This window comes from Microvirga sp. jy35 (genome assembly GCF_056148915.1).
Genome location: NZ_JBWBEW010000033.1, coordinates 1 through 53993, shown reverse-complemented (window position 1 = coordinate 53993; position 53993 = coordinate 1). Strand labels below are relative to the sequence as shown.

Here is a 53993-nt window from a genome sequence, read left to right as displayed (position 1 = left end):
AACGGGATGACCTCTTCCATGCCGACATGAAGAAATGGCGGCTCTCCTCCCAGATGGATGCGCACGTCTCTCATGAAATCGTTCCTGTCAGCCAACACGGCGAGTCCGTTTACCTCAACGTAATCGGAACCCTGACGAACAACTCACCCGAGATGATCAGGCTGGTGGTGATCCTTTGCGAAACCACAAACACGTTTGGCTTCATCAGCATGCATGGAAGACGATTCGATAAACTTCAACTGAAACCTGGAGAGGTTCTCCCATTAGTGGGCCGTGTAGCGAGATTGACAGGTAAACCCACCGCCGCGCTCTGCCGACTTGAGCGAGTAGAGAAGGCTTAGCTCTTGTCAGCAGCGCTCGCTCAGTAGATCAGTATCTCGCCGGTTCTCAATGGATAAATACCTCGACAATCACAATCGAGGACATCAATGCATTATCCTGAACTTCCCATGCCCGAAAATCCGGCCAAGCGTAGTCGGCCACAGGACATTGCTCGACTGAATGTGCTCAAGACCGAGTGGAACGATATGAAGTCGATTGTGTCACGTCACGGCCCCTGCGAGACTATCGATAGCAATTCAATGCCTGTCGTCCCCGGATGGCTGATCGAGGTTCTGTGCCGCGATGCGAGCACTGCTCAGGCAGTGATGGTAGCTTGGACTGAGTACCTTTATAAGAGTCCATATCGAAAGCGTCCCTGAACCTCCAGGACCAAATGAGGGTGCGATTTTTCATGGAATCTGCCTCAGAAGACGATAGGCATGGGCTCATGGTCATATCGCGGCTGCTCTAATCGAGGAATTGCTTTTCTCCTCTCGCCCCGAGACCAGATGGCCAGCTTCATGGACTGATACCGAGCCGACAACTCAGCCGAGGATAGCGAACCGGGACGGACTATCTGCACGATCTCCAATCGTAGGTTCTCAGAACTCAGAGGCCGAATGCTCGTGGGCCAGCGCGACTGGAAAGCCTCCAGAACCTCGGTAGCAGTCAATGATCCCAGGCTTCCAACCCCACGTACCCGTCCGTCCTGACAAAGCCAGACTTGCATCATGAACTCGTGCCACCAGCAGTCCAATCGCCTACGGTGATCAATGAAGTTTCGTGCTCCAACGCGGAAGCTCCAGAAGTCAGCCAATGTTGGTGATGGCAACGCCATCTCGATGGCGAACAACTTCCCGGTCGCACAGGCTTGGATACGATTCGCCAGTTGGCCAGCATATCGGCGGGTACAGACGGCACAGTCGGTTCGGGCGCAGCGGGATTGGGAACAGCACTTCTTCATCCTGGTATTTATGACCGACGATGCTCAGGTCGGAGTTGCTGCACTCGCTTCCGACTGGTCTACGTTTCCCTGAATGTCGGTCTTGAGCACCCGATATACGGACGCTCGTCCGATCCCAAGGCGCTGGGCAATGGCTGTAGCACCATGACCCTCGTCTCGTAGCAGACGAATTTCGACCGGATTGATCGTCGGAGGACGGCCCTGATAGGTGCGTTCGTGCTGTCGATTGCCTTGATGCGCCGGATGGCTTCGGTCTGCCTCTCCCGACGTAGGTTGGTTTCAAGCTCTGCAAATACTCCTAATAAGTCCAGCATGCATTTGCCAAGAGGTGTTGACGTGTCGATGGGTTGCTCGGTCGCTTTCAAGGCCACGCCCTTTGACTTGAGCACCCGCAGTATGTCCTGAAGGTCGGCAATGGACCTCGCAATTCTGTCAACGCGGGTCACACAGATGGTGTCGCCGTCTCGCACAAAGTCGAGCAGGGTCTGTAACTCGACACGACCCTCTCGGGTGGTCGCACTTTTCTTCTCGGAGCGGATGACAGAGCACCCAGCCGCACGAAGTGCATCGATCTGAAAATCCAGACTTTGGGAGGCGTGAGATACTCTCGCATATCCGTAGACCGCCATAATGACCTCAAGTGTCTTGTTTGGGTCTCATGACGGTATCCCGAGTCTCAAATCCCGCAACCAATTCATACGAGACGCTTCTGAACTATCGGAAGCGTCTCGGAACTGTGTCTTTTCAGAGGTTACTCAAATAAGGGGCTCGACCCATGGAATACTCCTCGGATCGTGGTAGACCATGTCGTCATGACCCAACCCGTCACCCTATAAACTGAGGCACCTATGATTTTTATCATCACTGGCGAAGGCGAGATCGGGCCGGTCTCCACCACGTCGGAGACCCCAATGGCAGCACTCCAGCAGGCTCGCAGGTTGGCGGACGAGGGTGCAAGGAACGTGTTGATCGACGCGGATGGCCAGGAATATGCCCCGGCTGATTTCAAGCGGCTCTTCGTTGAGCCAGGGCCGGTCGGGATGTAGTAGGATTTTTTCTCAAGGGGCCACTCTGATTTGAAGCACTCCTTCGATCCGGCTCACCATGAGAGGATTATCAGTCTCTATTATTAAGGTGTTAAACATCTCTTCTCGCGCGACGATCACCACGCCGCGCTCGACCATCAGCCTCTCCACGACATCGAGCATTCTCTCTTCAGTCGAGACAGTGTAACGCGCCATCAGAAACCCTCTATCCAGATCAGTATGATATCTGCACCGACCCGACCGATTTAGTTGATGTCGCTCGACGGGATTGGCTGATAGCAGTGGAGGTCAGGTGGTGGTTCCTCAGCCCATATCTCTGCTGCGAGCCCCAGCATCAGGCGCACGGCGTCCTGTAACGCGGGTGAGTTCGCGTGAACCCGCACACTTTCCAGAATGAGAGTCAGGCGGCGACGATCCCGCCATGGGAGTGCCGCAAGGCGCGTCTCAAGATCGCAACGTGTCGAAATTGAAACTCCTGCTCGATCTGCCGCCTCTTCGACTTTCATACTCAGCAGGCTCAAATGATAGCTGATGGTGCTCGGCGGCAAATCTGATGAACGAATAAACATAATAATGCTGGCTCATGAATACTGTCTGACCTAATCGGGCTGGGTTATGGTTCTTTGTTACTTGGTTGAACCCGCCAGGGGACACAGCGTTCCGCCGAGGCTGCTGATGGATGAACAGTTCGGGTCTTATGCTTATCAAAGCCTTAAGGGTGGTCCTTTCGGTGGCCAGCGCTCGCAAAAGGGGCCAGCCCATCCGGTTAACATCGGAAAGCGGGACTCGCTCCTAAGCTGCCGCGACCGGAAAGCAGACCTGGGCGCGTGTTCCAGGAGAGCGAGCCTCAATCTCGTGCCGACCACCAAGCTGAGCCACAAACGATCTGATCAGGCGCTGACCCAAACCGGTCGATGCCGCTGAGGAGGTGCTGTCACGAGTGGCGGATAGGCCGACCCCGTTGTCGCTGACGGCAAGGCAATATTCATCGTCTCTGCGCGTGAACGTCACGCTGACGCGCCCTTCACGATCATCCGGGAAGGCGTATTTGAGCGCGTTGACGAGAAGCTCATTGATGATGAGCCCGACCGAGACCGCCTGGGTGAGCGGGATCGGGTGACTTTCGGCCTCCACATCGAGGCGAATGGGGCGAAGGCCAATCAGGGCTGATTCCAGGTCGCGACAAAGCTCTTCGATGAACGAGCGGCTGTCCGCCCAGACGGCTCCCTCAGATCGCACCAGACGCCGCTGCACCTTGGCCATGACACTGACCCGCTCGGCGGCGGTCATGAAATCCTCACGCGTGGGTTCCTTAGCGCTACGGGCCTGAAGATGGAGCAGCGAGATCACCGTATGCAGATTGTTCATGATCCGGTGGTTCGTCTCAACCAGAAGCCCAGCCTTGTCAGCCTCCGAAGCACAGGTGGCCTCGTGCGCCTGCTTCAGTTCTGCATGAGCCTGCTTAAGTTGGCGATAGGCTGCATGCTGAGCCTCGATGATGAGCGTGACAGCGATTCCGATTACTACGAAGAGACACCAACCGAGAAACTGACCAGGGTCTTGGATTGCGAAGCTGCCGATTGGCTCCAGGAAGAAGTAGGCCGACAGGATGGCGCTCAGCACCGTCGCAACAAGACCGCTGCCTCGGTTGAAGAGAACAGCCGAGAGGATGAGGGCAGGAAAGAACAGAAGAAAAGGGAACTCCCTCAGTGAGTCAGAGAAAGTCTGCCTAAAAGCAAATGACAATATAACGAGGATAGCTGTCGCGCCGTAGCGAACAACCCAAGGTAGATGCCGAAGAGACCACGTTTTCTCGTATAGGTCCTTCATCGTAGGGAGGCTAATCGCCTTAGTATAGCTATTGTTCCCGGTGCCGTTACTTTGGCGTGATTTCTGAATATGGCAAAAACTTGATACGGCACGAAAAAGTGGTGCCCAAAATCCGTACTCTACCTGACCCGTAGCGAACACGAGCCATGTGCTCTCAGTGCATTTATTCTGCGATCAGCATGGCCGCTAACGAACGTCCCTGTCTGTTACATGGGCATGCCGTTGCCAGAAAAAGAATATTGGTGAGGATTGCTGGCAGACGGGTGCCCCATCCGCAGCAGGAAGCGCAACATGGCCGCAGGCCCTCACTCGCCCAACACCCTGATGATCCGTAAGCTGGAGAGCATTGCGGCCCTCTCAAACGAGGAGAAGCAAGCGCTCCAAGACATGCCGGTGCATGTTACAGTTCTCAGGGCCGATCAGGACATCGTGCGCATCGGCGACCGCCCCTCTCAGTCGTGCCTGCTGCTGGAGGGCTTTACCTGTGTCTACAAGGTGACCACGGAGGGCAAGCGCCAGATCATGGCCCTGCATGTCCCCGGCGACATCCCTGACCTGCAAAGCCTGCACCTGAAGGTCATGGACAACAGCGTGGCCACCATGACCCTGTGCACGGTTGGGTTCATCCAGCACGAGGACCTGCACCGTGTCTGCGACCGCTATCCCCGGATCAACGCCGCCTTCTGGCGCGAGACCCTGGTCGATGCCTCCATTTTCCGCGAATGGCTGCTCAACCTTGGACGACGCGAGGCTTTCACCCGGATGGCCCACCTCCTGTGCGAATTGCTGGTGCGCCTGAGGGCCGTGGGCTTGGTGGAGGACCACATCTTTAATCTGCCCATCACACAGTCAGAACTGGCGGACGCCATCGGCTCCAGCAACGTCCATGTCAATCGGGTTCTCCAGGAGCTTCGGGCCGATGGTCTAATCCGGACCACTGGGACACGAGTGACCATTCCTGACTGGGAAAAGCTGAAGGAAGCAGGCGAGTTTGACACGCACTACCTTCACCTTCAGCAGGACGAGGCAGCATAAGCCTGAGCCTTCAGCCGGTGCGGGTTGCCACTGGCTCATTTATTGGACCTTGGGCGCATGACAACGGGATACGCGCGGCGGCATCGAGTCAGGGTAGAAGAGGCTGAAGGCGGTGTTCCACCTCCAGGCTCTTCAATCAACTCACACAAATCTTGAACAGCACCATATCGGCTTCGGTCGCGAAGTTGGCGGCGACAGCCAGATTGCCGTCGCAGTCCATTCGGTACTCAAGGCGGTAGTTTGGGATGCTCAGATTGTCAGCGGCATCGTGCAGGCCCTCGATCAGGCTACCGACAGCAGCGTCGCGAAGAGGCACGGACCCAGCGTTTGGATACCCTCCTTTCTGTAGGGCAGTCCGGAGGCTGTCTTCTTCAGTGGCTATCGTTGATGCTGGGATCGTGTGAACGAAGGAGCAGTCAGGATCACGCGGCATCGTCCATGCCCCTGGCATTGACCGCATGCTTGAACCGCTCTCGGTCAGCCTTCGTCTCAAACATGCAAAGAGCAGCGACCCCGGTGCTTCGGCTCGTGTTCGTAGCTTTGGCGCGATAAATCTCGCACGACTGGATACCCAACCCATCAGCAAGATCATGAAGCTTCTGGATTGCGATCCGCTCAGCCAGATCGTTCAGAGGCACATGGTAAGCCTCAGGGAACCCATCATGCACGAGAGCGCGCATGATCTTCTCCTGGGTGTTGTAGAGGTCCTGGTGGGGGATCAGGACGGAAAGGCCGTTCTTCTCAACCATGGCTGATCTCCTCGCAGCGGAAGCACGAGCAAGGATGGCTGTTGCAGGCACAAGCCTTGATACGGGTCGTGCCGAACTGCATCTTGTTGGACCGCGTACCCGCAATGTTTAACAGCTTGAGATCGCCGCAATGACCGAGCAATGCCGATGCCGCTGACATCAATTTAGGTGCCTGCTGAGCAGAAGCTTCATTGTGAGTAGAGAAAAATTCATCTTTGTTTTGATAAAAAGACATTTGGCTGAAAGACCTACATTATCATCAGCACCAATTGCTGATAATCTGAACGTACAAGCTCACATTCCCCATTCGCAATATTAATATCAAGCAAGCAGTTTCTTTGTTCTAACTATTGATGCGAATAGCCTTCTGCTCAGACCAGTGAGATTTCTACTCTAATTGATTTCAGATTGACTGCTTCCAGACAGGTTTAGGGAGCCCGAGCCTCACTGCGTTCCCTCGGGCTGCTGATTTCGTGATCGCTTCAATTCGCTCGCATACTGCTCGCGAACCTCGTGATCACTCATCAGCAACTCATAATAATTTCAAGTAAAACACTATAATGCTAATATGATGGGGTTCATTTTCGGTAGATTTCAGACACACTTCTATCCCCCTGCCTCCTGAAAAGCGAGTAGCACAACGGTCCAGTGTCGTGCGTCTTTACAGAAGGCAGGGGAGAAGCTGGCTCATTTTCGGTGAGTTTCAGACAGGAATTCAGCGACGTATACCTTTTACCGGTAAGGAGGTGGCTACCCGAATCCTCCCTGTGTTCGCCCTTCTCGACAGGCGATGCCTGTCCAGCGGTTAGAAGCCGTGAGGCTTCTGCACTCACGCCAAGCAAATTCCATCAAACCGGACATGAGCAGATCGTCGTCAATTGTCAGACGGTACGATCATCTTTTGAACGGCTTCCCAGATTGCTCTGCCACGACCGCTCCGCGTGGGTGGCTTCCTGCCTCGTTCTACCCTCGCACAAGAGAGCGCTCACGTTCTTGGCTGGGTCGGCCACTATGTCTCAAGGAGACACCCTGGAAGTATAGTGTAACTTTATTTATCTTTGAGGCTCATGTCGATTTAATTCTTCGAGGTGACACAGATGCAGGACCTCGAAGGCTGAAATGCTCCCGATCCGGCATCGCTGAAGGAATGGAGCGCGGGGTGATCTCCATCTCATTCAGGATCAGCAGAGCAGTCCCATATGAGGGTTATCAGCGACCCTAAGATCGGGGTGGCGATCTTAAGTCTCCATCGCTATCACTCCAGCCAGTCTTCCGCGCCCACCACGGCACCATGCGGGGGCAGGGTGACTGGACTTGAACTCATCGAAGTTGGTGTCGCACAGGGTGCAGTGACCGTGCCTGAACTGCCATGTCTTCTCCATCCTTCGCCCAGAACTTGGTGCTGGCCTCCATCATATCTGAAGCCGCGACGAGGTTCGGGTAACGACCATCGTTCCTGATCGTCACCTGATACAGGCGGCAGGGTAGGTACAGGTCTCCGAGCACGGATCATCCTCCGGGTTGCGGATTCTGAGTCGGGGCAAGGTTTGGCGGGAGCGGAACAGCCGTTATTGCCGTCGGATTTCGCTTATCACGCGTTCGAACCACGCATCGTCTTTCGCTTTTTCCTGCGCTGAGCGTAGGTCTGTAACAATCACGGGTTTCGTGGGAGGCTCGACGGGCCGGGAACTTGGCACGGAACTTGCCCCCTGCGTCCCCGCAGAGCCTTTTTCCTTCTCCTTATTTTCTTTCTTTGGACTTGATGAAGGATCGCCGGAAGAAAAGTGCCGGTTGTTCTTCCAAGCCTCTCGGCCCTTGAGCCACTGGTTCCATTTCGGGGTCGGTGTGATGATGTTCGTCTCGTTGTATTGGCCCTGACGACGCTCAGTAACAGTCATGAGGCCAAGCTTTTCGCCCAGGCGCAGGGCAATCCGAGCCTTCCGCTCACCGCAACCGGCGAAAGCTCCGATCTGGGCGACGTAGAGGTCGCAGAAACCCCTATTGATGATCTCTATCCCAACCTGCGTGAGCACAGCCATCTCGCCAGTTGTTAGACAGGCAGCTTCGGTCGGCGGGATCAGGACACCTCTCTTGCCGTGCGCTAACGCATTGCGGCGTTGCCGTCGAGCTTTGCGGACCTCCTCAGGCGGGAGGCTGCGCGGACGATGATGGGGCAGGAGACCCGGAATTCTGGGCTGGACATTGAGTCGCCTCAGTACCTTCCCGGCGAGATTGCCGACGCCTTGATACTTCGTGGCGGTCGCGACCCTCTCGTCCGGGGTTGGCGGTCGCCGCGCCATGGCCGCTTCCTCAAGCTTCTCGGGCTCACCAGCGCCGAGACCGGCGATGTGCGCGGCGTAAAGCTCCTTCAGGAAGTAATCCACAGCCACGGTCTCGCGCGGCAGATTACCGGCTTCCTCTATCAGTCTCTTGAATAGTCGAGTTCCCACAACCACCACTCCGGTGGCCGTGCAGGCAAAGCTTCGCCATTCGCCAAAAATTGGCGTTTGACAGAAATGCGATTTTCCGGAGACTGAGAGGGCTTAATGACTCTTCGTCATCCGATTCGTCGGATCAGCAGAATGCCTCCGGTCCCACCCGGAGGCATTCTGCTTTTTAGGGCTCAGCTACACGACCGTATCTCTCCGTAAGCACAGAATTGTGCTCCAATCAGCGAGTCTGGCCGAAGCCTCAAGTCATTGCAAATTCAAGCAGAAATGCCTTTCCGTTGTAGGAAAATTGTCTTCGAATGTCTCTGTGGCTCTGCGTTGTCCCATATACAAGGTAATTGAACCTGTTCCGCGAGACCGATACCAACCGGCAGGCTGATCTGGTGCGCGTGCTTCTCTCGGTCCCCTTACGGACCGCTGGCGACTGACCCGACCGCGCGAGCCCCGTTAAGAGCTTGCTCACCATTCCGGCAAGATCGGCCGAAGTCCAAGCTTTGCCACAATCCGTTCAGCTTTCAGAGAGGTTTCGAACAGTATATCTCGTGACATGGAAAGGGAGACATGGAGCCTCCCTTCTGTCGGGGGTGATGATCATGGAGATCTTCCGTCTTATTTCCGGTACCGCCGCCGCTGTGGCGTTGGTCTCCGGCCTGGCTGTCGCCGAACCGGCTGCAGCGCGTGATCGACTGTCGCCTGGTGCCGCTGTGGCTCTCGGTGCTCTTGGAGGTCTTGCCGTGGGTGCAGCCGTAGGGGCCGCTGTGGCGCAGCCTCAGCCGCCTGTCGTCTACCGGGCTCCGCCGCCGCCGCCACCGGTTTACGTGGAGGAGCGTCGGGTGCCGGTCTACTACGAGCGGCCGGTTCGTGAGCGCGTCTACGTGGAACAATGCACGACCGAACGCTTCCGGGAATGGGTTCCCGGCTGGGGCTGGGAGCACCGCACCCGCAGGGTGTGCCACTGATTCAGTCGATCAGGCCCGCCTCAGAGCGGGCCTTTTCTTTGGAACGGTGGAGAACCGGGGTTTTGCTGCCGCGTTGATCGCATGAGAACCATGCGAGATTTGCCATGACCAGCACCCCGAAGGATCAGACCGGTTCCGACCAGACGAAGCTGAATCCAGGCGATCAGGCTGCACCGGGCACCCCCGGCTCAGGCGAGAACGTGTGCCCGGAATGCAAGGGCAGCGGCCGCATCGGTGCGGCGTCGTGCCAGACCTGCGGCGGCACCGGCACCATCATCGAAGGCGTCGGCGGCGCTTGAGCCTCAAGGTTTGTCCGGCTTCGCCATCCAGCGGATCAGGGGCATGAGCGGGACGACCCAGATCAGGCCGAGGACGATGTAGGCCACGGTCTGGATGAGCTTCGGTGCTTCGGAGATCCGGCCCTCGGCGACAGCCATGGCGAACAGCGCATAGAAGCAGATGAAGGCCAGCATCACCCCTGTGCCGATCAGTTTTCGTGCGCGCGTGCCCATGGTCTAGACCTTCAACTTGGCGATTTCTCATCACGACGGTGCGTCACCGGCATGAATTGCCTCATGGACGCGCAGCCTCTATGTGACGTTCATATCCTGGGTTCAAGCCCTAATCGATGATGAGAATGAGCATGGCTGTCGCAGCCTCCACCGAGGGCATGCCGCTGGCGCGCGTGCCTCACACCAAATCCCTGTCCGCTGTGCGCGCCTGGATCTACACCCTTGCCGCCCTGGTGGTGCTGATGGTGGCCGTGGGGGGCGCCACGCGCCTGACCGGTTCCGGCCTCTCGATCACCGAATGGAAGCCGGTCACCGGCGCCATCCCGCCGCTCACGGACCAGGCCTGGCTGGCAGAATTCGAGAAATACCGGCAGATCTCGCAATATGAACTCGTGAACAAGGGCATGACCCTGTCCGAGTTCAAGTTCATCTATGCCTGGGAGTGGGGTCACCGGCAGCTCGGCCGCCTCATCGGCCTGGTGTTCTTCCTTCCGCTGGTGTGGTTCTGGGCTCGTGGCGTGATCCAAGGCAGACTTGCCTTGACGCTCCTGGGCATCGGGGCCCTGGGAGGGCTGCAGGGTGCCATCGGCTGGATCATGGTGGCCTCGGGCCTGGAGCCCGGCATGACCGCTGTGGCTCCCATCAAACTTGCCCTGCACCTGACGGTCGCCAGCATCATTCTGGCCTGCCTCGTCTGGATCGCAGCCGGTTTGAAGGATCGCTCCCCTGCACGCGAGGTTCGTGCAGGCTACGCGCCGCGGATCGTGATGGGGCTGATCCTGTTCCAGATCGCTCTCGGCGGCCTTGTGGCGGGCTCGAAGGCTGGATTGACCTACAACACCTGGCCCTTGATGGATGGGGCTCTCGTCCCGTCGGCCTCCGTCCTGTTTTCGGTCTCGCCCTGGATCGAGAACTTCGTCGACAATGTCGTGCTGGTTCAGTTCAACCACCGCTGGGCTGCCTATGCCATCGTGGCCTTCGCCCTGTGGCATGCCTGGTCCCTGCGACGGACGGCACCGGACTCCAAGACTGCCAACCGGGCCACGGCCGTGGCCGGACTGACCCTCGCTCAGATGGTGCTCGGCATCGTGACCCTGCTCCTCGTCGTACCTCTCTGGGCCGGGTTGGCTCATCAGGTCTTCGCAATGGCCGTTCTGGGGATGGCTGTGGTCCATGCCCGCGTAAGTGCCGCCTGACATGAGAAAAGGGCGGCCTTTCGGCCGCCCTGATGCCTGAACCGCTTGGTCGATTAGCGGATGATCTGGACGATGCGGCGGGTGCCGGGCTCGACCAGAACCGGGGTGTCGTTCACGACCGTGTAGCGGTAGTTGGTGACGCCGTACTGCTGCGGAACCTCATAGTATTCCACGCCAGAGGACGGCAGGGTCGCGCCGACGCGGACCTCTTCCTGGTAGCGGTAGGACGGAACGCCCTGGGTCACCACATACTGGCGGAACTGCGGCTGCTGCTGCTCGGCGAGGCCGCCCACGATCGCGCCCGTCACGCCGCCAATGGCTGCCCCGACCGGACCGCCGACGATGGCGCCGCCAACGGCACCGGTGGTCGCACCGGCTGCGGCACCGCCGCCGGACTGAGCGACGGCGCCAACCGGGGCAAGGGCCACAAGAACAGCGCCTGCAAACAAGATCTTCTTCGACATGTGTCAGCTCCTAATTGGTGAAGTCTGGAGCTTAACGGCCAAGCAGAAGGGTGGTTCCGAGCTTTGAAAGCCCATCGGAACACGAATTGTGAATAATTCGGATCGGTTTCTTGCGTGACCCTGCCGGTCAGCGCTTACAACTTGCAGGCCGCGCCCTTCCAAATGGAATGGCTCTCTGGAAACTGGATGTATTCTCTGACATCCCAGTTGCTGGAGGGCGGCTCAGCCCCATCATGCGGACCATTGTGAGGCGCAAACCGGAGGACAGGTCGATCTCTCGCCAAGCATCGCGAAGCTTCGCAGGTCCCGTTCGCCACCGTCCATGAGCCGGAATTTGAGTCGATCAGACTAACGAATGATAAAATCACGGTGGGAACAGGGCTCGAATTAGGAAATCAGTACTTGCTCTGCTACAGGTGAACAATATTAAGATGGTCTTAACCCTCAAGCGCAGTGCTGCAGGAACAGGCTGATAAGGAGTCAGGCATGAACGTGCTGGTCTTTGCTTCGCGAAAAGGCGGCTCGGGTAAGAGCACGCTCGCTGCTCACCTCGCGAGTTATATCGCCAACCCTTCACGCCCCACATTGCTGATCGACAACGACCCGCAGGGGTCCTTGTCCTTGTGGCACAAGATCCGGAGCCAGGAATACCTTGGCCTCAAGCACAATGTCCGGAACATCGCGGATGCGATCCGAGACGCCAAGCGCGAAGGCTACGAGTGGGTCCTCGTCGACACGCCCCCGAACAAGTCCTCCATCGTTGCCGAGGCGATCAAGCAGGCAACTCTCGTGATCATTCCGACGAGGGCGAGCCTGTTCGACATCGCAGCCCTTCAGGATACAGTTGCGCTTGCCCGCGAGCACCGCAAGCCCTACGCAGCCGTGATCAACGCCGCGCCGGCCCGACATGGGGACAACGAGGCCGCCGTCGTGGCTGACGCCCGCGGAGCCCTGAATGCGCTCCAAGTGCCCGTTTGGGCGGGCCAGATCACGCACCGGCCGGAACTGACGCTGTCCCTCGCAACAGGCGAGGGCGCCAGGGAGTACGACGCAAACTCGCAGGGCGCCGACGAAATCGGCCGTCTTTGGACGGCGCTCGAACGCTCTCTCAACGCCATCCACAACACCTACAAGAAGGCGGGGTCATCCCGCGCTGCGTAATGCTTACGCAGAACCCCAACAAAAAGGGTGGCTTCAGGGCCACCCTTTTTGTTGTCCGAACATGCTGAATTAGCACTTTACGTCATCACCGCCTTGTGCCGGCGGTCCCGATGCAATGGTGCACAGCGCTTTTCCTGATCGGGATGGCCGGGACATGCCCGGCCATGACTGGGGAGCGAGAGACAGGCTACGCCGCGTCTAGGGCCTGATTGAGGTCGTCGATCAGATCCTGGGTATCCTCGAGCCCGATCGACAGGCGCACGACCTCGGGGCCGGCACCGGCCTGGGTCTTCTGCTCATCCGTGAGCTGACGGTGCGTGGTCGAGGCCGGGTGGATCACCAGGGAGCGGGTATCGCCGATATTGGCCAGGTGCGAGAACAGCTTGAGGTTCGACACCAGCTGCACGCCGGCCTCGTAGCCGCCCTTGAGCCCGAAGGTGAACACCGCACCGGCACCCTTGGGGCAGTATTGCTTGGCGAGGTTATGGTAGCGGTCGGAGCGAAGGCCGGGATAGCTCACCCACGAGATCTTGCTGTGGTTCTCCAGATGCTCGGCGACCGTCAGCGCATTGTCCGAGTGGCGCTGCATGCGCAGCGGCAGGGTCTCGATCCCGTTGAGGATCAGGAAGGCGTTGAACGGCGAGAGCGCCGGGCCGAGATCGCGCAGGCCGAGCACGCGGCAGGCGATGGCGAAGCCGAAATTGCCGAAGGTCTCGCCCAGAACCATGCCGGCATATTCCGGACGTGGCTTGGAGAGCATGGGGTAGCGGTCGTCGCCTGCGAAGTTGAACGAGCCGCCATCCACGATGAGGCCGCCGACGGAGTTGCCGTGGCCGCCGAGGAACTTGGTGGCCGAGTGCACGATGATGTCCGCACCGTGCTCGAACGGGCGGATCAGGTAGGGAGAGGCCATAGTGTTGTCGACGATGAACGGGATGCGGTGCTTCTTGGCAATGGCCGCGATCGCCTTCAGGTCGACGATCACGCCGCCCGGATTGGCGATCGATTCGACGAAGATGGCCTTGGTCTTCGGGGTGATGGCGGCCTCGAAGGAGGACGGATCGTCCGAATCGGCCCAGACCACGTTCCAGCCGAAGTTCTTGTAGGCGTGGTTGAACTGGTTGATCGAGCCGCCATAGAGCTTCTTGGCCGCAATGAACTCGTCGCCGGGCTGAAGCAGGGTGTGGAAGGTCAGGAACTCCGCCGCATGGCCCGAGGCGACCGCCAGAGCCGCCGTGCCGCCTTCCAGCGCCGCCACACGCTCCTCGAGGACCGCGCAGGTCGGGTTGCCGATACGCGAATAGATGTTGCCGAAGGCCTGAAGCCCGAAGAGGGAAGCGGCATGATCCACGTCGTCGAAGACGAAGGAGGTTGTCTGATAGATCGGCGTGGCCCGCGCGCCGGTGGCCGCATCGGGGGCCGCTCCGGCATGGATGGCAAGCGTATTGAAACCTGGCAGACGGTCAGTCATGGCAGCAGCCTTTTCCTCTCAAGGACGTCAGTTCGTTCTCTATAAAGAACGAAACGTTCTTTGGGTCAAGGAGGCCATTGAGGCTCAGTTTGTCCTCAACGGCCCTGTGCCGGTGATCCCGCCTCGGTGGCGCAACGCTCCCTTGGCGAGATGGCCGGGACAAGCCCGGCCAGGGCGGGGTACCGGTAACCCCATCAACGCCGATTGAGGCTGAGCTTCTGGAAGCCCTTGCCTGAGAGAACCGGCTTCTTCGAGCTGATCATCCGCGAGTTGACGCCCTGCCAGGAGATCTCGCCGGAGAGGCGCCCGAACTCGATCTTCGGACAGCGGTCCATGACCACATCCAGACCCTTCGCCTCGGCCCTGGCAGCCGCCTCGTCGTTGCGGACGGAGAGCTGCATCCAGAGAACCTTCGGCAAGGGGTCGAGCGACAGCGCCTCGTCCGTGATGGGACCGGCGGCCTCCGAGTTGCGGAACACCTCGACCATGTCGATCGGGACGGGCACGTCCCTCAGGGAGGCGTAGACCGTCTTTCCCAGAAGCTCGGTGCCGGCGAGCCCCGGATTGATCGGGATGACATCGTAGCCCCGCTCCAGCAGGTACTTGGTGACGATCCAGCTCGGGCGCGCCGGGTTCTGCGAGGCTCCCACCAGCGCGATGGTCTTCACGCTGTTGAGGATGCCGCGGATGTAATCGTTCGGATAATTGTCGTGATTCATGAACGGAACGTATGGGATAGGGCAGGGCAGTTCAATGAGCATCGCAGATTCATGGCATCGCATCATCCCATCATGACCCGAGACGAACTTGCGGCCTTTCTCGACCGCGAGTTCCCGCAGATCCATATAGGCGGCCAGACCTATTTCGTGGACGAGGTCGGCCCGCTCTCGGCGCGCATGCGATTGGCATACCACGAGCGTCATATCCGCCCCGGAGGAACGATCTCGGGACCGGCCATGATGGCCCTGGCGGATCTCGCCCTCTATGTTGCGATTCTGGCCCATATCGGCCCGGTGCCGCTCGCCGTCACCACGAGCCTCAACTTCAACTTCCTGCGCAAGCCCGAGCAGCGCGACCTCATCGCCGAGTGCCGCCTGCTGAAGCTCGGCAAGCGGCTGGCGGTGGGCGAGGTATCCATCTATTCGGAAGAAAGCTCGGACGTGGTCTGCCACGCGACCGGGACCTATTCGATCCCGGACCGGCGCTGATAACTGTCAACCGTGCTCAAGTCTTCGGCGGCAGGAGCGCGTCGTCAATCGAGCGCGCCTTGAGGGCAGCCGGACGACTGCCGATCCGGCTCCAATAGGCCTCGAAGGCGGGTCTCTTCTCGATTGTCCCGAACATCATGCCCCAGCCGATCTGGGAGCCGACATAGACATCGGCGGCGCTGAACCGGTCGCCGGCGATGTATTCGGACTGAGACACCGCATATTCCAGGGCACTCAGCACATCCTCTATAGAGCCGTAGCCGACCATGCCCTGACGATCGCACGGCACCTCGAAGCCGAGAGACTTGTTGCTGACGGCAGCCTCCACCGGGCCGGCGGCGAAGAACATCCAGCGGTAATAGGTGCCCCGGCGGGGATCTCCCGGAGGAGGCGCCAGCCTTGCATTGGGGAAAGCATCGGCCAGGTAGGCGCAGATCGCCGCCGCTTCGGTGACAACCGTCCCCTCGTGGAGGATGGCCGGCACCTTGCCCATCGGGTTGATGGCCCGGTAGCCGGAAGCCTTCATCTCCGGCCCGAACCCAAGAATCTCCGTCCGGTAGGTACAGCCTGTTTCCTCCAGCATCCAGCGCACGATGCGGCCCCTCGACATGGGATTCGTGAAGAAGATCAGGTCATCGGCCATTGAGAGCCCCTCATTATAATTATGGACTGATTGTGCCTCATACTTAAGGCCAAGCATAGTCCAGGCTGGCTTGAGGGGAAGCTTATGTGGTTCTATGATACCGCATATGTGGTGCCATATTACCTAATGTTTCTAAATTCATGATATGTCTATCTTTTCTTGATCAGGAGCGCTGCCTGTTTCCGGTTGACTTCCGGATGTGAAAACATTAAACAGCCCTCACTCGCCGCCGCACCTCGCGGCGGTTTGTCGTTTCTAGAACCTGAGCCTTATGGCTCTAACGGGATACAGCGCAATGAAGACTACAACTTCGCTGAAGCCCGCCGAGGTCGAGAAGAAGTGGGTTGTGATCGACGCTAAGGGCCTCGTTGTGGGCCGTCTCGCTTCGGTCGTTGCCATGCGCCTGCGTGGCAAGCACAAGGCTAACTACACGCCCCACGTCGACTGCGGCGACAACGTCATCGTCATCAACGCCGACAAGGTGGTGTTCACCGGCCGCAAGCGCGAGCAGAAGGTGTACTACCACCACACCGGTTATCCGGGCGGCATCAAGGAGCGCACCGCGCGCTTCATCCTCGACGGCCGCTTCCCCGAGCGCGTGGTCGAGAAGGCTGTGGAGCGCATGCTCCCCCGCGGCCCGCTTTTCCGTCAGATCATGGGCAACCTGCGCGTCTATGGCGGCACTGAGCATCCTCATACCGCTCAGCAGCCGGAAGTCCTGGACGTTGCGGCCCTCAACAGCAAGAACGTGAGGGCTTAAATCCATGGCGACCCTTCAGTCTCTCGCCGATCTGGGTGATAACGCCCAGACCACCGCTCCGGAAGCCCCGAAGCACGTCCAGAAGCTCGACTCGCTCGGCCGCGCTTATGCCACCGGCAAGCGCAAGGACGCGGTTGCCCGCGTGTGGATCAAGCCCGGCTCCGGCAAGATCGTGATCAATGGCCGTACGGCTGAAGTTTACTTCGCCCGTCCCGTGCTGCGCATGATTCTCGCTCAGCCGCTCCAGATCGCCCAGCGCGAAGGCCAGTACGACATCACCGTCAACGTTGACGGTGGCGGTCTCTCCGGCCAGGCCGGTGCGGTCCGTCACGGCCTCGCCAAGGCGCTGACCTACTACGAGCCGGAGCTTCGCGGCCCGCTCAAGAAGGAAGGCTTCCTGACCCGCGATCCGCGCGTCGTCGAGCGTAAGAAGTACGGCAGGAAGAAGGCCCGCCGCAGCTTCCAGTTCTCGAAGCGCTAAGGCTCCTTCAGCCGGAACATTCGAAAGGGCGGTCCTCGGGCCGCCCTTTCCATATTTACGACAGGGCGCGCTCCAGTTCGGCCTTGGTCATGCGCGAGCGGCCTGAGATGTTTTGCTTGCGGGCGCGTTCCATCAGCTGGGCCTTCGTGATGGACGCTCCGCTGCCGCTCCGGGTGGCGCTCTTGCGCGCAGCCGCGGCTTTCCTGGCGACATCGCGCGGCTGCTTCGAGAACTGGCGTCCCTTACGGGTGTCGGCCTTCTTCTTATCCGACGACCTCTTGTACTCGCTGTCCGTCAGCGCCTTTCGGCTCTTGGCCGGAAGGTAGCGCTCACCGGTGTCCTGGCTCTTTTTCCCCGACTTGGTGCCCCAATCCTCGTCCTGCCATTGCTGGAGATGGTTGTCCGAGGCCTTCTTGCCCTCGTAGCCGCCGCCCTCCTTCTTGTACTCGGCCACGGCCATCTGGGCCTTGCGGGCGGACCATTGGCCCGGCTTCCCGCCTTTGGCGCTCTTGGTGACCTTTGCCTTCACGGTCTCCCAGAGCTTGGGATTGGACTTCTTTGCCGTGCCTGTCATGCGGTCCGCCTGTCTTTCGTCGGGATTGCGAGGCAACCGCAAGGGATCGCAAGGGTTCCGAGGGCCTGAAGCGCTTGACAAGCCAAGCTTCCTCGCTCCATAGACCACCTCATGATCATCGTTTCAGACATCCGACGTAGCCTGTCCGCCGCGCCTGCGCGCCTGCGATGACGGCTGCTCGTCCGTTCGTCTGCCAGCCGCGCCCTCTGCGCGGCTTTTCTTTTTCCTGAAACCTTGTGGGGCTTGAGCGCTTCGCCCTATCTCAGCCTCGACGACAGATTGGATCGACCATGACCTCGACCCTCGACAGATCAACAGGCCTCAGCCAGCAGACCAAGACCGTCTTCATAGACGGGGAGGCTGGCACCACCGGCCTCGGCATCCGCGAACGCCTGAAGGACGTGCCCGGCGTGGGGATCCGCAGCATCGATCCGGAGCGGCGCAAGGACCCGGCCGCCAAGCGCGAGATCCTGGCCGAGGTCGATCTGGTGGTGCTCTGCCTCCATGACGATGCCGCCCGCGAGACAGTGAGTCTCGTCGACGGCCTGAGCGGCAAGAGGCCTCGCATTCTCGATGCCAGCACGGCCCACCGGGTGAGTCCCGGCTGGGTCTACGGCTTTGCCGAACTCGATCCTGCCCAGCGGCAGGCCGTTGCCGATGCCGACCGGGTCGCCAATCCGGGCTGCTATCCCACCGGCGCCATCGCGCTCATCCGGCCTCTCGTGGATGCAGGGCTCGTTCCGGCCGATTACCCGATCAGCGTCAATGCGGTGAGCGGCTACAGCGGTGGCGGGCGCTCAATGATCGAGGCCTACGAGGCCGGCACGGCTCCGGCCTTCGAGCTCTATGGCCTCGGCTTCGAGCACAAGCACGTGCCCGAGTTGCAGAAATATACCGGCCTGACCCGGCGCCCGATCTTCATTCCGTCGGTGGGCAATTTCCGCCAGGGCATGCTTGTGAGCGTACCGCTCCATCTCGACTTGCTGCCCGGCCGGCCGAAGGCTGCCGATCTCGAGGCGGCGCTCATGGGGCACTACCAGGGCGGCGGCCTTGTCAGCGTAGTCCCGACGATCCGGGACGGTAAGAAGATCGAGCGCCTCGAGCCTGAGGCCCTGAACGATACGGATCGTCTGGAGCTCTTCGTCTTCCAGCACGACAGCTACAATCACGCGCTCCTCGTCGCCCGCCTGGACAATCTCGGCAAGGGAGCCTCGGGCGCTGCGGTGCAGAACATCCAGCTCATGCTGGGGCTGATCTGAAAAGCAGTGCCGCGCTTGTTGTCATCACCAGCCTCGTGCCGGTGATCTCGATTCGAGAAGCAATGAGCCTCATGACAGCGAGATGGCCGTCCGCGGATCAAGTCCGGGGACGGCCATGACGGGAAAAACAAAGCGCTTCTCTCGTAGGCGCTAATGTCCCTTCCAGCTCTTGCTGGTGTCTATTGCATTCCCCTCGAAGGCGACGAAGCGTTGGCGCTGTTCGCCGAGCCCCTCGATTCCAAGCGACACCTCATCGCCTGGCTTAAGGAAGCGCGGGGGCTTCAGGGCCATGCCGACGCCGGGCGGGGTGCCGGTGGTGATCACGTCGCCGGGCTCCAGGATCATGAAGTGCGAGACGTAGGAAACGATCTGCGCCACGTTGAAGATCATGGTCTTGGTCGAGCCGTTCTGCATGCGCTCGCCGTTCACGTCGAGCCACATGGAGAGGTTCTGCGGGTCCGGGATCTCGTCCTTGGTTACCAGCCAGGGGCCGAGGGGGCCGAAGGTGGGGCAGCCCTTGCCCTTGGTCCAGGTGCCGCCGCGCTCCAGCTGATACTCGCGCTCGGAGACGTCGTTGCAGACGCAGTAGCCGGCGACGAAATCCAGCGACTCGTTGGCGCCGACATAGGAAGCCCGGTCGCCGATCACGATGGCCAGCTCGACTTCCCAGTCCGTCTTCTGGGACCCGCGCGGGATGATCACGTCGTCGTTGGGTCCGACGATGCAGGAGGGCGCCTTGTTGAAGACGATGGGCTCCGCCGGGATGGCCGCGCCCGTCTCGGCAGCATGGTCGGCATAGTTCAGCCCGATGGCGATGAAATTGCGCACCAGGCCCACGCAGGCTCCCAGACGCTGCCCCGATGGGGCGAGGGGGAGGGCGGAGTGATCGGCCTGACGGATCCGATTCATGGTCTCTGCTGACAGCGTCTCTCCACCAATGTCGGGAACGACACCCGACAGATCGCGGATCTGCCCCTGGGCATCGACCAGCCCGGGCTTTTCCCGTCCCGCTTCCCCAAATCTCACCAGCTTCATCAAACGCTCCTCTCTCTGCGTCACGTGCATACTTGGCGCGAAAGCGCTGCGCAACAATGCATGATCCGGATGCAAATCTGTTGCTGTTTTGTCACGAACTCCTACAAAGTGCGCGATATCCCTGTTCCCAGAGGTGGTAGAAAGCAGCCGTTGAACGAATGCAAATACGTTTGTTCAGATATGAACGTTTGTTCCATACTTTGATTTATTGCCAGCTTACGTAAGCAAAGATAAGTATTGTTCGGGTCCTATACATCCAGTTCGTGAATTATTAACAACTCGGGCCCGTCTCATAATCAGATTGCGGCCAAATTTAAGCATTGGCAGATTGTGCTCAAGGCGGGATTCGCCCGCACAAGAAGCAAATGGGCAGGAAAACTCCATGAGTCGTCTCTCTCGTTCTTTGACCCTGGCTGCAGTCTCTCTTGCAGCCCTCGTCGCCGCTCAGGGTGGTGCCCAGGCCGGTGGCTTCGCCATCCGTGAGCAGAGCGCCACGGCTCAGGGCTACTCCTTCGCCGGTGCCGCGTCCGGCTCGGGCTATCTGTCCTCCATGTTCTGGAACCCGGCCGTCATCACCATGATGCCGGGCTGGCAGAGCGAGACCCACCTGTCGGTCATCATTCCGCGTGTCGAGATCGATCCGACGACCGGTACTGCTCCGTTCCTGCTCCCGCTCGGCGGCTCCGGCGACATCGGCCAGGACGCGATCGTACCGACCGGCTACTCGTCGTACCAGATCAACGACATGCTGTGGGTCGGCGTTTCCAACACGGCTCCCTATGGCCTCGTCACCGATCCTCGGCAGAACTGGGCGGGGCAGGTCTACTCGCGTTCGTCCAAGATCTTCTCCATCAACGTGAACCCGGTCCTTGGCGTGAAGATCAACGACTGGTTCTCGGTCGCAGCCGGTCCGTCGCTGCAATATTTCGATATTCGCCTGAAGAACGGAATCTCCCCGGCGCCAGGCGCATCGAGCCTCATCCTGGAAGGTGACGATATCGGCTTCGGCTTCACGGCTGGCGTGACCATCACCCCGTTCGCCGGCACCTCCATCGGTATTGGCTACCGCTCTGCGATCGAGCACGAGCTCGATGGCACCCTGTCCGCTCCTGCCGGTACCAATCTTGGCGCCGGGCCCCTTCCGGTCGGTGTGCGGCTCCCCATCACGTCGAAGCTGAAGACGCCGGATCAGGTCACCATCGGCATCTCGCAGGCGATCTCTCCGGCCGTTACGGTCCATGCCGGCTTCGAGTGGACGAACTGGAGCGTTCTGAAGGAGCCGGTCATTGCCGGTCCTAGGGGCCCCCTCAGCCGTCTCGAGCTCAACTACGACGACGGCTACTTCTACTCGCTGGGCTTGGACTACAGGCTGAATAACCAGTGGACGCTGCGCGCTGGCGTGGCCTACGAGCAGTCGCCGATCGATACGGAGATCCGCTCCACCCGCCTGCCTGACAACGACCGCATCTGGGCGTCCGTCGGTGTCGGCTACCAGTGGAACGAGAAGCTGTCGCTCGACGTCTCGTACACCCACATCTTCACCAAGGAGACGGATGTCCGCATCACTCCTGGGCACCAGGACTACATCACTGGCCTGCCCTTTGTGGCCGATGTGGATGCCAGCACCGACATCGTCTCTGTGGCCTTGCGCTACCGCTGGGACGATCCGGCAGTCGCCATCCCGGCCGCGCCGATCGTTGCCAAGTACTGATCTCCTCAGTGAGCAAACAAAAAAGGCCGGCGAAAAGCCGGCCTTTCTTTTTGGCTGATGACGAAACTTCTCAGGACTTGGCCAGAACGTAGGTTCCCGGCGCATCGCAGAGAGGTTCCAACTTGCCGCCCCCGGGTTCGCGCGCCGGCACCATCTTGGGGCCTTGGGCTTTGATCCATTCGAACCAGTAGGGCCACCAGGAACCGGGCGTCTCGTTCGCCTGCTTCATCCATTCCTCCAGTTCGCCTTCGACGGGCCCGCCCGTCCAGAACTGATACTTCGGCTTGCCCGGAGGATTGACGACGCCGGCGATATGTCCCGATCCGGCGAGCACGTAGTGGACCGGTCCGCCGAAGGCTTTCGAGCCGACGAAGACGGACCGGGCAGGGGCGATGTGGTCTTCCTTGGTGGCAAGGTTGAAGATCGGCACCTTCACCTTCTTCAGATCGAGCTTCACGCCCGCAAGCTCCATCTCACCTTGAGCGAGCCTGTTCTCGAGATAGCAGTTGCGCAGATAGAAGGCGTGATTGGCCGCCGGCATGCGCGTGGAGTCGGCGTTCCAGTAGAGCAGGTCGAAGGGGAGCGGCGCCTTGCCCTTCATGTAGACGTTGACCACGTAAGGCCAGATCAGATCGGTGGGCCGCAGCATGTTGAACGCATTGGCCATGCGTGCGCCTTCGAGATAGCCTCGCTTCTTCATGGAGGCCTCGATGCTCTGGACCTCCTGCTCTCCGGCGAAGACCTTCAGATCGCCCGCATGGGTGAAGTCCACCTGCGCGGTGAACAGCGTCGCGCTGTCGATGCGCTTGTCGCGCTTGGCGGCCATGTAGGCCAGCGTCGTGGCGAGCAGGGTGCCGCCGACGCAGTAGCCGATCGCCGTCACCTTCTTCTCGCCCGTCGCCTGCTCGATGGCTTCCAGCGCCGCGAAGATGCCGTCGCGCATGTAGTGCTCGAAGCCCTTCTCCGCATGCTGCTCGGCCGGATTGACCCACGAGATGCAGAAGACGGTCAAACCCTGCGCGACCGCCCAGCGGATGAAGCTCTTCTCCGGGTTGAGATCGAGAATGTAGTACTTGTTGATCCAAGGCGGCACGATCAGCAGCGGCCGCTTGAGCACCTTCTCGGTGGTCGGCGAATATTGGATCAGCTCGATGAGATCGTTGCGGAAGATCACCTTGCCGGGGGTATTGGCGATGTTGGCGCCGATCCTGAAGTTGCTCGGGTCGGACTGCCGGATCTTCAGCTCGCCACCGCCGGCTTCGAGGTCCTCCGCCAGCATGGTGATGCCGCGCACGAGGTTGGCACCGTTCTCGCGCATGGTCTCGCGGATGAGCTCGGGGTTGGTCAGGAGGAAGTTGGAGGGCGAGAGCGCGCTGGAGAGCTGCTTGAGATAGAACTGGGCCTTGTGCCGGGTGCGCTCGTCGAGGCCGTCCGCATTCTCCACAAGGTCCTCCGCCCAGCGGGAGGAGATGAGATAGGCCTGCTTCAGGAAGTCGAAGATCGGGTTCTCGGACCATTCGGGATCCTTGAAGCGGTTGTCCTTGGGCTCGGGCTCAGCGACCGGCTCCGCCGGCTCACCCTGAGCACGCTTCAGGGTCGAGGCCCACAGGCTCAGGAACTGGGTGCCGAGGCGGGTCTGGGCCTCCAGACTCCTCTGCGGGTCGGTCATCCAGGCCTCGGCCACGCGGCTCAGGGACTTGATGGCTTCCGAGGCATTTCCCGGAGGTTCCGACAGGGTCTTGCCTTCCTGGACGGGCTTGAGGTAGGCGGCGGCGGCCTTGCCGGCGCCCTCGATGAAGCGCGCAACGTTTTGGGAGAGTTCCTCAAAGTCCGGGGTTTGGGCTTGGGTCTTCTCTTCACCATATGGCTTGTCCATAAGGCGATCTCCCTCTATCGCAGCAGCATTGCCCTCAGGCTGCACTTCCGACATCTTAGCGTTCGAAGCGCTGGGTTTGCCAGAGTCATGTTGCCATCCTTAGGTATCAGAAATGCGTACGAAGCCCTTTTCGATCCCTCCCTCAGCGGCATTTGCGCTAATCTTGTTTTCGGCTGTCGGCGTGAGCGGCTGCAACAGCAATCCCGTGAGGGATGTGGCCACTTCTCTCGGAGCAGGCCCCCAGATGGCGCCGACACCTGACTTCGTGCAACGCTCGCGGCCGGCCGATCTCCAGTACATGCCGATCGGGGCGGCCGTTCCCGAGCGCCCGACACCTGCACGCACGGCGGATCAGATAAAGGCGGCAGAAGCGGAGCTCGATGCCCTGCGGGCCCGGAACGAGGCTGCCGGCGCTGCGGCTGCCGAACAGGGAAAGACTCCGCCGCCTCAGCCTGTCAGGCTTCCGGCCAACACGTCGCAGCAGACAGGCCAGAAGACGAATTCCAACAGAAGGCCTTAGTGCCTATACGGAATGATGTGATTCCGCTCGGGGACGAGAACCATGTCTGATTTCTACCGGATCAAGCGCCTTCCGCCTTACGTCTTCGAGCAGGTCAACCGCATCAAGGCCGCCGCCCGTGCCAATGGGGCGGACATCATCGATCTCGGCATGGGCAATCCGGACCTCCAGGCTCCCCAGCACGTCATCGACAAGCTCGTCGAGACCGTGGGCAAGCCCAGGACCGATCGATATTCGGCCTCTAAGGGGATCGGCGGCCTGCGCCGCGCCCAGGCCGGCTACTATGAGCGCCGATTCGGAGTGAAGCTCAACCCGGACACCCAGGTGGTGGCGACGCTTGGCTCCAAGGAGGGCTTCGCCAACATGGCCCAGGCGATCACGGAGCCGGGCGATGTGATCCTCGTGCCTAATCCGAGCTATCCGATCCACGCCTTCGGCTTCCTCATGGCCGGCGGAGTCATCCGTTCCGTCCCGGCCGAGCCGACGCCCGAATTCTTCCTCGCCGCCGAGCGGGCCGTGGCTCACTCGATCCCGAAGCCGGTTGCTCTCGTCGTGTGCTACCCGTCGAACCCGACGGCCTATGTGGCCTCCCTCGACTTCTACCGGGACCTTGTGGCGTTCGCGAAGAAGCACGAGCTGATTCTACTATCGGACCTCGCCTATTCCGAAGTTTATTTCGACGAGACGAACCCGCCGCCCTCGATCCTACAGGTGCCCGGCGCCATCGACGTGGCCGTGGAGTTCACCTCCATGTCCAAGACTTTCTCCATGGCCGGCTGGCGCATCGGCTTCGCGGTCGGCAACGAGCGGCTTCTGGCGGCTCTCGCCCGGGTGAAATCCTATCTGGATTACGGCGCTTTCACCCCCGTGCAGGTCGCCGCCACCGCCGCGCTGAACGGGCCGGACGACTGCATCCGCGAGATGCGCGCCACCTACAAGCGACGCCGGGACGTGATGGTCGATTCCTTCGCGAAGGCCGGCTGGACCGTGCCCGTTCCCACCGCCTCCATGTTCGCCTGGGTGCAGATCCCCGAGAAATTCCGGTCTATGGGAAGCCTCGAATTCTCCAAGCTCCTGGTTGAGAAGGCGGACGTGGCGGTCGCGCCCGGCATCGGCTTCGGGGAGCACGGCGACGATTACGTGCGCATCGCTCTTGTGGAAAACGAGCAGCGCATCCGCCAGGCCGCCCGCAACATCCGCAAGTTCTTCGATCAAGCGGACCAGACGCTTCATAACGTGGTGCCGATGGTTCGGCGGGTCTAGCCTCTGCAGGAATTCATGCCGATGCCTGTGACCGGGGTTCTCGTCCGCATGGACATGGAACCCCGGCAGTCGTAAAAGCAGCCCGAGAATTTCAAGGAGCTGCTGTTCGTGACACGTCCCCTTCGGGTCGGTATTGCCGGCCTCGGCACCGTCGGCGCCTCGGTCATCCGCATCCTCGACCGTCAGAACGAGGCCATCGCCCAGCGGGGCGGAAAGCCCGTTCAGGTCACGGCCATCTCGGCCCGTGACAGGTCCAAGGACCGTGGCTTCGACCTCTCGCGCTTCACGTGGTTCGACAATCCCGTGGACCTTGCCGGCGCAACTGACGTGGATTGTGTCGTCGAACTCGTTGGCGGCGCGGACGGGGCGGCGCTGGAGACGGTGCGCACGGCGCTCTCCCAGGGCAAGCACGTGGTCACGGCCAACAAGGCTTTGCTCGCCAAGCACGGTCTCGAGCTGGCCAGGCTCGCCGAAGAGAGGGGCGTGTCGCTCGCCTTCGAGGCTTCAGTGGCCGGCGGCATCCCGATCATCAAGACCCTGCGCGAGGCCCTGCCAGCCAACAGAATCTCGCGCCTCTACGGCATCCTCAACGGGACCTGCAACTATATCCTCTCGCGGATGGAGCTGGAAGGCTTGACCTTCCTGGAATGCCTGAAGGACGCCCAGCGCCTCGGCTATGCGGAAGCCGATCCGACCTTCGACGTCGAGGGCTTCGATACGGCCCACAAGCTCGCCATCCTCACCAGCCTTGCCTTCGGTACGCAGATCGACGCGGAGGCGATCTACGTGGAGGGCATATCCTCCATCGCGCCGCTCGATCTCGCCATGGCGAAGGAGCTGGGCTTCCGCATCAAGCTTCTGGGCGTTGCCGAGCGGACCAAGACCGGCATCGAGCAGCGCGTCCACCCGACCATGGTGCCCCGCACGTCCTCCATCGCCCAGGTCATGGGCGTGACGAATGCGGTGACCATCGATGCCGACGCGGTCCGCGAGCTGACCCTGATCGGTCCGGGGGCAGGGGGCGATGCCACCGCGTCCGCAGTCGTTGCGGACATCGCCGACGTCGCAACCGGCAAAGTACAGCCGCTCTTCGGCGCTCCCATCGACCAGCTGGATAAGGCGGCCCGGGCCCCCATGCAGCGCCACGAGGGCGGCTACTACATCCGCCTGACAGTCCATGACCGCCCCGGCGTCGCCGCCGGCGTGGCGACACGGATGGCCGAAGGCGACATCTCCCTCGAGAGCATTCTGCAGAAGCGCTCTGAAACCGCCGCCACCAAAGACCCGCATGGTCGCTCGGGCGCCCCGGTTCCGCTGGTGCTCATCACCTATGCGGCCACCGAGGCTTCGATCCGCTCGGCCCTGGAAAAAATTTCGGGGGATGGTCTTATTGCCGAGCCGCCCCAAGTCATTCGCATCGAACGCGAGTAACCTGACGCCGGGCCCGATAGCCCGGCGACGACCACAAAAAGGGAGACGACACGTCCATGTCGCAAGGCATTACCGTCCAACCGGGCCAAATCATCGAGCGCATCCTGACCCTGGAACTCGTCCGCGTCACGGAGCGCGCGGCGGTGGCCTCCGCCAGGCTGCGCGGCCGCGGCAACGAGAAGGCCGCCGACCAGGCGGCTGTGGATGCCATGCGCCGTGAGCTGAACAAGCTGCCCATCGACGGCACCGTGGTGATCGGCGAGGGCGAGCGCGACGAGGCTCCGATGCTCTTCATCGGCGAGCGGGTCGGCAACAAGCAGGGCCCGAAGGTCGACATCGCGGTCGATCCCCTCGAGGGCACGACCCTTTGCGCCAAGGACATGCCCGGCTCCATCGCGGTCATGGCCATGGCCGAATCCGGCACGCTGCTCGCCGCACCCGACGTCTACATGCACAAGATTGCCGTCGGCCCGGGATATCCCGCCGGCGTCGTCGACCTGGATGCCAGCCCGGAGGAAAACCTCCACAACCTCGCCAAGGCGAAGGGGGTGAAGGTGAACGAGCTCACCGCCCTCGTACTCGACCGTCCACGCCATGCCGATCTCATCGCCGCGATCCGCAAGACCGGCGCCGGCATCCGGCTGATCTCCGACGGCGACGTGGCCGGCGTGATCTTCACCACGAAGCCGGAAGAGACAGGCATCGACATCTATCTCGGCATCGGCGCCGCCCCTGAGGGCGTGCTGGCGGCCGGGGCGCTGCGCTGCATCGGCGGCCAGATGCAGGCCCGCCTGATCCTCGACACCGAGGAAAAGCGCTCCCGCGCACTCCAGATGGGCGTGACCGATCCCAACCGGAAATACGACATGACCGATCTTGCCCGCGGCGACGTGATTGTGGCGGCCACCGGCGTGACCGATGGCGCCCTGATCAAGGGCGTTCATTTCGGCAGGGACGTGATCACCACGGAAACCGTTGTGTATCGCTCCGCTACGGGCACCGTGCGCCGCATCTACGGCGAGCACCGGGAGCTGTCGAAGTTCCACCTGGATTAAATTTCGCCATACTGCAGATATTGCCTTCGTCATGGCCGGGCCCGTCCCGGCCATCCACGTTTTTGAGGCTAAAGGCGTGTATCCCCGGAACAAGTCCGGGGATGACGATGGAGCAGACCAGGAGAGCCAGATGATCCAGATTCGCCCCTTCCGCCCCGAGGACCGCCAGGCCTGGGAGCCTCTCTGGCAGAGCTATCTCACCTTCTACAAATCCTCCTTAGCCGCAGAGGTCACGGAGGAGACGTGGCGGCGACTTAACGATCCGGCCGAGTCCATGCATGGCCTCGCGGCCGTTCTCGACGGCAAAATCGTCGGCATCGTGCATTACATCTATCACCGCTCCACCTGGACCTCAGGCGACTATTGCTACCTGCAGGACCTGTTCACGGCCGAGGAGGCACGGGGACGCGGCGCAGGCCGGTTGCTGATCGAGGCGGTCTATGAAAAGGCGAGGGTGGCTGGCGCGAGCCGGGTCTATTGGCTGACGCACGAGACCAATACGGCAGCCCAGGCCCTCTACGAGAAGGTCGCCTCCCGAAGCGGCTTCATCCAGTATCGGCATATGCTCGGTTGATGCTCATCTCACCTCTGGGGGAGATAGCAGGGCCAGGAGTGACGATGTGGGGAAGGTGCTTTGACCACAATTCGCGGGTAAGACTCGCCATGTGACCGAATCATCTCCTCTTCTTGTGCCAAAGCCCTTCCTGGGCGTCGCCAATTCCGCCCTTGGGCGCACCTGGGTCGAGCGCTGCGATGCCGCCCAGAGCACCATCGCGCTTGCCATCGCTCAGACCCACGGCCTGCCCGATGTCCTCGCCCGCGTCCTCGCCGGTCGTGGCGTGAGCATCCATGACACCGAAGGCTTCCTGAACCCGCGTCTGCGGGATCTCATGCCGGACCCGCACAAGCTCACCGACATGGAGGCGGCAGCCTCCCGCCTCGCCGACGCGGTGACGGGGGCTGAGAAGGTGGCAATCTTCGGCGATTATGACGTGGACGGCGCCTGCAGCGCAGCGCTGCTTGCCGAGTACCTGCGTGCCTGCGGGGTGGAATACGCGATCCACATCCCCGACCGGATCACGGAGGGCTATGGTCCGAACGTGGATGCGATACGGGCTCTCAAGGTGCAAGGCGCCGACATCCTCGTCACGGTCGATTGCGGCACCGCCAGCATCGAGCCCCTGGCTGAGGCGAGGCGCCTGGGCCTCGATCCCCTCGTCATCGACCATCACCAAGCCCCGGAGCAGTTGCCGGAGGCGCTCGCCATCGTGAATCCGAACCGGCAGGACGACCTGTCGGGCCTCGGCCACCTCTGTGCGGCGGGCGTGGTGTTCCTGTTCCTGGTTGCGCTCAACCGCACCCTGCGCTCGCGCGGATTCTTCGATGGCCGGTCCGAGCCCGACCTGATGGGGAGCCTCGACCTTGTGGCCCTGGCGACCGTGGCCGACGTGGTGCCGCTCCTCGGCCTCAATCGCGCCTTCGTGCGCCAGGGGCTTGCCATCATGAGAAGCCGCCGCCGGGTGGGGCTGGCGGCACTCCTCGACACCGCCGGGCTCGCAGGAGCGCCGGAAAGCTGGCATCTCGGCTATCTCGTCGGGCCTCGCATCAACGCCGGCGGGCGCATCGGCGATGCCGCCTTGGGCTCGAAGCTTCTTCTGACCGAGGATCCGGTCCAGGCCGGAAGGCTGGCCGCCGAGCTGGACCGGCTCAATCGCGAGCGCCAGGCCATCGAAGTCGTGGCCGTCGCGGAGGCGGAGGCCCAGGTCATGATGGTTCTGGAACGCATGCCGGACCTGCCCGTCCTCGTGACCGCCTCGGCCGAGTGGCACCCGGGCATCGTCGGCCTCATCTCGGCCCGCACCAAGGAGCGGTTCCGCCGCCCGGCGTTCGCGTTCACGCTCAACCAGGACGGGACGGCCACCGGTTCCGGCCGCTCCGTGCCTGGCGTGGATCTGGGCTACGCGGTGCGGGCAGCCGTGGATGCCGGGCTTGCCATCAAAGGCGGCGGCCACACCATGGCGGCCGGCGTGACGATCCGGGCCGCAGACCTCCAGCTTTTCCTCGATTTCATCACAGAGAGGCTCTCCGAGCCGGTGAGCGTCATGCGGCTGCGGGACAGTTTCGCCATCGACGCAACTCTGACGGCAGCCGGCGCCCAGCCTGGTGTGGTCACGGCCCTCGAAAGAGCAGGACCCTTCGGTCAGGGCCAGCCCGAACCCGTCTTCGTCTTCCCGCAGCATCGGGTGATCGAGGCGCGGGAGGTCGGCAGCGGCGGGCATTTGCGGGTGAAGCTTCGCGGCGGCGACGGCAGCCTCATTGGCGGAATTGCCTTCCGGGCCGCCGGCCAGCCTCTCGGCGCCGTCCTGTCCCAGGCCATCGGCAACCCGCTCCATGTGGCGGGAACGCTCTCGATCGATCGCTGGGGCGGAGGCGAAAAAGCCGAGCTTCGCATCATGGATGCCGCACAGCCTGAATAATTGGAATCGGGTGCTTGCGATGCGTCACGAACCCATCTATAGGTTCGCCCACTTCGGCGGCACCGCCCCGAATGACCTGCGCCCTTCGTCTATCGGTTAGGACGCCAGCCTTTCACGCTGGAGAGAGGGGTTCGACTCCCCTAGGGCGCGCCATCTCCTCCCACCCCAATAATCCATGATTTCTAAGCTCTGATCGTGGCTGGGCTCGTACCTTCCGCGGCAACAGCCGAGCCGACGGCCTCGCGGGTTCGACGGGCCGTCGCAAAGGCCCTCCTAGACCAACGTCATTTGCGGCAGGCCGCCCAGCACGGCTCCATAGGCCGCTTGGCCAAGCAGGGTCGTCAATGGCGTCCGGGGACCATAGTTGAGGCCCATGAAGCCGGGAGGCTCAAGCTGCCGGATTGCCGATGCACCGTCGTATTCGGACGCCATCCTGGGATGGAGGTAGGGCAGGAGGGGCAGGCCGCAGACGAGCAGGAACAATCCATGTAGCAGGCCCACCAAGGTGCCGAGCCACCAGGTGTAGAGTCCAAGGCTTGCGAACAGGACGAAGTACAAGAACGCGAACAGCCATCCTCCAATGACATAGACGACGAACCCCACGATGACGGCCCATCGCCTGTCGCCGGAGAAGAACGTGCCGGCGAGAAATGGCAGACTGAGGCGTGAGAGGCCAAGACCCTGCGCTCCCTGGAGAACCGTGGTCATGGCAACGGTCGCCACAAGGCCCCAGATCATCATGCTCCCGAATGACGGCAGGCCAGCAGCGATCATCGGCACGATTCTTTCTGCGCCTCGGCGAGCGCCATGGCGGCGTTGATGAGGCCGACATGGGTGAAAGCCTGAGGGAAATTGCCGAGTGCCGCTCCCGTCGCGACATCGATTTCTTCCGCGTAGAGCCCGACATCGTTGGCAAACGACAGCATGCGTTCGAAGGCATCGATGGCATCGGTCAGGTCTCCGCGCTTGGCCAGATTGTCGACGGCCAGGAAGCTGCAGATGCCGAAGGCACCCTCCCTCGATTCCAGACCATCGAACCCATGCTCATAGCGGTAGATGAGGCCGCGGCATCCAAGGCGCTGCATGATCCTGTCGAACGTGGCCCGCATGCGGGGATCGCTTGGTTCTTTGTAATCGAGGCAGCCCATCAGAAGCAGCGCGGCATCCAGGGCATCCCCTTCGAACTCGCTCGTGTAGCTGCCAAGGGATTCGTTGAAGCCGCGGGTCTCGATCGCTCGGGCGATGGTAGCGCGCTCTTGGCGATAGCGGTCCGCATCTATCTGGATGCTGCCCTGCTCGTGCAGCTTGATCAGGCTGTCGAGCGCCGCCCAGCACATGACCTTCGAGAAAGTATATTGGCGCTTGGACCCTCGGATCTCCCAGATGCCATGATCGCCATCTTGCCAGTGTCTGCAGACCGTCTCCCCGAAGCCCGCAAGTAGCTTGGCCTCATCGTCCTGCAGTTGTCCGCCGCCCCTGACAAAATAATACGCCGCGGATACGACCTCGCCATAAACATCCAACTGGACTTGCTTGTGGGCTTCGTTGCCGATGCGGACAGGTCGGGATCCGCGGTAGCCGGACAGGTGGCCGAGGGTTTCTTCCTTGAGATTGGTTCGCCCGTACACATCGTACATGACCTGCAGCTTGGGCCAGGTCAGGCGCGTGGCATGCAGGAGCCATTGCAGGAAGGACGCTGCCTCGTCGTGAAAGCCCAAGCCGGTGAAGGCCCTCATGGTGAGGGCCGCATCGCGCAGCCAGCAGTAGCGATAATCCCAGTTGCGGTCTGCTCCGATGGCTTCAGGAAGAGATGTCGTCGGGGCCGCCACCACGGCGCCTGAAAGAGCGAAGGTCATCAATTTGAGCGTGATGGCGCTGCGCTGAACCTCATCCCTGTACGGCCCCTCATAGGTGCAGCGATCGATCCAGCCCTGCCACCATTCTGCCGTGCGGTAGAGCCGATCCTGCGCGAGCTCTCCTAAGGGAGCAATGACGCCGATGGCGCCCTTGGTATAGGCGACCGAGAAGCACAGCCTCTCGCCTGCCTTGAGGCGGATCCGCCCGGCCACGGCGGTTCCATCCGGCGACGCCTCCAGGCGGGCCTCCGACGACAGAAGGCAGAGTTCGTCCCCCCAGGAGCAGGACCAGCCGAGGGCACCGCGGGATCGGATGCGTATTCTCTCTCGTGCATAGTTCGGCCGTGGCTCGAACCGGACGTTCAGGATCACCTCACCCTCGATGCCTTCCACGATCCGCAGCACCTCCCGCATGGGTGCGAGGCGGCCCGAATGTTCCTCGATGGGCATCAAGTCGATCAGATGCGCAGCGCCGGAGCCCGTGCGGAAGGTGGTTTCCAGAACCGGCGTCCCCGGCAGGTAGCGCCGCGATGATTCGAATTCGTGCGCAGGTTGGATGGCAAAGTGCCCGCCGCGCTCCTGATCGAGAAGCGCGGAGAAGAGGCTCGGCCCGGAGAAGTGTGGCAGGCAGAGCCAATCGAGGGATCCCGTCCGCGAGATGAGGGCTGCCGTACGGCAGTCGCCGATGATCGCATAGTCGCCGATCTCAGGATCCGGTTTTTGACCCGAGGGGGCGTCTTGCCGGACGGCGACTTGGAGCATCCGTATCAGGTTCCCTGGTCAGAGACAGCGACCCGGTGGCGGTAGACCATCTCCCAGCCGCGCCATCCGGTGTAAAGCAGGAGGAGAACGACGACGAGCGAGATGATGAGGCCAGTCGGCAGAACGGCGGCGTCTCCTACCTCGTAGCGGCGATACCAGTTCCACAATGAGAGCAGGACGACGACGACGTTTCCGAACATGTGGTGCCAGGCCGCTGACAGATTGCGGATGCGCCGGTCTCCCATGAAGTCGGTAAGACCTGCCACAGCCGCAAGAGCTGCCATGACGAGCGCAGCACCTAGAAGATAAAGCGAGGCCGTGCTCCAGGCGCTGTTGCCCGTGTTCCAGAAGAGCAGGTCGCAGACGAGGGTTGCCACAAGGAAGGCGACCGGGAAGGGGATCAGCATGGGATGCAGGGGATGCCCGGCGATCTGAGCGGTGCTTTGCGGATTGCGATCTCGGACGGTATTGTCGGCTCTCATGGCGTTTTCCTCCTTCTCTGCGGAATGGTTCAAGGCGATGTCGTTCACCACGGTTCGGGTCGCGTCATGCTCATTCCTCCGGCGTCGCCCCCAGACCGAGCTGCTCCAGCACGGTTTTCGTGATCCGGCTGCAGCGGGTTCCCGCGCAAGGGAAGACCTCGCTCAGCTCCGACGAGAGTGTTTTGTCGAGGGACTGGCGTAGAAGGCGTCTTGCGCGATGGAGCCGCGTCTTTACCGTTTCGGGCCGCAGACCCAGCTGAGTGGCCGTCTCCTCGATGCTCATCTCTTCGATGTCACGGAGAACGAACACCATTCGGAAAGAAGCCGGCAGCTGATCGACCGCGCGTTCGAGCAGACGCCGAACCTCGGCCCGAGCGGCTGCGGTTTCCGGGTCGCTGTCCTGGCGGGCCGACGGCAGATAGATCACGCGGGCCTCCCCTTGATCGTTGATGGCATCGATATCCTTCAAGGCGACCGTGGTACGACGCCGTCGCAGCCGTCCCAGCGCCTCGTTCAGCGCAATCTTCGTCAGCCAGGTCGAGAGCTGTGCTTCGCCACGAAAACCGTCGAGATGGGTGAAGGCGCGCACGTACGCCTCCTGGACAACGTCCTCCGCCTCGGCATCATCGTCGAGGACGCTGCGAGCGACCCGGTAGAGGCGTCGATTGTGTCTTTGCATGATCAGCCGGACTGCAGCACCGTCCCGGTTTCGGGCGCGTTCCACCAGCGCCCCGTCATCGAGTGCCTCCAACGATGCTGCCGCGACCTTTGCCGTCTGCATGGCCAAGCCCCTGTCATCGCCTATTAGATGGAGCATCGGGGCAAAGGTTCCCATCCTGCCTGTGGTGCCCCTGAGGCTTATGATGCCCGCAGCCACTGACGCGGGTTGCTTCGCTCCGTCGGCTCGCCGGACAAGGCACGACAGAGCTCTCCCATCGACGCCAGATTGTGGATGGGCCTGAATTCGTCGACATAGGGCAGCATCGCGCGGATGCCTGAGGCGCGGGCCTCGAAGGCGTCGAAGCGCAGGAGCGGATTCAGCCATATCAGGCGGCGGCATGAACGCTTGAGCCGGTCCATTTCGAAGGTCAGCTCCCGCGTCACCTCGCGTTCAAGCCCGTCGGTGAAGAGCAGCACGATGGCGCCCTGGCCGAGCACCCGGCGCGACCAGTGGCGGTTGAAGTCGTGGATCGCATGAGCAATCCGGGTCCCGCCCTCCCAGTCCTGCACGCGCTTCGAGGCGCGGGCGAGCGCCTCGTCAGGGTCGCGGCTCGTCAGTTCCCGGCTGATATTCGTCAGACGCGTCGCGAAAACGAAGGAGTGGACGCGCCGTCTCTTCTCGGAGATTGCGTGAAGAAAGTGCAGAAAGAGCCGGGAATAGTCCGCCATTGAGCCTGAGATGTCCATGAGCGCCACCACGGGCGCATGGCGCACGGCAGGCGAGCGATAGGCCAGGTCGATCGCAGCACCGCCTCCGCGCAGCGATCGACGGAAAGTCCTGCGCGGATCGATCCGGCGGCCTCTAGGATCCGACAGGAAGCGGCGCGTGGTCACTTCGTCGTCCGGCAGGGACATCTCGGCGATCAGCCGCTTGGCCACGGCGATCTCGGCGGCCGACATCTGGGAGAAGTCCTTGGCCTTCAGAACTTCCCGGTCCGAGACGGTGAGGCGGGCGGAGAATTCGGTTTTCTCAACCGGTTCCGGCTTCTCCTGCCGGGGTGCAGCCAGGGCTTCGGCCACGCGCAGGGCCCCAGCCTGCGGTTTCTTCTCCTCCTTGGCCCCGCCGGGAGAGATCGGTGACATCTGGGCGATGAGCTTCTCGATCAGGGCACGTCGTCGCCAGAAGATGCGGAAGGCCTGGTCGAACAGGGTGCTGTGCTCGTGCCGCTTTACGAACACGGCGTGGAGGGTCCAGTAGAAGTCCTCACGCGCGCCGATCCGCGCCGCCTCGACGGCCGCGATGGCATCGAGAACCGCTCCGGGGCCGACCGGCAGACCTGCGGCCCGCAAGGCGCGGGCGAAATAGGCGATGTTGTCCGGAAGCCGGCCTTCGCCCGTGCGGGTCTGCGCATCGGTCACCCAGATGTCCTCAGGGCATCTTGCACGCGGTCGAGCATGTCCTTCGCCCGGCTGCCCTGCATCTTCTGAATGTCGTCCTGATATTTCAGGAGAACGCCGAGAGTGTCCGAGACCAGCGCCGGATCGAGTGCAACCGCATCGAGTTCCACGAGAGCGGAAGCCCAGTCGAGGGTTTCAGCCACGCCCGGCGCCTTGAACAGATCCTCCTTCCGGATTGCCTGAACGAAGGCGACGATTTCCTGCGACAGGCGCTCGGAGGATTGCGGAACTCGGCTCGAGAGAATGGCGAGTTCCCGCTCCGCATCCGGATAATCGACCCAGTGATAGAGGCAGCGGCGCTTGAGCGCGTCGTGGATCTCGCGGGTGCGGTTCGACGTGATGATGACGATGGGCGGGTGCTCCGCCTTGACGGTGCCGAGTTCCGGTATGGTGACCTGGAAGTCCGAGAGCACCTCCAGAAGAAACGCCTCGAAGGCCTCGTCCGTGCGGTCGAGTTCGTCGATGAGGAGAACCGGGGCGCCAGAGGTGTCGGGCTCGAGCGCCTGCAGGAGCGGCCGCTTCACCAGGTATCGTTCCGAGAACAGGTCGTTTTCCAACGTGTCGCGATCCACTGCTCCGCCGGCCTCGGCCAACCGGATGGCCATCATCTGACCGGCATAGTTCCACTCGTAGACCGCAGAGGCGACGTCAAGGCCCTCGTAGCATTGCAGGCGGATCAGACGGCGCCCGAGCGCCGACGAGAGCACCTTCGCAATCTCCGTCTTGCCGACGCCTGCTTCTCCCTCGAGAAAGAGCGGACGTCCGAGCTTCAGTGCAAGGAAGAGCACCGTCGCGAGCGAGCGGTCGGCCACATAGCCGGCGCTCTTCAGAAGATCAAATGTGCTGTCGATGGAACCGGGTTGGTCGGCCACGGGCTGTGCTGCTCCAAAGGGCGTGATGCCCGGGAGGACCCGGGCATTGCGTCAATGTCGTTTCAGGTGCGACTGTTCAGCCCCGAGCGGCAGCCGCCTGTACGGCCCTGCGAGCCATGACGCCGACGAGATGAGCCCGGTATGCTGCATCCGCATGGATGTCGCTGTTCATCTCGCTCTCCGCAACAGTGACGCCGTCGAGGGCTTCCGGAGCGAAGTTCGTGCTCAGGGCCTGTTCCATGTCGGCGGCCCGGAACACGCCGTTCGAGCCGGCTCCCGTCACGGCGACTCGGACGCCGTCCGTGTGCTTGGCCACGAACACGCCGACGAGAGCGTAGCGTGAGGCCGGATTGCGGAACTTGACGTAGGCTGCCTGCGTGGGGATCTGGAACGACACCTGGGTGATGATCTCGCCTTCCTCCAGAGCAGTCGTGAAGATGCCCTGGAAGAAATCATCCGCCGCGATCTTCCGCTGGTTGGTGATGATCGTCGCTTGGAGGGCAAGACAAGCGGCTGGGTAATCCGCCGATGGATCGTTGTTGGCGACAGAGCCGCCGATGGTGCCGCGATTGCGCACATGCGGATCGCCGATGAGTTCGGCCATCTCGGCCAGGGCCGGAAGCGCCTCCTTCACCTCGGCGGAATGGGCAACTTCCGCATGCTTCATCATGGCCCCGACGGTGATTGCGTCACCGGATCGATCGATGCCGCTAAGCTCAGCGATCTGACCGAGATCGATCAGGTTTGCGGGGCCGGCGAGCCGCAGCTTCATGGTCGGCAGCAGGGTGTGCCCGCCAGCGAGGAACTTGGTGTCCTCGGCCTGACCGGCCAATCCCGCGGCTTCCTTGACGCTCGTGGGGCGGTGGTATTCGAAAGCGTACATTGCCGTCCTCCCTTATTCAGCCGCCATGGGCATGCGTGCCTTCTGGGCCGCCCGCCACACCGCCTGGGGCGTTGCCGGCATGGCGATGTCCTCATGGCCGAGGGCATCGGTGATCGCGTTGATGACCGCCGGGGGGGCCGCGATGGCTCCAGCCTCGCCGCAGCCCTTGATCCCGAGCGGGTTCGAAGGGCAGGGGGTCACCGTCATGCCGACCTGGAAGGACGGCAGGTCGATGGCGCGCGGCATGCAGTAATCGTTGAAGCTGGCCGTGATGAGCTGCCCGCTCTCGTCGTAGACGGCACCTTCGAGGAGCGCCTGACCGACGCCCTGAGCGATGCCGCCATGAACCTGGCCCTCGACGATCATCGGGTTGATGATCACCCCGAAATCGTCCACTGCCGTCCAGCGCTCGATCTTGGTCACGCCGGTGTCGGGATCGATCTCCACCTCGCAGATGTGGACGCCGGCCGGGAAGGTGAAGTTGGTTGGATCGTAGAACGCTCCCTCCTTCAAGCCGGGCTCAAGATCCTGGCCCGAGAACTTGTGCGCGATGTAGGCCTGGAGGGCGATTTCACCGAAAGCCATCGAACGGTCGGTTCCGGCCACGCCGAACCTGCCGTCCTTGAACTCGATATCGCCCTCGGACGCTTCGAGCACATGGGCCGCTACCTTCCTGCCCTTCGCGATCACCTTGTCGATGGCCTTGGCGATAGCCGACATGCCGACCGCACCGGAACGCGAGCCATAGGTGCCCATGCCGAACTGCACCTTGTCGGTGTCGCCGTGAACGATGCTGACCTGATCGATGGAAATTCCGAGCCGGTCGGACACGAGCTGCGCGAAGGTGGTCTCATGGCCCTGGCCGTGGCTATGCGAGCCGGTCAGCACCTCGACGGAACCGGTCGGATTGACACGCACTTCGGCGGATTCCCACAGGCCCACGCCGGCCCCGAGGGAGCCGACCGCCTGCGAGGGAGCGATGCCGCAGGCCTCGATATAGCTGGAGAAGCCGATGCCCCGCAGCTTGCCGCGGCGTGCGCTTTCCTGCTTGCGTTGCTGGAAGTTCCTGTAGTCGGCAATTTCCAGAGCCTTGTCGAGCGAAGCGGCATAGTCGCCCGTGTCGTAGGTCATGATGACCGGCGTCGTATGGGGGAACTGCGTGATGTAGTTCTTGCGGCGGAACTCGGCCGGGTCCTGGCCCAGTTCGCGGGCAGTCTTCTCGACGAGCCGCTCGACCACGAAGGTGGCCTCGGGCCGTCCCGCGCCTCGATAGGCATCGACGGGCGCCGTGTTCGTATAAACTCCGTCCACCTCGCAGTAGATGGCCGGAATGTCGTACTGGCCTGAGAGGAGCGGTGCGTAGAGGTAGGTCGGCACGGACGAGGAGAAGGTGGACAGATAGGCGCCCAGATTGGCGGTGGTGTGAACCCGCAAGGCAATGATCTTCCCGTTCTCGTCAGTGGCCATTTCCGCGTGGGTGACGTGATCGCGGCCATGGGCGTCGGACAGGAAGGCTTCCGAGCGATCCGAGGTCCACTTCACCGGCCGCTTCACCTTCTTCGCCGCCCAGACGCAGACCGTCTCCTCCGCGTAGATGAAGATCTTGGAGCCGAACCCGCCGCCCACATCCGGCGCGATGACACGCAGCTTGTGCTCGGGTGCCACGCCGATGAAAGCCGAGAGGACGAGGCGGGCCACGTGCGGGTTCTGGCTTGTAGTGTAGAGTGTGTAGTTGTCGGTCCCGAAATCGTATTCGCCCACCGCCGCGCGGGGCTCGATGGGGTTCGGCACCAGACGGTTGTTGATGAGGTCGATCTTCGTCACGTGCTTCGCCCGGGCGAAAGCCGCTTCCGTCTCATCCTTGTTGCCGAGATGCCAGTTGAATACGGTGTTGTCGGGCGAGACGTCATGCACCTGAACGGACGCCTTCGTCGCTTGGGCCGTATCAACCACGGCCGGGAGAACGTCGTAATCGACAACGATGGCTTCGGCCGCGTCTTTCGCCTGAGCGAGCGTCTCGGCGATCACCACCGCCACATGGTCGCCTACATAGCGCACCTTGCCCTGAGCCAGGGCCGGGTGAGGTCCCGCCTTCATCGGACTGCCGTCTTTGGAGTGAATCATCCAGCCGCAGATGAGACCGCCGATCTTGTCGGCCGCGAGGTCGTCGCCCGTGAAGACGGCGATCACGCCCGGCATGATCATGGCCGGTCCCGTGTCGATGGACCGGATGGCTGCATGGGCGTGGGGAGAGCGAAGGAAATACGCGTGGGCTTGGCCAGGCCGGTTGAAGTCGTCGACGTAGCGCCCCTGGCCGGTGACGAAACGCTGATCCTCTTTCCGGCGGACGGGTGCGCCGATCCCTGTAGCGTTCATGAATTCCTCCCTTGGCTTTGTTGTCCCTCACCGGGCGGAAGCGAAGCGGAGTCTTCGAACAAGGCTCTGGAGAGATGGCGCCTTCCTCGAGACCCGCCTGCAGCTTGCACCTGCCCGGCAGGGCGTCGTGCGTTGGACGGGGGCGTGGCGGACCTTACTCGGCCGCCTGCGGCAGAGGCTCCTGAGCCATCGCTTGAGCTCCAGCGGCAACGGCCTTGACGATGTTGTGATAGCCCGTGCAGCGGCAAAGATTGCCTTCGAGTTCGGCCCGGATGGTCTGCTCGTCGAGGGCGTTCCCCTTGCGGTTCACGATATCGATGGCGGACATGATCATGCCGGGCGTGCAGTATCCGCATTGCAGGCCGTGATGCTCACGAAAGGCCGCTTGCATTGGATGCAGCTCGCCGCCCTGGGCAATGCCCTCGATGGTCGTCACGACACTGGCATCGGCCTGAACGGCAAGGGTGGTGCAGGATTTCACGGCCTGCCCGTTCAGGTGAACGACGCAGGCTCCGCATTGGCTGGTGTCGCAACCCACATGGGTTCCGGTCAGTCTCAGGTTGTCGCGAAGGAATTGAACGAGCAGGGTGCGGGGATCGACGTCTGCGGTGACGGATTGACCGTTCACCGTCAGGGAGACGGTGGTCATGCGTGATATCCTCCTCAGTCGCCAGCAACCCGGCCAACCTTCAGGTGGTCTCAGGCACCGGCAGGTATTTTTTATTGGACGATCGCACGAAGGCGATCCATCGAAGCCGAGTGTGGCCCGCCAGGTGTGGGCGGTCAAGCATTGGAATGATTCAAAGGATGGCCGGTGCGGACATCATCATGCGGCCGACTCTGCGGGGGAGAGGATCCTGGCGAAATTCGCAAAGAACTCGTCGGCATATTTCTTGGCCACACCATTGATGAGGCGCCCGCCGAGCTGGGCAATCTTGCCGCCAACATTCGCCTCGACGTCGTAGATCAGCTTGGTGCCACCCTCCATCTCTTCGAGGCGCACTTTCGCGCCCCCTTTGGCCCAACCTGCGACGCCGCCCTGTCCCTCGCCGCCGATCGTGTAGCCGTTGGGCGGGTCGAGGTCGGTGAGGGTGACGCCGCCCTTGAAGGTCGCCTTCACGGGTCCGACCGACACTTTGGCAACCGCCTGGAATTCCGTGTCGCTGATCTTCTCCAGGTCCTGACATCCGGGAATCGCCGCTTTCAGGACCTCCGGATCGTTGAGGGCTGCCCATACCGTGGCCCGATCGGCCGGAAGAGCGACCTCACCCTGCATCGTCATTGCCATGCTGCGTTCTCCTGCTGTGACGGCCCGCCAGCAGAGTAAGTGCAAATCAGGCGGCACGTCACCTGCCAAGCGTTGCTGCACCGCACGCCCGCCGTATCTCAGATGCTGGGGACTGCTCGTCCCTTCTCGGCCGCCTCAGCCTTGGCCAGCGCATCGACCACCGCGTCAAGGGTGAGGAGGATAGAGGCATGACGGGCTTTCAGATCCCGCGCCGGTTCAAGGAGCGCCAGGTCGGCCCATTTGCCCGAAGGAGGATCTCCACCGGTCTTCAGCATGCGATGCATGTCCTCCCGGAGCGCCCGAAGCTCCTCGGCGGTCGAGCCGATCACATGCCGTCCCACGATCGACGAGGAGGCCTGACCCAGGGCGCAGGCCTTTACCTCGTGGGCGAAGGCACTCACGACGTTGCCGTCGAGTTTCAGATATACCGTGACCGTTGACCCGCAAAGTTTCGAATGGGCCTTCGCGCTCCCATGCGCATCCGGCAGGGTCCCTTGAAGAGGGATGTCGGCCGCAAGCTCCAGGATGCGGCGGCTGTAGATATCGTTCAGCATCCTGCGGGCAGCCCATCCGACGGAGGTGCTTGTTCGGGAGGGATCTGACGCCGCAAAGCCCGGCCTGTCAATGCTCCGGAATGACCGTCCTGACGAGGCGCGCATCCCGGTTGCAGTTCAAGGGACGGTGGTGGCAGTATCATCCTTCGAGCGGTCGCCATGCCTGCTCCTTTTCCTGGGAACTCTCATGCTTTCAACCGAGACGGATATCCTGAAGACGGCAGAAGCCTGGAGGCGCGAGGGCAGGGGTGTCGCGATCGCGACCGTGGTCGAGACCTGGGGATCTGCCCCCCGGCCGGTGGGCAGCCATCTGGTGATCGACGGGGACACGAACTTTCTCGGCTCCGTGTCCGGAGGATGCGTCGAAGGGGCGGTCATCACGGAGGCCCTGGATGTGATCGTCGATGGAAAGCCCCGCATGATCGAATTCGGAGTGGCCGACGAGACCGCCTGGCAGGTTGGATTGTCCTGCGGCGGGAGGATCAGGATCTACCTTGAGCGAGTGGATTAGACGGAATGCGCCTGAGCCTCCTGTCGGGTCTCAACGCCGAGCGCGCCGCCCGGCGTGCCGCCGTCCTCGTGACGGACGTCGCTTCGGGCGAGCAGCGTCTTGTCAGGGAGGCTGAAATCGGAGACGACCCGCTGACCCAGGAACTGCAGGACAGTCTGCGAAGGGGCAAGAGCGGACTTGTGGAGCGGGATGCCCGCCAGTTCTTCCTGAGCGTGCTGACGCCGCCAGTCAGGCTTGTCGTCATCGGGGCCGTTCATATCAGCCAGGCCCTTGCGCCCATGGCTCAGGGCCTCGACCTCGACGTTACGATCATCGACCCCCGTACGGCTTTCGCGACCCCGGAGCGATTCCCGGGCGTGTCAGTGCTGGCCGAGTGGCCCGATGCCGTTTTGCCGGAGATCAGGATCGACCGGTATACGGCGGTCGTGGCGCTCACCCACGACCCGAAGATCGACGATCCTGCGCTCACAGGCGCCATGCAGTCGGAGTGCTTCTATATCGGCGCGCTCGGCTCGCGCAAAACCCATGACCGCCGCGTTCAGCGCCTCACGGCCTCCGGCTTCACCGAAGCGGATCTCGCTCGAATTCATGCTCCCATCGGTCTTGATATCGGGGCTGTTTCGCCTGCGGAGATCGCCGTCTCCATACTGGCTGAGATCGTTGCGAGCCTGCGCAAGGAGCGGAGGCGCTCGGCGTGAGGTTCGGGCAGGTTCCAGTCGAGGAGGCGATCGGGGCCCTGGCCGCTCACAGCGTCCGAGCTGGCAGTATGGTCGTGAAGAAAGGAACCCTCGTCACGGAGGACATCGCCGCACGCCTGAAACAGGTCGGCGTCGAGACCCTCATCGCAGCCCGCTTCGAGCCCGGCGACATCGCCGAAGACGAGGCGGCCTCCCGGCTGGCACATGCGCTCGCGGGCAGCAACGTGTCCGTCGAAGCGCCCTTTACCGGGCGATCCAATCTCTACGCCGAAACCCCTGGCGTTCTCATCATTGATGTCGATGCGATACACGGGCTCAACGGGGTCGACGAGGCCATGACGGCCGCCACCCTGCCGGCCTACAAGCCCGTCGTCGCAGGGGAAATGATCGGCACCGTCAAGATTATTCCCTATGCCCTTCCTGAGGCCCTGCTGCAGAAGGGGGTCGACAGGATCGGCAGGGGCGCCTTGCGGGTGGCTCCCTACACGCGTCGATCGGTTGCCGTCGTCTCCACCATACTTCCAGGCCTCAAGCCAAGCGTGATCGACAAGACGCTTGCGGTGTTCAGCGACCGGCTGGAGCCGGCAGGCGCTCAGATCCTGCAGGACCGCCGTGTGCCTCACGAAGCAGCCGCCCTCGCCGAAGAACTGGCTTCACAGGCGGTTGGCGACGCGGAGCTGATCATCGTCTTCGGAGCCTCGGCCATTGCGGACCGGCGCGACGTCATTCCGTCCGCCATCGAGATGGCCGGCGGGCAGGTCGAGCATTTCGGTATGCCTGTCGACCCAGGAAACCTGCTTCTTGTGGGCTCCATCGCCGGAAAGCCCGTGATCGGCGCTCCGGGCTGCGCCCGCTCTCCGAAGGAAAATGGCTTCGACTGGATCCTGCACCGCCTTCTGGCAAACGTGCCCGTGACACGGGCGGACATCATGTCCCTCGGTGTCGGTGGGCTGCTCATGGAGATCGTCTCCCGGCCGCAGCCGCGGGAGGGCGGCGTAAGCGAGGGCGAGGAGTGAGCAAGGTGGCGGCCATTCTCCTGGCGGCCGGGCGCGGTACCCGCTTCGGCGAGGAGCCGAAGCTGCTGGCCCGGCTCGGCGGCAAGGCACTTGTTCGCCACGCGGCTGAGGCTGCCGTCCACTCTTCGGCTGATCCGGTCCTTGTGGTGACGGGCCATCGCTCAGACGCTGTCCAGGCGGAGCTCAAGGGGCTCCCGGTGCGGATCGTTCACAATCCGGACTTCGCCGATGGTCTCTCGACATCGCTGAAGGCTGGATTCCTCGCATTGCCGCCCGACGCAAGAGCCGCGGTCATCCTCCTGGGTGACATGCCGCTCGTGAGCGCCAGCCTGATCGATGAACTTGTGGCCGGTTGGAGCGAAAGCGGACAACCGCCAGCCCTTGTGCCCACTCTGAACGGCCGGCGCGGGAATCCTGTCGTGATCTCGCGTGCGCTCCAGGGTGCAATCAAAGGGCTCACCGGTGACGTCGGCGCAGGACCCGTTCTTCGCAATAGGCCCGATGTTGTCGAATGGCCGACGGCGGACGATGCCGTGGTCCAGGACATCGACACCCAAGAGGAGTTCGGCAAGCTCAAGCTTTAAAGCCTCAGACCCTCAGGGCGGCAATCCATCAGACAGGGTTACCCTTAACCTTGGTCACCATCTCCCAGTTATCGCCAGCGGCGATCATGCAGGCTTTCCCATCCGGCATGGTCATGACCATCGTCCAGGAGCCGTTCGAGGATGCGAAGACCTCCAGAACCTGTCCGGGCTGGGACAGGCCTATGCCGACCGGGTCTTCCTTGTATTGATCTGCCAGCAATCTGACGAGCTGTTCGCGGGGGCCGCAGGCCGACTGGGCGCTGGCCGGAGAGGCGCCGATGGCCGCGAGGGCGGCCAATGCCGCGAGCGGGGCAAGGGAGGAGCGGACCATGGTATTTCCCTATACGGTTGACCCGCACTGACCCTTGGCGTGCTGATCAACGCAGCATGACGAAAAAAGCTCCACTGTTCGGATGTGTACTGTCGTCCGGGACAGGAATGTGTATAGGAAGCACGAGGCTGTCGGTTGAACCTGCCGCCGGCAAAGGCGTTTCTCCCGCCACACATCAGAATGAAGCTGGAACCATGCCCCGCTATTTCTTCAACATCCGGGACGGATACGAGGTTGATGAGGACGAGGAGGGCATCGAGCTTCCCGACCTCGAAGCCGCCAAGGCCGAAGCTCTTGCGACGGTGGAGGAGCTTCGCGACGAACTGGCAGACGCAGGCAATATCGAGCTCGAAATCACGGACGAGACCGGGCAGCGCCTTCTGACGGTTCCATTCTTTCGGAGCGGGCGCCGCCGATAAGGAAAAGGCCCGGCGTGAGATGCCGGGCCCTTCTTGGGAAAGCGCGAGAGCGGTTTAGCACTCGACCTTCTTCTTGGTGGTCGTATCGCCGAACTCGTCGGTCTTCTGCTTGGTCTCGGAGGTGCAGCCGACGCTGCCGGTGGTAGAAGTCGTCACCGAGGTCGAGGACGTCGTGCTGGGCTCCGTGCTGCGCTCGATGGTGGTCTTGCTGCCCAGGAGGCCCTCTTCCTTCTTGATCGTCGTGGTGGTGTCCTGAGCGAACGAAGCCGTGCTCAGAAGCGTAGCCGCTAAGATCAGTGCCGTTTTCTTCATCGTCAAACTCCAACAAAGGGGTGTCTCTTCCTGAGAACGGCTTTCGCTCTCGGGGGTTCCTGCCCGATGTTTCAGAATGACGTTGGCGGAAGGCTCAGGCGGGGTTGAGAGAATGCCATGCGGCAGCAAAGTCGCGGGCATTTCTGCCGATCTCCTCGACCGACATGGTCGGCGTGAACAGGGCCGAGCCGAGCCCGAACCCGTTGGCGCCGGCGTCAACATAAGGCTTCATATTGTCGGGCTTGATGCCGCCGACCGGCACGACGATGGCATCCTTCGGCAGCACGGCCCGCCATGCTTTCACGACGGAGGGGGGTATGGCTTCCGCCGGAAAGATCTTGATGGCGTCGGCTCCGGCCTTCAGCGCCGCGAAGGCCTCGGTCGGTGTCGCCACGCCGGGGGTGCAGATGAGATCCTGCTCCTTGGCCCGCTTAATGACTTCGAGATCCGCATGTGGCATGACGATCAGCCTGCCGCCTACGTCGCGGATACCGTTTACCTGCTCAGGATCGAGAACTGTTCCGGCGCCGACGAGAACATCTCCCGGCATGGTTTTGGCGAGGCGCTCGATGCTGCGGAACGGCTCGGGAGAATTGAGCGGAACTTCGATGATGCGGAAGCCTGCCTCAACCAGAACATGACCAACGGCTTCGGCGTTTTCGGGTTTCAGGCCCCGCAGGATCGCCACGAGAGGAAGCCCAGCTAGATAATCGCGCAGCACAACTCGCCTCCCAAAGGTGAGACCGGATCACAGGCCGACGCCATCGGCCGGCCGCTACTAGTTGGACCGGCACAGGACGGGTTTCAACCTCTCAGGACTTCGAGGCGAGAAATCGCCCAATGTAGGCGATGGTGCTGCCGAGGGTTGTTCCGCCATGCTGGCTATCCAGCAAGCAGCCTGCACAGCAACGACCATCGTTTATGATGGCGGGCTCTGGCGCAGGCATTGCTGCGCGGCCCGCGAAATGCGTGTCTGGTCCTCGGCCGTCGTGGTGTTGCTGAGCACCTTCTGCCAGAGCTCGCTCTGGCGCAGGGTTGCCACCGTGCAGGAGCAGAGGCCCCGGCAGATCTGAGGCTGTGCGTTCTGCAGGCATGACGCCTCGCACTGGATCATAAAGGGCCGTGCCTCGGCCATAGGGTTGGGGCCGACGATTTGCAGCACTCCGTAGAGAATTCCCAGCAGCACGACCTGGTGGATCAGGTAGATCGGAAGGCTTTTGCGTCCCACCCAGATCAGGAGGGCAGAGAGCCAGCCCCTTGAACGCCAATGGGCAAGGCTCGTGGTCTCCTGCCGTGCCAGCAGAACCCGGCCTGCGGCCACACCGATCAGCACGAGGCCAAACCAGGGAAAGATCGGCACGTAATCGTTGGTGGCCGGCTCGGTCGATCCGAGGCCGAGCCAGTCGAACCAAGGGGCGTCGAGGGCAAGGCTCGTAAAGATCTGCGGCGCCGCGATGCATAGGACTGCGATGGCAAGGGTTATGATCGGGTGCATTCTGAGAAACGGCAGCGCCAGCACGCCTGAGACCGCGATGCAGTGAAGAATACCGAAGAAGATGTAGCTCTCGGGAAAGGCAAAATACGTCGCCAAGGTCACCGCGAGCGCGGCGCCGCCTACCTTCACCAGGCGTCTCAGATAAGGTCGGCGATGGAACCCTTTTGCGTGGGCCAGGACGAGGCCAAGGCCCGAAAGCATGAGAAACGATCCTGCGATGACCCGTGCGAACCAGCGCCAGGCCGGAACCTCGAGGATGTTCGTCTCGATGAGTTGCAGGAAGCTCAGGTCCCAGCTGAAATGGTAGACGACCATCGCCATGATCGCGAGACCGCGGGCGACGTCGATGCCGTCCCATCGGGGAGCAGAAACCGATCGCAGCGGGAGTGGGCTCGCCTTCACTTCCGAATGACTCATGGGCAGGGGCGTTCCTTCCTGGCCTTCCAGCCATAGATGATAAAGGCATGACTGAAAGCCTCACTGCTTCAATCGCCACATTGCAGGGCATGATTCAAGATGCCCGGACGGTGGCGGGGTTCACGGGTGCCGGAATCTCGACGGAGAGCGGCATTCCAGACTTCCGTTCGCCAGACAGCCCGTGGATGCGCAACAGGCCGATTCCCTTCGAGCTCTTCCTTCGAAGCCCGGAAGCACGCAGGGAGGCGTGGCGGCGCAAGTTCACCATGGACGACCTCTACCGCGGGGCCCGTCCGAGCGCCGGGCATATGGCGTTCGCATCTCTCGTCTCCACCGGCAGGATGCCTGCGGTCATCACCCAGAACATCGACGGGCTCCACCAGGCAGCGGGCTTGGGCGAGGAACAAGTCATCGAGCTGCATGGCAACGGCACCTATGCCAAGTGCCTATCCTGCGGGCGGCGGCATGAACTCGACAGGGTGAGGTACCATTTCGAGAGAATCGGGGACGCGCCGGAATGCATGATTTGCGGGGGCATTCTCAAATCGGCCACCCGCTCGTTCGGACAGGCCATGCCTGAAGAACCCATGAGGCGGGCCCAGCGGCTCACGGCGAGCTGCGACCTCTTCCTTGTGGCAGGCTCCTCGCTGGTGGTCTTCCCCGCAGCCGCGTTTCCGGCCTTCGCCAAGGAGAACGGAGCACGCCTGGTCATCGTCAATCGGGAGCAGACGCCCCTCGATCCGGCTGCCGATCTGGTGATCCATGCGGAAATCGGTGAGGTTTTTGCGAAATTTATTTCGTAACTTCAAGAAGATGCGACCTGCCGAACATTTCATTGCCCATCGAGGCGCGTTTCTGGCTTCCCCTGATTCAGGACGATGTTATCCTCTTTTTAAGAATCGGGTTCATGATTCGAGTTTGGGTTTTTTCATGACTGGCGATTACAGCTCCAATTCTTTCAGTCTCCGTGAGGAGAGTCCTTCCTTAGACCAAGGGCGCCGCGAGGTTCCTCATCCGGACTCGGAGGAGGGCGCTCTCGAGCTCGTCCAGGTCAGCGGTCGTATCAAGTGGTTCGACGTAGCCAAGGGTTTCGGCTTCATCGTTCCCGACAACGGCATGCCCGATGTTCTGCTGCATGTGACGTGCCTGCGCCGCGATGGCTATCAGGCCGCTAATGAAGGCGCGAGGATTGTGGTCGAGGCCGTTCAGCGCCCGCGCGGGCTGCAGGCCTTCCGCATAGTCTCCCTCGACGAGTCCACGGCGCTGCATCCGTCCGAGCTTCCGCTGCCCCGCACCCATGTCCAGGTGGTGCCGACCAGCGGCTTGGAGCCTGCGGTCGTGAAGTGGTTCAACCGCCTGCGCGGCTTCGGCTTCCTGACGCAAGGCGAAGGCAAGCCGGACATTTTCGTCCACATGGAGACGCTGCGCCGCTACGGTATTGCCGAGCTGAAGCCCGGCGAGCGGGTTTTCGTGCGGTTCGGCGACGGCTCCAAGGGCCTGATGGCTGCCGAGGTCCGTCTGGCCGACATGGCCCTGCCGCACTCCCATTGATGAGACGATCCGTGCTGCAGCGGTTCCGGCCGGTTCTTCCGGCGCTCGGCTTTATCGTCCTCCTGGCCGGTGCGGTTTACGCGCAAGCCCTTGAGACCCTGTCCATCGGCACCCAGGGGGGGCAAAAGCAGTCCTTCCGGGTCGAGGTGGCCCGCAATGACGCAGATCGGGCGCAGGGATTGATGTTCCGGCGCTCCATGCCGGCGGATCAGGGAATGCTATTCGATTTTGGGCGCGTCGAACCGATATCCATGTGGATGCAGAATACCTACCTGCCGCTCGATATGCTGTTCATCCGACCGGATGGAACGATCGCCCGCATCGCAGCGAACACAGAGCCTCTGTCCACCCGCACGATCCCATCCGGTGAGCCGGTGCTGGCGGTTCTCGAACTGAATGCTGGAACCGCAGCCAGGCTCGGGATCAAGCCGGGCGACCGGGTGGAGCACACCATCTTCAAACGCTGAGACAGGTGCGGGCAGGGATGTCCGGAAGGTTCATGAGAATGGTCGCTGTCGTGACCGGCCTGCTGCTGACGAACGCAGCGGCGGCGCAAGTCGGACCCCATGCGGTGATCAACGTGTCACAGGAGCTCCTAAGCATCTACAATGCGAGGGACGCCGCAGCGCTTCGTGAACTTCTGGCCCCGTCCCTGCAGGCGAAATACGCCTTGGAGGACCTGCGCCTGATCCTGGCGCACTGCCATGGCCTGACCCATGGGATCGGCCGCTTCAGCCTCCCCTCCTGGGGTGCGCGCCGCTACGGCTTCTTCGGGGTCTATGCGGAAAACACGGTCCTCGAAATGGTGCTCGAGATCGACGAGGACGAGAAGATCGTCCATTGGGTGATCACGGACGACGTGACGGCCAAGGATCAGCAATGCGCGCTCAGCAACTCGCCCTAGCATCCCACGAGGAACAGAGCGAGTTGTTGCATCCACCCGCCGATTCGCCTGTTGCAGCCATCTGACCTGGGACATTCCTTCTTGTTCCGCGTTGGCAGGGCGGACCATGAACGAGCCGGAGGAAACCATGAACCGCCGAGATCGCAACAATGCCCTCATGGTTGCGGGCTTCGCTGGGGGCGTCGTCGCCCTGGGTGCCCTGATCACGATCATGCTGGCGTTGGGGTGATCCAGAATCCAAAAAAAGCGCCCATGGCTACGCATGGACGCTTCAGTTTCCGACCCGTAGGGGCAAAGAAGGCCGGTCCCTCATATAGCAGATGGCATCGTGTCTTCATTGTGGCAATCTGGCAAACAATCAGTCAAGTTTGAATGTTGATGCGATATCATTTCGTAAACAAACGTTTATCTATAAACAGATTCGGGTTGATCAGACGTAAACATTGTCTTACGGAAGATTCTCCCGTAGGGGCATTACGGGCCGGAGGGGCCGCGAAGACTGGCAAATAATGCCAGGTCGCGGCCCTTTTCTTTAAATTTCGATTGAATACTTTCTTACATAGAGGAAAGTGTCCGTGAAGCTTTCTGGAGTCGGGCCTAACATTTTCTTAGTTTGGGTAAATTTTCTTCTCAGAAAGCTCTGGAGGAAACAAGCCCTAGGGTGGTATCTCCAGTCCTTGGCCTCCTGGGTGAGAGTTTGCTGAGGAACTGCAGGGCTTGCACAGGGGTTCTGAAATCGATAGAGAAACCAAGCTGTTGAAGATATCGGGGTGTAGCGCAGTCTGGTAGCGCATCTGCTTTGGGAGCAGAGGGTCGCGGGTTCAAATCCTGCCGCCCCGACCATCATCACCAGCTGAGTCTCGGAGAGAGTCAAAAACCGATGCCTGCACGGATCTACAAGCCTGCCAAGTCTGCACCCCAGTCCGGGATGGCCCGGACGAAGCAGTGGCTTCTCGTCTTCGAGCAGGACAGGCCCCGCGAGATCGAGCCCCTGATGGGTTGGACAAGTTCGGGCGATACCCGTCAGCAGCTCCGCCTGTGGTTCGACTCAAAGGAAGAGGCCATGGCCTACGCTGAGCGCGAGGGCATCGCCTACCGGGTCGAGGAGCCGCACGAGATCAAGCGCCGGACGATCTCCTACTCCGACAATTTCAAGTTCAACCGCGTCGGCCCCTGGACCCACTGAGGTCAAGGCTAGCTGCCGGACGGCTCCGTAGCTCAGCTGGATAGAGCAGCCGCCTTCTAAGCGGCAGGTCGTAGGTTCGAGCCCTACCGGAGTCGCCATTCCTCTTAACGGTCAGGCTGGCATGTGTCGGCAGCTATGAGCCTGATGCCCCGGAACGGCAGCGAGCATCAGGCGTTTGGCTTCGGCCAACCGAGAAGCCTCATCCTTGCCAATTGCCTCCGATAACCGAAAGTTCATCTGGCTCGCCGCCGCATCAGTGATCGGCTTCGTCGCCCTCATTGCCGCCTGGTTCCTGCTGCCCATGGATGCGTGGCTCCAGGCGTTCAGTCGTTGGGCGCAAGGTCTCGGTACAATGGGCGTCGTGCTGGTCAGCGTTGCCTACGTGCTCTGCACGATCCTGCTCGTTCCCGGCGTGGCGCTGACGCTTGCTGTCGCCGTCGCCTATGGCTGGTGGGCGCTTGCGATCTGCTTTTTCGGCGGCATGACAGCGGCCCTGATCTCGTTTCTCATCAGTCGCTATGTCGCCCGCGAGCGCGTCAAACGGTTTCTAGACAGACATCCGACCATGAAGGCCGTCGATGCGGTGGCCCACGAGGAATCGTTCAAGACCATCGTGCTGGCTCGGCTGACCCCCGTCACGCCCTTTGCCGTCGAGAACTACGCCTTCGGCGTCACTGGCGTGCGGCTCGGCTCGTTTCTGGCAGCGACTGCCATCGGGATCGTTCCCGGAACGATCCAGAACGTATGGATCGGCGTCATCGGGCGCACGGCCGCGGGAGGGAGTGCGAGCGTGCTCAACTGGATTCTGCTGAGCATCGGTCTCCTTGCGATGATCGTCCTTACCTTATGGATGACCCGTCAGACGAAGATGCGCATGAAGCAGCAGGCTCGGCCTGCCTAAAGCATAGGACCCAAAAGCGGACTCCACGTTTGGGATCCATCCGATGCCCAATCGTTCAAGCAGCGCATCGTTCGGCGCGGCCATTCGGGTCGCGCAAGCGAATAACCGGTTCCACTTTTCCGCACGATGCGCCAGCTGGTCTGATCATACGGTCCGTGCACCCCCGCCGTCCTTCTGATGCTCGTGAATGTACTTCAGGAGAGACGTCCCGGCGCCTTCTATATGGATTTTCAGCAGCTTGCAGGCCTCGTTGATCTGGCCTTCAAGGCAGAGGCGGAGCAGCTCGTCGTGTTCGGCCTCTGCCCGTGCCCGCCCATCGGTCAGGGCGAGCTGTAGCCGGGTGTGCCGGTCGCATTCCTGCAGAAGATTCGCCACGATGGCGAGGGAGCGGGGATGACCGGCATGCTGGTACAGGACCAGATGGAACTCCCGATTGAGCTCACCCCAGCGGCTGACATGCATGGCGTGAAGCTCTGAGCTGTATTCCTGCAAAATGCCTTTCAGCCGCTGGTAGTCGGCTTCCGTCAGATGCGGCGCCGAGGCTTTGAGGAGCCGCGGTTCGAGCAGGGCCCGGAGGTCGAACAACTCCTCGACCTCTTCCGGTGGGAGCGCCGAGACGATGGCGCCTCGATGGGGGTGGATCTTCACGAGTCCCTCGGCCTCGAGCTGCATCAAAGCCTCACGGACCGGAATCCGACTCACGCCGAACTCCACGGCCAGTGCCTCCTGGCGGAGCTGGAAGCCGGCTTGGAACTCGCCGTCCACGATGCGCCGGCGCAACTCCTCTGCCACCGAGGCGGAGATCGTCCGGTGCTGGAGGGGCTTGTGAACAGGCTTCGGCGAAGGTGCGGCTCGGTTCGTCATCAAACTCATGAAGCAGGAGGGCAGGGTTCTCTTGACAGCGTAGATTTTATACAATATACAATCATCAACTTCAATGCATCATCGGGAGCAGGACCACAATGGCGAATAAAATCGGTTGGGAAGGCGTGTTTCCCGCGGTCACCACCCAGTTCAAGTCGAACTACGATCTCGACCTGGATGCAACGGCCAAGGTGATGGGCGGACTGGTCCGGGATGGCGTCTCGGGCCTTATCGTCTGCGGCACCGTCGGCGAGAACACCTCCCTAAGCCGTTCCGAAAAGGTGGCCGTCATGGAGATTGCCAGGAGCGTGTCCAGCGGCCGGGTGCCGGTGATCGCCGGCATCGCCGAGTTCACCACGCAGTTCGCCTCCGAGGTCGCCAGGGAGGCCGCGCGGGTCGGCGTCGATGGCGTGATGGTCATGCCCGCCCTGGTTTATTCCTCGAAGCCGCATGAGACCGCCGCCCACTTCCGCGGTGTCGCCAAGGCCACCGACCTCCCAGTGATGGTCTACAACAACCCGCCGATCTACAAGAACGACGTGACGCCCGACATCCTGGCATCGCTCGCCGACTGCGAGACCATTGTGTGCTTCAAGGATTCGTCCGGCGACACGCGCCGCTTCATCGACACCAAGAACATGGTCGGCGATCGCTTCGTCCTGTTCGCAGGCCTCGACGACGTGGTGGTCGAGAGCGTGATGCTGGGAGCGGAAGGCTGGATCTCCGGCATGTCAAATGCCTTCCCGCAGGAGGGCGAGACCCTGTTCCGTCTGGCGAAGGCCGGCCGCTACGAGGAGGCGAGGGCGCTGTACGAGTGGTTCATGCCGCTCCTGCATCTCGATGCCCGCCCGGATCTCGTGCAGTGCATCAAGCTGTGCGAGGAGATCATGGGCCGTGGCTCCGCGCTCACCCGTCCGCCGCGCCTGCCTCTCGAAGGGGCGGAGAAGGGCGAAGTCGAGTCCGTCATGGCCAAGGCTCTCAAGAACCGTCCGAAGCTGCCGGATGTGGGCCTGAAGCCCGCGGCCTGATACAACCGAGGCGGGGCTCTCGAGCACCCCGCCTTTCCTCTGCGATCGATACCCTTGTGAACAGCGAGTGAGGCCATGGCGCGCCACACCTTCTTCTGCATCGACGGCCATACCTGCGGCAACCCGGTCCGGGT

61 protein-coding genes, 3 tRNA genes and 1 pseudogene (1 of these 65 running past the window's edge) are annotated in these 53993 nt (G+C 61.9%); 33 read left to right on the top strand and 32 right to left on the bottom strand.

Annotated features, from left to right (window positions below):
- A protein-coding gene (locus AC0QTX_RS20335) for a hypothetical protein (protein ID WP_474605641.1) crosses the window boundary here: on the top strand, positions 1-341 show its 3' end. Its footprint begins 535 nt before the window's first position; only the last 341 of its 876 coding nucleotides appear in the window; the start codon falls outside the window, past its left edge; it ends in the stop codon at positions 339-341.
- A 968-nt stretch (positions 342-1309) separates the two neighbouring features.
- Here the strand turns inward: AC0QTX_RS20335 and AC0QTX_RS20330 are convergent.
- A pseudogene (locus tag AC0QTX_RS20330) lies at positions 1310-1914 on the bottom strand (recombinase family protein).
- Positions 1915-2133: 219 nt separating this feature from the next.
- Here AC0QTX_RS20330 and AC0QTX_RS20325 point away from each other — a divergent pair.
- On the top strand, positions 2134-2331 hold the full coding sequence (locus AC0QTX_RS20325; protein ID WP_474605640.1) for a hypothetical protein: 198 nt from the start codon (positions 2134-2136) through the stop codon (positions 2329-2331).
- A 12-nt stretch (positions 2332-2343) separates the two neighbouring features.
- Here AC0QTX_RS20325 and AC0QTX_RS20320 read toward each other — a convergent pair whose 3' ends face one another.
- The 3 genes from AC0QTX_RS20320 to AC0QTX_RS20310 form a co-directional block, all read right to left on the bottom strand.
- Complete coding sequence (locus AC0QTX_RS20320) at positions 2344-2526, bottom strand: hypothetical protein (RefSeq protein WP_474605639.1); 183 nt, start codon at positions 2524-2526, stop codon at positions 2344-2346.
- Positions 2527-2576: 50 nt separating this feature from the next.
- Positions 2577-2900, bottom strand: a complete 324-nt coding sequence (locus tag AC0QTX_RS20315) for a hypothetical protein (protein ID WP_474605638.1) — start codon at positions 2898-2900, stop codon at positions 2577-2579.
- Positions 2901-3123: 223 nt separating this feature from the next.
- The gene (locus tag AC0QTX_RS20310) at positions 3124-4161 is read right to left on the bottom strand and encodes a sensor histidine kinase (RefSeq protein ID WP_474605637.1); all 1038 of its coding nucleotides are present in this window, start codon (positions 4159-4161) and stop codon (positions 3124-3126) included.
- 291 nt (positions 4162-4452) lie between these two features.
- Between AC0QTX_RS20310 and AC0QTX_RS20305 the strand changes: the two genes are divergently transcribed.
- Positions 4453-5196, top strand: coding sequence for a Crp/Fnr family transcriptional regulator (locus AC0QTX_RS20305; RefSeq protein ID WP_474605636.1), 744 nt, complete (start codon positions 4453-4455; stop codon positions 5194-5196).
- A 136-nt stretch (positions 5197-5332) separates the two neighbouring features.
- On the opposite strand, the gene AC0QTX_RS20300 is transcribed toward AC0QTX_RS20305, so the two are convergent.
- The 4 genes from AC0QTX_RS20300 to AC0QTX_RS20285 form a co-directional block, all read right to left on the bottom strand.
- Positions 5333-5512, bottom strand: a complete 180-nt coding sequence (locus tag AC0QTX_RS20300) for a hypothetical protein (RefSeq protein WP_474605635.1) — start codon at positions 5510-5512, stop codon at positions 5333-5335.
- A gap of 106 nt (positions 5513-5618) precedes the next feature.
- On the bottom strand, positions 5619-5945 hold the full coding sequence (locus AC0QTX_RS20295) for a hypothetical protein (protein ID WP_474605634.1): 327 nt from the start codon (positions 5943-5945) through the stop codon (positions 5619-5621).
- Positions 5938-6180, bottom strand: a complete 243-nt coding sequence (locus AC0QTX_RS20290) for a hypothetical protein (protein WP_474605633.1) — start codon at positions 6178-6180, stop codon at positions 5938-5940. Before AC0QTX_RS20290 ends, AC0QTX_RS20295 begins: the two co-directional genes overlap by 8 nt.
- A gap of 1333 nt (positions 6181-7513) precedes the next feature.
- On the bottom strand, positions 7514-8395 hold the full coding sequence (locus AC0QTX_RS20285; protein WP_474605632.1) for a hypothetical protein: 882 nt from the start codon (positions 8393-8395) through the stop codon (positions 7514-7516).
- Positions 8396-8988: 593 nt separating this feature from the next.
- On the opposite strand from AC0QTX_RS20285, the gene AC0QTX_RS20280 reads away from it, so the two are divergent.
- Together AC0QTX_RS20280 and AC0QTX_RS20275 are read left to right on the top strand one after the other, a co-directional pair.
- Positions 8989-9354 (top strand): hypothetical protein, encoded by a 366-nt coding sequence (locus tag AC0QTX_RS20280; protein WP_474605631.1) that lies wholly within the window; start codon positions 8989-8991, stop codon positions 9352-9354.
- A gap of 104 nt (positions 9355-9458) precedes the next feature.
- Complete coding sequence (locus tag AC0QTX_RS20275) at positions 9459-9653, top strand: hypothetical protein (RefSeq protein ID WP_474605630.1); 195 nt, start codon at positions 9459-9461, stop codon at positions 9651-9653.
- Between the two features lie 3 nt (positions 9654-9656).
- On the opposite strand, the gene AC0QTX_RS20270 is transcribed toward AC0QTX_RS20275, so the two are convergent.
- Positions 9657-9866 carry a DUF2842 domain-containing protein gene (locus tag AC0QTX_RS20270; RefSeq protein ID WP_474605629.1) on the bottom strand — a complete coding sequence of 70 codons (210 nt, stop codon included), beginning with the start codon at positions 9864-9866 and terminating at the stop codon, positions 9657-9659.
- A gap of 158 nt (positions 9867-10024) precedes the next feature.
- On the opposite strand from AC0QTX_RS20270, the gene AC0QTX_RS20265 reads away from it, so the two are divergent.
- Positions 10025-11062 (top strand): COX15/CtaA family protein, encoded by a 1038-nt coding sequence (locus AC0QTX_RS20265; RefSeq protein ID WP_474605644.1) that lies wholly within the window; start codon positions 10025-10027, stop codon positions 11060-11062.
- Positions 11063-11115: 53 nt separating this feature from the next.
- Here the strand turns inward: AC0QTX_RS20265 and AC0QTX_RS20260 are convergent, their stop codons facing one another.
- On the bottom strand, positions 11116-11526 hold the full coding sequence (locus AC0QTX_RS20260; protein ID WP_474605628.1) for a DUF1236 domain-containing protein: 411 nt from the start codon (positions 11524-11526) through the stop codon (positions 11116-11118).
- 486 nt (positions 11527-12012) lie between these two features.
- On the opposite strand from AC0QTX_RS20260, the gene AC0QTX_RS20255 reads away from it, so the two are divergent.
- Positions 12013-12687 (top strand): AAA family ATPase, encoded by a 675-nt coding sequence (locus AC0QTX_RS20255; RefSeq protein WP_474605627.1) that lies wholly within the window; start codon positions 12013-12015, stop codon positions 12685-12687.
- Positions 12688-12874: 187 nt separating this feature from the next.
- Here AC0QTX_RS20255 and AC0QTX_RS20250 read toward each other — a convergent pair whose 3' ends face one another.
- Both AC0QTX_RS20250 and AC0QTX_RS20245 read right to left on the bottom strand, forming a co-directional pair.
- Complete coding sequence (locus AC0QTX_RS20250) at positions 12875-14158, bottom strand: O-acetylhomoserine aminocarboxypropyltransferase (protein WP_474605626.1); 1284 nt, start codon at positions 14156-14158, stop codon at positions 12875-12877.
- 194 nt (positions 14159-14352) lie between these two features.
- Positions 14353-14877, bottom strand: coding sequence for a CoA-binding protein (locus AC0QTX_RS20245; protein WP_474605625.1), 525 nt, complete (start codon positions 14875-14877; stop codon positions 14353-14355).
- Between the two features lie 51 nt (positions 14878-14928).
- On the opposite strand from AC0QTX_RS20245, the gene AC0QTX_RS20240 reads away from it, so the two are divergent.
- A complete protein-coding gene (locus AC0QTX_RS20240; RefSeq protein ID WP_474605624.1) occupies positions 14929-15366 on the top strand; it encodes a PaaI family thioesterase in 438 nt (145 codons plus the stop codon).
- Positions 15367-15382: 16 nt separating this feature from the next.
- Here the strand turns inward: AC0QTX_RS20240 and AC0QTX_RS20235 are convergent, their stop codons facing one another.
- A complete protein-coding gene (locus AC0QTX_RS20235) occupies positions 15383-16009 on the bottom strand; it encodes a glutathione S-transferase family protein (protein ID WP_474605623.1) in 627 nt (208 codons plus the stop codon).
- Between the two features lie 295 nt (positions 16010-16304).
- Here AC0QTX_RS20235 and rplM point away from each other — a divergent pair, with 295 nt between their 5' ends.
- Both rplM and rpsI read left to right on the top strand, forming a co-directional pair.
- Complete coding sequence (rplM, locus tag AC0QTX_RS20230; RefSeq protein ID WP_474605622.1) at positions 16305-16769, top strand: 50S ribosomal protein L13; 465 nt, start codon at positions 16305-16307, stop codon at positions 16767-16769.
- Between the two features lie 4 nt (positions 16770-16773).
- Positions 16774-17250, top strand: a complete 477-nt coding sequence (rpsI, locus tag AC0QTX_RS20225; protein ID WP_474605621.1) for a 30S ribosomal protein S9 — start codon at positions 16774-16776, stop codon at positions 17248-17250.
- A gap of 55 nt (positions 17251-17305) precedes the next feature.
- On the opposite strand, the gene AC0QTX_RS20220 is transcribed toward rpsI, so the two are convergent.
- On the bottom strand, positions 17306-17824 hold the full coding sequence (locus AC0QTX_RS20220) for a hypothetical protein (RefSeq protein ID WP_474605620.1): 519 nt from the start codon (positions 17822-17824) through the stop codon (positions 17306-17308).
- Positions 17825-18114: 290 nt separating this feature from the next.
- Here AC0QTX_RS20220 and argC point away from each other — a divergent pair, with 290 nt between their 5' ends.
- A complete protein-coding gene (argC, locus tag AC0QTX_RS20215; protein WP_474605619.1) occupies positions 18115-19083 on the top strand; it encodes an N-acetyl-gamma-glutamyl-phosphate reductase in 969 nt (322 codons plus the stop codon).
- A 150-nt stretch (positions 19084-19233) separates the two neighbouring features.
- Here argC and AC0QTX_RS20210 read toward each other — a convergent pair whose 3' ends face one another.
- The gene (locus tag AC0QTX_RS20210; RefSeq protein ID WP_474605618.1) at positions 19234-20118 is read right to left on the bottom strand and encodes a fumarylacetoacetate hydrolase family protein; all 885 of its coding nucleotides are present in this window, start codon (positions 20116-20118) and stop codon (positions 19234-19236) included.
- Between the two features lie 382 nt (positions 20119-20500).
- Here AC0QTX_RS20210 and AC0QTX_RS20205 point away from each other — a divergent pair, with 382 nt between their 5' ends.
- Positions 20501-21829, top strand: a complete 1329-nt coding sequence (locus AC0QTX_RS20205; protein ID WP_474605617.1) for an OmpP1/FadL family transporter — start codon at positions 20501-20503, stop codon at positions 21827-21829.
- Between the two features lie 70 nt (positions 21830-21899).
- Here the strand turns inward: AC0QTX_RS20205 and AC0QTX_RS20200 are convergent, their stop codons facing one another.
- Positions 21900-23705: a PHA/PHB synthase family protein gene (locus tag AC0QTX_RS20200; protein ID WP_474605616.1), complete on the bottom strand. Its 1806-nt coding sequence runs from the start codon at positions 23703-23705 to the stop codon at positions 21900-21902.
- Positions 23706-23949: 244 nt separating this feature from the next.
- Between AC0QTX_RS20200 and AC0QTX_RS20195 the strand changes: the two genes are divergently transcribed.
- The 7 genes from AC0QTX_RS20195 to AC0QTX_RS20165 all read left to right on the top strand — a co-directional run bounded on the left by AC0QTX_RS20195 (position 23950) and on the right by AC0QTX_RS20165 (position 30604).
- Positions 23950-24225 carry a hypothetical protein gene (locus AC0QTX_RS20195; RefSeq protein WP_474605615.1) on the top strand — a complete coding sequence of 92 codons (276 nt, stop codon included), beginning with the start codon at positions 23950-23952 and terminating at the stop codon, positions 24223-24225.
- A 42-nt stretch (positions 24226-24267) separates the two neighbouring features.
- Positions 24268-25488 (top strand): LL-diaminopimelate aminotransferase, encoded by a 1221-nt coding sequence (locus AC0QTX_RS20190; RefSeq protein WP_474605614.1) that lies wholly within the window; start codon positions 24268-24270, stop codon positions 25486-25488.
- Between the two features lie 108 nt (positions 25489-25596).
- Complete coding sequence (locus AC0QTX_RS20185) at positions 25597-26919, top strand: homoserine dehydrogenase (protein ID WP_474605613.1); 1323 nt, start codon at positions 25597-25599, stop codon at positions 26917-26919.
- Between the two features lie 56 nt (positions 26920-26975).
- Entirely contained in the window at positions 26976-27974 is a 999-nt protein-coding gene (gene glpX / locus AC0QTX_RS20180; RefSeq protein WP_474605612.1) for a class II fructose-bisphosphatase, read from the top strand.
- Between the two features lie 130 nt (positions 27975-28104).
- Complete coding sequence (locus AC0QTX_RS20175) at positions 28105-28548, top strand: N-acetyltransferase family protein (protein ID WP_474605611.1); 444 nt, start codon at positions 28105-28107, stop codon at positions 28546-28548.
- A gap of 91 nt (positions 28549-28639) precedes the next feature.
- Positions 28640-30451 carry a single-stranded-DNA-specific exonuclease RecJ gene (recJ, locus tag AC0QTX_RS20170; protein WP_474605610.1) on the top strand — a complete coding sequence of 604 codons (1812 nt, stop codon included), beginning with the start codon at positions 28640-28642 and terminating at the stop codon, positions 30449-30451.
- A 78-nt stretch (positions 30452-30529) separates the two neighbouring features.
- A tRNA-Glu gene (locus AC0QTX_RS20165) sits at positions 30530-30604 on the top strand.
- A 120-nt stretch (positions 30605-30724) separates the two neighbouring features.
- Here the strand turns inward: AC0QTX_RS20165 and AC0QTX_RS20160 are convergent.
- The 11 genes from AC0QTX_RS20160 to AC0QTX_RS20110 form a co-directional block, all read right to left on the bottom strand.
- Positions 30725-31225, bottom strand: a complete 501-nt coding sequence (locus AC0QTX_RS20160) for a hypothetical protein (RefSeq protein ID WP_474605609.1) — start codon at positions 31223-31225, stop codon at positions 30725-30727.
- Positions 31222-33069, bottom strand: a complete 1848-nt coding sequence (locus tag AC0QTX_RS20155) for a glycoside hydrolase family 15 protein (protein WP_474605608.1) — start codon at positions 33067-33069, stop codon at positions 31222-31224. The genes AC0QTX_RS20160 and AC0QTX_RS20155 overlap by 4 nt, the downstream gene beginning before the upstream one ends.
- A gap of 5 nt (positions 33070-33074) precedes the next feature.
- Positions 33075-33551, bottom strand: a complete 477-nt coding sequence (locus tag AC0QTX_RS20150; protein WP_474605607.1) for a DUF2231 domain-containing protein — start codon at positions 33549-33551, stop codon at positions 33075-33077.
- Positions 33552-33621: 70 nt separating this feature from the next.
- Positions 33622-34332 (bottom strand): RNA polymerase sigma factor, encoded by a 711-nt coding sequence (locus AC0QTX_RS20145; RefSeq protein WP_474605606.1) that lies wholly within the window; start codon positions 34330-34332, stop codon positions 33622-33624.
- Between the two features lie 77 nt (positions 34333-34409).
- Positions 34410-35630 carry a vWA domain-containing protein gene (locus AC0QTX_RS20140; RefSeq protein ID WP_474605605.1) on the bottom strand — a complete coding sequence of 407 codons (1221 nt, stop codon included), beginning with the start codon at positions 35628-35630 and terminating at the stop codon, positions 34410-34412.
- On the bottom strand, positions 35627-36541 hold the full coding sequence (locus AC0QTX_RS20135; protein ID WP_474605604.1) for an AAA family ATPase: 915 nt from the start codon (positions 36539-36541) through the stop codon (positions 35627-35629). Before AC0QTX_RS20135 ends, AC0QTX_RS20140 begins: the two co-directional genes overlap by 4 nt.
- 76 nt (positions 36542-36617) lie before the next feature.
- Positions 36618-37424 carry an FAD binding domain-containing protein gene (locus AC0QTX_RS20130; RefSeq protein ID WP_474605603.1) on the bottom strand — a complete coding sequence of 269 codons (807 nt, stop codon included), beginning with the start codon at positions 37422-37424 and terminating at the stop codon, positions 36618-36620.
- Between the two features lie 12 nt (positions 37425-37436).
- Positions 37437-39800: a xanthine dehydrogenase family protein molybdopterin-binding subunit gene (locus AC0QTX_RS20125; protein ID WP_474605602.1), complete on the bottom strand. Its 2364-nt coding sequence runs from the start codon at positions 39798-39800 to the stop codon at positions 37437-37439.
- Between the two features lie 154 nt (positions 39801-39954).
- Positions 39955-40449 (bottom strand): (2Fe-2S)-binding protein, encoded by a 495-nt coding sequence (locus tag AC0QTX_RS20120; RefSeq protein ID WP_474605601.1) that lies wholly within the window; start codon positions 40447-40449, stop codon positions 39955-39957.
- 177 nt (positions 40450-40626) lie between these two features.
- Positions 40627-41088, bottom strand: coding sequence for an SRPBCC family protein (locus AC0QTX_RS20115; protein ID WP_474605600.1), 462 nt, complete (start codon positions 41086-41088; stop codon positions 40627-40629).
- 98 nt (positions 41089-41186) lie between these two features.
- Positions 41187-41642: an iron-sulfur cluster assembly scaffold protein gene (locus tag AC0QTX_RS20110; protein ID WP_474605599.1), complete on the bottom strand. Its 456-nt coding sequence runs from the start codon at positions 41640-41642 to the stop codon at positions 41187-41189.
- A 187-nt stretch (positions 41643-41829) separates the two neighbouring features.
- Here AC0QTX_RS20110 and AC0QTX_RS20105 point away from each other — a divergent pair, with 187 nt between their 5' ends.
- The 4 genes from AC0QTX_RS20105 to AC0QTX_RS20090 all read left to right on the top strand — a co-directional run bounded on the left by AC0QTX_RS20105 (position 41830) and on the right by AC0QTX_RS20090 (position 44451).
- Positions 41830-42153 carry an XdhC family protein gene (locus AC0QTX_RS20105; RefSeq protein ID WP_474605598.1) on the top strand — a complete coding sequence of 108 codons (324 nt, stop codon included), beginning with the start codon at positions 41830-41832 and terminating at the stop codon, positions 42151-42153.
- Between the two features lie 5 nt (positions 42154-42158).
- Positions 42159-42851, top strand: a complete 693-nt coding sequence (locus AC0QTX_RS20100; protein ID WP_474605597.1) for an XdhC family protein — start codon at positions 42159-42161, stop codon at positions 42849-42851.
- Between the two features lie 68 nt (positions 42852-42919).
- On the top strand, positions 42920-43867 hold the full coding sequence (locus tag AC0QTX_RS20095) for a molybdopterin-binding protein (protein WP_474605596.1): 948 nt from the start codon (positions 42920-42922) through the stop codon (positions 43865-43867).
- A gap of 5 nt (positions 43868-43872) precedes the next feature.
- Positions 43873-44451, top strand: coding sequence for a nucleotidyltransferase family protein (locus tag AC0QTX_RS20090; protein WP_474605595.1), 579 nt, complete (start codon positions 43873-43875; stop codon positions 44449-44451).
- Between the two features lie 28 nt (positions 44452-44479).
- On the opposite strand, the gene AC0QTX_RS20085 is transcribed toward AC0QTX_RS20090, so the two are convergent.
- Positions 44480-44782 carry a hypothetical protein gene (locus AC0QTX_RS20085; RefSeq protein WP_474605594.1) on the bottom strand — a complete coding sequence of 101 codons (303 nt, stop codon included), beginning with the start codon at positions 44780-44782 and terminating at the stop codon, positions 44480-44482.
- Positions 44783-44976: 194 nt separating this feature from the next.
- Between AC0QTX_RS20085 and AC0QTX_RS20080 the strand changes: the two genes are divergently transcribed.
- Positions 44977-45201: a DUF6894 family protein gene (locus AC0QTX_RS20080; RefSeq protein WP_474605593.1), complete on the top strand. Its 225-nt coding sequence runs from the start codon at positions 44977-44979 to the stop codon at positions 45199-45201.
- Positions 45202-45255: 54 nt separating this feature from the next.
- On the opposite strand, the gene AC0QTX_RS20075 is transcribed toward AC0QTX_RS20080, so the two are convergent.
- The 3 genes from AC0QTX_RS20075 to AC0QTX_RS20065 form a co-directional block, all read right to left on the bottom strand.
- On the bottom strand, positions 45256-45513 hold the full coding sequence (locus tag AC0QTX_RS20075; protein ID WP_474605592.1) for a hypothetical protein: 258 nt from the start codon (positions 45511-45513) through the stop codon (positions 45256-45258).
- 94 nt (positions 45514-45607) lie between these two features.
- On the bottom strand, positions 45608-46234 hold the full coding sequence (locus AC0QTX_RS20070) for a 2-dehydro-3-deoxy-6-phosphogalactonate aldolase (RefSeq protein WP_474605591.1): 627 nt from the start codon (positions 46232-46234) through the stop codon (positions 45608-45610).
- A gap of 198 nt (positions 46235-46432) precedes the next feature.
- Positions 46433-47425, bottom strand: coding sequence for an acetyltransferase domain-containing protein (locus AC0QTX_RS20065; RefSeq protein ID WP_474605590.1), 993 nt, complete (start codon positions 47423-47425; stop codon positions 46433-46435).
- A gap of 47 nt (positions 47426-47472) precedes the next feature.
- On the opposite strand from AC0QTX_RS20065, the gene AC0QTX_RS20060 reads away from it, so the two are divergent.
- The 8 genes from AC0QTX_RS20060 to AC0QTX_RS20025 all read left to right on the top strand — a co-directional run bounded on the left by AC0QTX_RS20060 (position 47473) and on the right by AC0QTX_RS20025 (position 51967).
- The gene (locus AC0QTX_RS20060; protein WP_474605589.1) at positions 47473-48228 is read left to right on the top strand and encodes an SIR2 family NAD-dependent protein deacylase; all 756 of its coding nucleotides are present in this window, start codon (positions 47473-47475) and stop codon (positions 48226-48228) included.
- A 127-nt stretch (positions 48229-48355) separates the two neighbouring features.
- The gene (locus tag AC0QTX_RS20055; protein ID WP_474605588.1) at positions 48356-48976 is read left to right on the top strand and encodes a cold-shock protein; all 621 of its coding nucleotides are present in this window, start codon (positions 48356-48358) and stop codon (positions 48974-48976) included.
- Positions 48976-49443: a DUF192 domain-containing protein gene (locus AC0QTX_RS20050; protein WP_474605587.1), complete on the top strand. Its 468-nt coding sequence runs from the start codon at positions 48976-48978 to the stop codon at positions 49441-49443. The genes AC0QTX_RS20055 and AC0QTX_RS20050 overlap by 1 nt, the downstream gene beginning before the upstream one ends.
- 32 nt (positions 49444-49475) lie before the next feature.
- Positions 49476-49880, top strand: coding sequence for a hypothetical protein (locus tag AC0QTX_RS20045; protein WP_474605586.1), 405 nt, complete (start codon positions 49476-49478; stop codon positions 49878-49880).
- Between the two features lie 766 nt (positions 49881-50646).
- Positions 50647-50723 (top strand) — tRNA-Pro (locus AC0QTX_RS20040).
- Between the two features lie 37 nt (positions 50724-50760).
- Positions 50761-51066, top strand: coding sequence for an ETC complex I subunit (locus tag AC0QTX_RS20035; protein ID WP_474605585.1), 306 nt, complete (start codon positions 50761-50763; stop codon positions 51064-51066).
- 21 nt (positions 51067-51087) lie between these two features.
- A tRNA-Arg gene (locus tag AC0QTX_RS20030) sits at positions 51088-51164 on the top strand.
- 107 nt (positions 51165-51271) lie between these two features.
- Complete coding sequence (locus AC0QTX_RS20025; RefSeq protein ID WP_474605584.1) at positions 51272-51967, top strand: TVP38/TMEM64 family protein; 696 nt, start codon at positions 51272-51274, stop codon at positions 51965-51967.
- 144 nt (positions 51968-52111) lie between these two features.
- Here AC0QTX_RS20025 and AC0QTX_RS20020 read toward each other — a convergent pair whose 3' ends face one another.
- Entirely contained in the window at positions 52112-52831 is a 720-nt protein-coding gene (locus AC0QTX_RS20020; RefSeq protein WP_474605583.1) for a GntR family transcriptional regulator, read from the bottom strand.
- Positions 52832-52929: 98 nt separating this feature from the next.
- Here AC0QTX_RS20020 and AC0QTX_RS20015 point away from each other — a divergent pair, with 98 nt between their 5' ends.
- Positions 52930-53859, top strand: a complete 930-nt coding sequence (locus AC0QTX_RS20015) for a dihydrodipicolinate synthase family protein (RefSeq protein ID WP_474605582.1) — start codon at positions 52930-52932, stop codon at positions 53857-53859.
- The last annotated feature ends 134 nt before the right edge of the window (positions 53860-53993 follow it).

Bases quoted from the DNA above. Each gene is read 5' to 3' on its own strand.
- AC0QTX_RS20015 (WP_474605582.1), top strand. From the start codon at position 52,930: ATGGCGAATAAAATCGGTTGGGAAGGCGTGTTTCCCGCGGTCACCACC.
- AC0QTX_RS20260 (WP_474605628.1), bottom strand. From the start codon at position 11,526: ATGTCGAAGAAGATCTTGTTTGCAGGCGCTGTTCTTGTGGCCCTTGCC.
- AC0QTX_RS20270 (WP_474605629.1), bottom strand. From the start codon at position 9,866: ATGGGCACGCGCGCACGAAAACTGATCGGCACAGGGGTGATGCTGGCC.
- AC0QTX_RS20095 (WP_474605596.1), top strand. From the start codon at position 42,920: ATGGTCGTGAAGAAAGGAACCCTCGTCACGGAGGACATCGCCGCACGC.
- AC0QTX_RS20235 (WP_474605623.1), bottom strand. From the start codon at position 16,009: ATGGCCGATGACCTGATCTTCTTCACGAATCCCATGTCGAGGGGCCGC.
- AC0QTX_RS20145 (WP_474605606.1), bottom strand. From the start codon at position 34,332: ATGCAGACGGCAAAGGTCGCGGCAGCATCGTTGGAGGCACTCGATGAC.
- AC0QTX_RS20250 (WP_474605626.1), bottom strand. From the start codon at position 14,158: ATGACTGACCGTCTGCCAGGTTTCAATACGCTTGCCATCCATGCCGGA.
- AC0QTX_RS20310 (WP_474605637.1), bottom strand. From the start codon at position 4,161: ATGAAGGACCTATACGAGAAAACGTGGTCTCTTCGGCATCTACCTTGG.
- AC0QTX_RS20325 (WP_474605640.1), top strand. From the start codon at position 2,134: ATGATTTTTATCATCACTGGCGAAGGCGAGATCGGGCCGGTCTCCACC.
- AC0QTX_RS20305 (WP_474605636.1), top strand. From the start codon at position 4,453: ATGGCCGCAGGCCCTCACTCGCCCAACACCCTGATGATCCGTAAGCTG.
- AC0QTX_RS20110 (WP_474605599.1), bottom strand. From the start codon at position 41,642: ATGCTGAACGATATCTACAGCCGCCGCATCCTGGAGCTTGCGGCCGAC.
- AC0QTX_RS20105 (WP_474605598.1), top strand. From the start codon at position 41,830: ATGCTTTCAACCGAGACGGATATCCTGAAGACGGCAGAAGCCTGGAGG.
- AC0QTX_RS20060 (WP_474605589.1), top strand. From the start codon at position 47,473: ATGACTGAAAGCCTCACTGCTTCAATCGCCACATTGCAGGGCATGATT.
- rpsI (WP_474605621.1), top strand. From the start codon at position 16,774: ATGGCGACCCTTCAGTCTCTCGCCGATCTGGGTGATAACGCCCAGACC.
- AC0QTX_RS20055 (WP_474605588.1), top strand. From the start codon at position 48,356: ATGACTGGCGATTACAGCTCCAATTCTTTCAGTCTCCGTGAGGAGAGT.
- AC0QTX_RS20100 (WP_474605597.1), top strand. From the start codon at position 42,159: ATGCGCCTGAGCCTCCTGTCGGGTCTCAACGCCGAGCGCGCCGCCCGG.
- AC0QTX_RS20075 (WP_474605592.1), bottom strand. From the start codon at position 45,513: ATGAAGAAAACGGCACTGATCTTAGCGGCTACGCTTCTGAGCACGGCT.
- rplM (WP_474605622.1), top strand. From the start codon at position 16,305: ATGAAGACTACAACTTCGCTGAAGCCCGCCGAGGTCGAGAAGAAGTGG.
- AC0QTX_RS20210 (WP_474605618.1), bottom strand. From the start codon at position 20,118: ATGAAGCTGGTGAGATTTGGGGAAGCGGGACGGGAAAAGCCCGGGCTG.
- AC0QTX_RS20080 (WP_474605593.1), top strand. From the start codon at position 44,977: ATGCCCCGCTATTTCTTCAACATCCGGGACGGATACGAGGTTGATGAG.
- AC0QTX_RS20085 (WP_474605594.1), bottom strand. From the start codon at position 44,782: ATGGTCCGCTCCTCCCTTGCCCCGCTCGCGGCATTGGCCGCCCTCGCG.
- AC0QTX_RS20280 (WP_474605631.1), top strand. From the start codon at position 8,989: ATGGAGATCTTCCGTCTTATTTCCGGTACCGCCGCCGCTGTGGCGTTG.
- AC0QTX_RS20265 (WP_474605644.1), top strand. From the start codon at position 10,025: ATGCCGCTGGCGCGCGTGCCTCACACCAAATCCCTGTCCGCTGTGCGC.
- AC0QTX_RS20175 (WP_474605611.1), top strand. From the start codon at position 28,105: ATGATCCAGATTCGCCCCTTCCGCCCCGAGGACCGCCAGGCCTGGGAG.
- glpX (WP_474605612.1), top strand. From the start codon at position 26,976: ATGTCGCAAGGCATTACCGTCCAACCGGGCCAAATCATCGAGCGCATC.
- AC0QTX_RS20320 (WP_474605639.1), bottom strand. From the start codon at position 2,526: ATGGCGCGTTACACTGTCTCGACTGAAGAGAGAATGCTCGATGTCGTG.
- AC0QTX_RS20045 (WP_474605586.1), top strand. From the start codon at position 49,476: ATGAGAATGGTCGCTGTCGTGACCGGCCTGCTGCTGACGAACGCAGCG.
- AC0QTX_RS20255 (WP_474605627.1), top strand. From the start codon at position 12,013: ATGAACGTGCTGGTCTTTGCTTCGCGAAAAGGCGGCTCGGGTAAGAGC.
- AC0QTX_RS20150 (WP_474605607.1), bottom strand. From the start codon at position 33,551: ATGAGAGCCGACAATACCGTCCGAGATCGCAATCCGCAAAGCACCGCT.
- AC0QTX_RS20200 (WP_474605616.1), bottom strand. From the start codon at position 23,705: ATGGACAAGCCATATGGTGAAGAGAAGACCCAAGCCCAAACCCCGGAC.
- AC0QTX_RS20290 (WP_474605633.1), bottom strand. From the start codon at position 6,180: ATGTCTTTTTATCAAAACAAAGATGAATTTTTCTCTACTCACAATGAA.
- AC0QTX_RS20295 (WP_474605634.1), bottom strand. From the start codon at position 5,945: ATGGTTGAGAAGAACGGCCTTTCCGTCCTGATCCCCCACCAGGACCTC.
- AC0QTX_RS20125 (WP_474605602.1), bottom strand. From the start codon at position 39,800: ATGAACGCTACAGGGATCGGCGCACCCGTCCGCCGGAAAGAGGATCAG.
- AC0QTX_RS20160 (WP_474605609.1), bottom strand. From the start codon at position 31,225: ATGATCGCTGCTGGCCTGCCGTCATTCGGGAGCATGATGATCTGGGGC.
- AC0QTX_RS20065 (WP_474605590.1), bottom strand. From the start codon at position 47,425: ATGAGTCATTCGGAAGTGAAGGCGAGCCCACTCCCGCTGCGATCGGTT.
- AC0QTX_RS20035 (WP_474605585.1), top strand. From the start codon at position 50,761: ATGCCTGCACGGATCTACAAGCCTGCCAAGTCTGCACCCCAGTCCGGG.
- AC0QTX_RS20205 (WP_474605617.1), top strand. From the start codon at position 20,501: ATGAGTCGTCTCTCTCGTTCTTTGACCCTGGCTGCAGTCTCTCTTGCA.
- AC0QTX_RS20130 (WP_474605603.1), bottom strand. From the start codon at position 37,424: ATGTACGCTTTCGAATACCACCGCCCCACGAGCGTCAAGGAAGCCGCG.
- AC0QTX_RS20020 (WP_474605583.1), bottom strand. From the start codon at position 52,831: ATGACGAACCGAGCCGCACCTTCGCCGAAGCCTGTTCACAAGCCCCTC.
- AC0QTX_RS20220 (WP_474605620.1), bottom strand. From the start codon at position 17,824: ATGACAGGCACGGCAAAGAAGTCCAATCCCAAGCTCTGGGAGACCGTG.
- AC0QTX_RS20115 (WP_474605600.1), bottom strand. From the start codon at position 41,088: ATGGCAATGACGATGCAGGGTGAGGTCGCTCTTCCGGCCGATCGGGCC.
- AC0QTX_RS20195 (WP_474605615.1), top strand. From the start codon at position 23,950: ATGGCGCCGACACCTGACTTCGTGCAACGCTCGCGGCCGGCCGATCTC.
- AC0QTX_RS20315 (WP_474605638.1), bottom strand. From the start codon at position 2,900: ATGTTTATTCGTTCATCAGATTTGCCGCCGAGCACCATCAGCTATCAT.
- AC0QTX_RS20120 (WP_474605601.1), bottom strand. From the start codon at position 40,449: ATGACCACCGTCTCCCTGACGGTGAACGGTCAATCCGTCACCGCAGAC.
- AC0QTX_RS20275 (WP_474605630.1), top strand. From the start codon at position 9,459: ATGACCAGCACCCCGAAGGATCAGACCGGTTCCGACCAGACGAAGCTG.
- AC0QTX_RS20190 (WP_474605614.1), top strand. From the start codon at position 24,268: ATGTCTGATTTCTACCGGATCAAGCGCCTTCCGCCTTACGTCTTCGAG.
- AC0QTX_RS20050 (WP_474605587.1), top strand. From the start codon at position 48,976: ATGAGACGATCCGTGCTGCAGCGGTTCCGGCCGGTTCTTCCGGCGCTC.
- argC (WP_474605619.1), top strand. From the start codon at position 18,115: ATGACCTCGACCCTCGACAGATCAACAGGCCTCAGCCAGCAGACCAAG.
- AC0QTX_RS20245 (WP_474605625.1), bottom strand. From the start codon at position 14,877: ATGAATCACGACAATTATCCGAACGATTACATCCGCGGCATCCTCAAC.
- AC0QTX_RS20155 (WP_474605608.1), bottom strand. From the start codon at position 33,069: ATGCTCCAAGTCGCCGTCCGGCAAGACGCCCCCTCGGGTCAAAAACCG.
- AC0QTX_RS20240 (WP_474605624.1), top strand. From the start codon at position 14,929: ATGGCATCGCATCATCCCATCATGACCCGAGACGAACTTGCGGCCTTT.